General features: G+C 66.8%; 45 protein-coding genes and 1 pseudogene (1 of these 46 running past the window's edge). 22 read left to right on the forward strand and 24 right to left on the reverse strand.

The features are described 5' to 3' along the window. From EO139_RS03585 to EO139_RS03595, 3 genes are all read left to right on the forward strand, one after another. The coding region (locus EO139_RS03585) for a hypothetical protein (protein WP_126969323.1) at positions 1 to 838 on the forward strand (838 nt) is incomplete at its 5' end. After that, the gene (locus EO139_RS03590) at positions 835 to 3,129 is read left to right on the forward strand and encodes a DUF4175 domain-containing protein (protein WP_164739715.1); all 2,295 of its coding nucleotides are present in this window, start codon (positions 835 to 837) and stop codon (positions 3,127 to 3,129) included. The genes EO139_RS03585 and EO139_RS03590, both read left to right, overlap by 4 nt. Next, positions 3,126 to 4,886 (forward strand): carboxypeptidase regulatory-like domain-containing protein, encoded by a 1,761-nt coding sequence (locus tag EO139_RS03595; protein WP_126969325.1) that lies wholly within the window; start codon positions 3,126 to 3,128, stop codon positions 4,884 to 4,886. The genes EO139_RS03590 and EO139_RS03595 overlap by 4 nt, the downstream gene beginning before the upstream one ends. Before the next feature lie 97 nt (positions 4,887 to 4,983). Here EO139_RS03595 and EO139_RS03600 read toward each other — a convergent pair whose 3' ends face one another. Together EO139_RS03600 and EO139_RS03605 are read right to left on the reverse strand one after the other, a co-directional pair. Further along, a complete protein-coding gene (locus EO139_RS03600) occupies positions 4,984 to 5,628 on the reverse strand; it encodes a DUF938 domain-containing protein (RefSeq protein ID WP_126969326.1) in 645 nt (214 codons plus the stop codon). Positions 5,629 to 5,832: 204 nt separating this feature from the next. Further along, positions 5,833 to 6,627 carry an EcsC family protein gene (locus EO139_RS03605; protein ID WP_104586091.1) on the reverse strand — a complete coding sequence of 265 codons (795 nt, stop codon included), beginning with the start codon at positions 6,625 to 6,627 and terminating at the stop codon, positions 5,833 to 5,835. 170 nt (positions 6,628 to 6,797) lie between these two features. Between EO139_RS03605 and EO139_RS03610 the strand changes: the two genes are divergently transcribed. After that, positions 6,798 to 7,262: an SRPBCC domain-containing protein gene (locus tag EO139_RS03610; protein WP_115676447.1), complete on the forward strand. Its 465-nt coding sequence runs from the start codon at positions 6,798 to 6,800 to the stop codon at positions 7,260 to 7,262. Between the two features lie 127 nt (positions 7,263 to 7,389). Here EO139_RS03610 and proP read toward each other — a convergent pair whose 3' ends face one another. From proP to EO139_RS03635, 5 genes are all read right to left on the reverse strand, one after another. Further along, a complete protein-coding gene (gene proP / locus EO139_RS03615) occupies positions 7,390 to 8,880 on the reverse strand; it encodes a glycine betaine/L-proline transporter ProP (RefSeq protein WP_104586093.1) in 1,491 nt (496 codons plus the stop codon). A gap of 355 nt (positions 8,881 to 9,235) precedes the next feature. Next, on the reverse strand, positions 9,236 to 9,571 hold the full coding sequence (locus EO139_RS03620) for a thioredoxin family protein (protein WP_126943638.1): 336 nt from the start codon (positions 9,569 to 9,571) through the stop codon (positions 9,236 to 9,238). A 21-nt stretch (positions 9,572 to 9,592) separates the two neighbouring features. After that, positions 9,593 to 9,991: a host attachment family protein gene (locus tag EO139_RS03625; RefSeq protein WP_104586097.1), complete on the reverse strand. Its 399-nt coding sequence runs from the start codon at positions 9,989 to 9,991 to the stop codon at positions 9,593 to 9,595. A gap of 102 nt (positions 9,992 to 10,093) precedes the next feature. Continuing rightward, positions 10,094 to 11,170, reverse strand: a complete 1,077-nt coding sequence (locus EO139_RS03630; RefSeq protein ID WP_206515115.1) for an alpha/beta hydrolase — start codon at positions 11,168 to 11,170, stop codon at positions 10,094 to 10,096. Positions 11,171 to 11,541: 371 nt separating this feature from the next. Then, on the reverse strand, positions 11,542 to 11,997 hold the full coding sequence (locus EO139_RS03635) for an NUDIX domain-containing protein (RefSeq protein WP_126969327.1): 456 nt from the start codon (positions 11,995 to 11,997) through the stop codon (positions 11,542 to 11,544). A 396-nt stretch (positions 11,998 to 12,393) separates the two neighbouring features. On the opposite strand from EO139_RS03635, the gene EO139_RS03640 reads away from it, so the two are divergent. The 4 genes from EO139_RS03640 (at position 12,394) to EO139_RS03655 (ending at position 16,048) form a co-directional block, all read left to right on the forward strand. Next, positions 12,394 to 13,050, forward strand: coding sequence for an SDR family oxidoreductase (locus EO139_RS03640; RefSeq protein ID WP_126969328.1), 657 nt, complete (start codon positions 12,394 to 12,396; stop codon positions 13,048 to 13,050). A gap of 109 nt (positions 13,051 to 13,159) precedes the next feature. Continuing rightward, on the forward strand, positions 13,160 to 14,230 hold the full coding sequence (locus tag EO139_RS03645; RefSeq protein WP_126969329.1) for a M4 family metallopeptidase: 1,071 nt from the start codon (positions 13,160 to 13,162) through the stop codon (positions 14,228 to 14,230). After that, the gene (locus tag EO139_RS03650; RefSeq protein ID WP_126943647.1) at positions 14,227 to 14,538 is read left to right on the forward strand and encodes a protealysin inhibitor emfourin; all 312 of its coding nucleotides are present in this window, start codon (positions 14,227 to 14,229) and stop codon (positions 14,536 to 14,538) included. The genes EO139_RS03645 and EO139_RS03650 overlap by 4 nt, the downstream gene beginning before the upstream one ends. Positions 14,539 to 14,905: 367 nt before the next feature. Next, entirely contained in the window at positions 14,906 to 16,048 is a 1,143-nt protein-coding gene (locus tag EO139_RS03655) for an HDOD domain-containing protein (RefSeq protein ID WP_164739717.1), read from the forward strand. Between the two features lie 70 nt (positions 16,049 to 16,118). On the opposite strand, the gene EO139_RS03660 is transcribed toward EO139_RS03655, so the two are convergent. Further along, positions 16,119 to 18,299 (reverse strand): ATP-binding protein, encoded by a 2,181-nt coding sequence (locus EO139_RS03660; protein WP_241235903.1) that lies wholly within the window; start codon positions 18,297 to 18,299, stop codon positions 16,119 to 16,121. A gap of 288 nt (positions 18,300 to 18,587) precedes the next feature. On the opposite strand from EO139_RS03660, the gene EO139_RS03665 reads away from it, so the two are divergent. Then, a complete protein-coding gene (locus EO139_RS03665; protein ID WP_102580081.1) occupies positions 18,588 to 18,767 on the forward strand; it encodes a CsbD family protein in 180 nt (59 codons plus the stop codon). Between the two features lie 309 nt (positions 18,768 to 19,076). Here EO139_RS03665 and EO139_RS03670 read toward each other — a convergent pair whose 3' ends face one another. Then, a complete protein-coding gene (locus EO139_RS03670) occupies positions 19,077 to 19,454 on the reverse strand; it encodes a helix-turn-helix domain-containing protein (RefSeq protein ID WP_126969333.1) in 378 nt (125 codons plus the stop codon). 92 nt (positions 19,455 to 19,546) lie between these two features. Here EO139_RS03670 and EO139_RS03675 point away from each other — a divergent pair, with 92 nt between their 5' ends. Continuing rightward, positions 19,547 to 19,954: a DoxX family protein gene (locus EO139_RS03675; protein ID WP_119127203.1), complete on the forward strand. Its 408-nt coding sequence runs from the start codon at positions 19,547 to 19,549 to the stop codon at positions 19,952 to 19,954. A 151-nt stretch (positions 19,955 to 20,105) separates the two neighbouring features. On the opposite strand, the gene EO139_RS03680 is transcribed toward EO139_RS03675, so the two are convergent. The 4 genes from EO139_RS03680 to EO139_RS03695 all read right to left on the reverse strand — a co-directional run bounded on the left by EO139_RS03680 (position 20,106) and on the right by EO139_RS03695 (position 24,743). After that, the gene (locus tag EO139_RS03680; RefSeq protein WP_126969335.1) at positions 20,106 to 21,383 is read right to left on the reverse strand and encodes a pectate lyase; all 1,278 of its coding nucleotides are present in this window, start codon (positions 21,381 to 21,383) and stop codon (positions 20,106 to 20,108) included. Between the two features lie 578 nt (positions 21,384 to 21,961). Then, on the reverse strand, positions 21,962 to 23,224 hold the full coding sequence (locus tag EO139_RS03685) for a pectate lyase (protein ID WP_126969337.1): 1,263 nt from the start codon (positions 23,222 to 23,224) through the stop codon (positions 21,962 to 21,964). 367 nt (positions 23,225 to 23,591) lie between these two features. Next, positions 23,592 to 24,272 carry an RNA polymerase sigma factor gene (locus EO139_RS03690; RefSeq protein ID WP_241235904.1) on the reverse strand — a complete coding sequence of 227 codons (681 nt, stop codon included), beginning with the start codon at positions 24,270 to 24,272 and terminating at the stop codon, positions 23,592 to 23,594. A 117-nt stretch (positions 24,273 to 24,389) separates the two neighbouring features. Continuing rightward, positions 24,390 to 24,743 (reverse strand): SymE family type I addiction module toxin, encoded by a 354-nt coding sequence (locus EO139_RS03695; protein WP_126969341.1) that lies wholly within the window; start codon positions 24,741 to 24,743, stop codon positions 24,390 to 24,392. A 607-nt stretch (positions 24,744 to 25,350) separates the two neighbouring features. Between EO139_RS03695 and EO139_RS03700 the strand changes: the two genes are divergently transcribed. Then, complete coding sequence (locus tag EO139_RS03700) at positions 25,351 to 25,572, forward strand: hypothetical protein (protein WP_164739718.1); 222 nt, start codon at positions 25,351 to 25,353, stop codon at positions 25,570 to 25,572. Positions 25,573 to 26,020: 448 nt separating this feature from the next. On the opposite strand, the gene EO139_RS03705 is transcribed toward EO139_RS03700, so the two are convergent. The 3 genes and pseudogenes from EO139_RS03705 to EO139_RS03715 all read right to left on the reverse strand — a co-directional run bounded on the left by EO139_RS03705 (position 26,021) and on the right by EO139_RS03715 (position 31,013). Continuing rightward, positions 26,021 to 30,412: a hypothetical protein gene (locus tag EO139_RS03705; protein ID WP_126969345.1), complete on the reverse strand. Its 4,392-nt coding sequence runs from the start codon at positions 30,410 to 30,412 to the stop codon at positions 26,021 to 26,023. Further along, positions 30,409 to 30,620, reverse strand: a pseudogene (locus tag EO139_RS03710) (transposase); the annotation flags it as partial. The pseudogene EO139_RS03710 and the gene EO139_RS03705, both read right to left, overlap by 4 nt. Before the next feature lie 48 nt (positions 30,621 to 30,668). Continuing rightward, complete coding sequence (locus EO139_RS03715) at positions 30,669 to 31,013, reverse strand: helix-turn-helix domain-containing protein (protein ID WP_126969348.1); 345 nt, start codon at positions 31,011 to 31,013, stop codon at positions 30,669 to 30,671. A gap of 88 nt (positions 31,014 to 31,101) precedes the next feature. Here EO139_RS03715 and EO139_RS03720 point away from each other — a divergent pair, with 88 nt between their 5' ends. Together EO139_RS03720 and EO139_RS03725 are read left to right on the forward strand one after the other, a co-directional pair. Continuing rightward, positions 31,102 to 31,428, forward strand: coding sequence for a nuclear transport factor 2 family protein (locus EO139_RS03720; RefSeq protein ID WP_126969350.1), 327 nt, complete (start codon positions 31,102 to 31,104; stop codon positions 31,426 to 31,428). Positions 31,429 to 31,635: 207 nt separating this feature from the next. Further along, positions 31,636 to 32,232 (forward strand): NAD(P)H-dependent oxidoreductase, encoded by a 597-nt coding sequence (locus EO139_RS03725; RefSeq protein WP_126969352.1) that lies wholly within the window; start codon positions 31,636 to 31,638, stop codon positions 32,230 to 32,232. 20 nt (positions 32,233 to 32,252) lie between these two features. Here the strand turns inward: EO139_RS03725 and EO139_RS03730 are convergent, their stop codons facing one another. From EO139_RS03730 to EO139_RS03740, 3 genes are all read right to left on the reverse strand, one after another. Then, a complete protein-coding gene (locus tag EO139_RS03730; RefSeq protein ID WP_126969354.1) occupies positions 32,253 to 32,822 on the reverse strand; it encodes a hypothetical protein in 570 nt (189 codons plus the stop codon). A 515-nt stretch (positions 32,823 to 33,337) separates the two neighbouring features. Further along, entirely contained in the window at positions 33,338 to 34,027 is a 690-nt protein-coding gene (locus EO139_RS03735) for a glutathione S-transferase family protein (protein ID WP_126969356.1), read from the reverse strand. A 182-nt stretch (positions 34,028 to 34,209) separates the two neighbouring features. Continuing rightward, positions 34,210 to 34,962 carry an SDR family oxidoreductase gene (locus tag EO139_RS03740; RefSeq protein WP_039518017.1) on the reverse strand — a complete coding sequence of 251 codons (753 nt, stop codon included), beginning with the start codon at positions 34,960 to 34,962 and terminating at the stop codon, positions 34,210 to 34,212. 135 nt (positions 34,963 to 35,097) lie between these two features. Between EO139_RS03740 and EO139_RS03745 the strand changes: the two genes are divergently transcribed. From EO139_RS03745 to EO139_RS03755, 3 genes are all read left to right on the forward strand, one after another. Next, entirely contained in the window at positions 35,098 to 35,985 is an 888-nt protein-coding gene (locus EO139_RS03745) for a LysR family transcriptional regulator (RefSeq protein WP_126942000.1), read from the forward strand. A gap of 172 nt (positions 35,986 to 36,157) precedes the next feature. Beyond that, a complete protein-coding gene (locus EO139_RS03750) occupies positions 36,158 to 38,239 on the forward strand; it encodes a M13 family metallopeptidase (protein WP_126969358.1) in 2,082 nt (693 codons plus the stop codon). A gap of 266 nt (positions 38,240 to 38,505) precedes the next feature. Continuing rightward, entirely contained in the window at positions 38,506 to 40,587 is a 2,082-nt protein-coding gene (locus EO139_RS03755; RefSeq protein ID WP_126969360.1) for a M13 family metallopeptidase, read from the forward strand. 147 nt (positions 40,588 to 40,734) lie between these two features. Here the strand turns inward: EO139_RS03755 and EO139_RS03760 are convergent, their stop codons facing one another. Continuing rightward, positions 40,735 to 41,442, reverse strand: coding sequence for a hypothetical protein (locus EO139_RS03760; RefSeq protein ID WP_126969362.1), 708 nt, complete (start codon positions 41,440 to 41,442; stop codon positions 40,735 to 40,737). Positions 41,443 to 41,585: 143 nt separating this feature from the next. Continuing rightward, on the reverse strand, positions 41,586 to 42,230 hold the full coding sequence (locus EO139_RS03765) for a glutathione S-transferase family protein (RefSeq protein ID WP_126969364.1): 645 nt from the start codon (positions 42,228 to 42,230) through the stop codon (positions 41,586 to 41,588). Positions 42,231 to 42,570: 340 nt separating this feature from the next. Here EO139_RS03765 and EO139_RS03770 point away from each other — a divergent pair, with 340 nt between their 5' ends. Together EO139_RS03770 and EO139_RS03775 are read left to right on the forward strand one after the other, a co-directional pair. Continuing rightward, entirely contained in the window at positions 42,571 to 43,668 is a 1,098-nt protein-coding gene (locus EO139_RS03770; RefSeq protein ID WP_241235905.1) for an ATP-grasp fold amidoligase family protein, read from the forward strand. 192 nt (positions 43,669 to 43,860) lie between these two features. Then, positions 43,861 to 44,379, forward strand: coding sequence for a hypothetical protein (locus EO139_RS03775; protein ID WP_184353709.1), 519 nt, complete (start codon positions 43,861 to 43,863; stop codon positions 44,377 to 44,379). Between the two features lie 10 nt (positions 44,380 to 44,389). Here EO139_RS03775 and EO139_RS03780 read toward each other — a convergent pair whose 3' ends face one another. The 3 genes from EO139_RS03780 to EO139_RS03790 form a co-directional block, all read right to left on the reverse strand. Next, positions 44,390 to 44,689, reverse strand: a complete 300-nt coding sequence (locus EO139_RS03780; protein ID WP_104585946.1) for a type II toxin-antitoxin system RelE/ParE family toxin — start codon at positions 44,687 to 44,689, stop codon at positions 44,390 to 44,392. Next, positions 44,677 to 44,934 carry a type II toxin-antitoxin system Phd/YefM family antitoxin gene (locus tag EO139_RS03785; protein WP_104585948.1) on the reverse strand — a complete coding sequence of 86 codons (258 nt, stop codon included), beginning with the start codon at positions 44,932 to 44,934 and terminating at the stop codon, positions 44,677 to 44,679. The genes EO139_RS03780 and EO139_RS03785 overlap by 13 nt, the downstream gene beginning before the upstream one ends. Before the next feature lie 67 nt (positions 44,935 to 45,001). Next, positions 45,002 to 45,664 (reverse strand): hemolysin III family protein, encoded by a 663-nt coding sequence (locus EO139_RS03790; protein ID WP_126969369.1) that lies wholly within the window; start codon positions 45,662 to 45,664, stop codon positions 45,002 to 45,004. Between the two features lie 173 nt (positions 45,665 to 45,837). On the opposite strand from EO139_RS03790, the gene EO139_RS03795 reads away from it, so the two are divergent. The 4 genes from EO139_RS03795 to EO139_RS03810 form a co-directional block, all read left to right on the forward strand. Continuing rightward, positions 45,838 to 48,333 (forward strand): DEAD/DEAH box helicase, encoded by a 2,496-nt coding sequence (locus EO139_RS03795; protein WP_164739719.1) that lies wholly within the window; start codon positions 45,838 to 45,840, stop codon positions 48,331 to 48,333. Beyond that, positions 48,330 to 50,045: a ribonuclease H-like domain-containing protein gene (locus tag EO139_RS03800; protein WP_206515116.1), complete on the forward strand. Its 1,716-nt coding sequence runs from the start codon at positions 48,330 to 48,332 to the stop codon at positions 50,043 to 50,045. Before EO139_RS03795 ends, EO139_RS03800 begins: the two co-directional genes overlap by 4 nt. A 475-nt stretch (positions 50,046 to 50,520) precedes the next feature. Next, the gene (locus tag EO139_RS03805; RefSeq protein ID WP_115675523.1) at positions 50,521 to 51,351 is read left to right on the forward strand and encodes a trypsin-like serine protease; all 831 of its coding nucleotides are present in this window, start codon (positions 50,521 to 50,523) and stop codon (positions 51,349 to 51,351) included. A 262-nt stretch (positions 51,352 to 51,613) separates the two neighbouring features. Beyond that, positions 51,614 to 57,671, forward strand: the 5' portion of a protein-coding gene (locus EO139_RS03810) for a glucoamylase family protein (protein ID WP_206515117.1). 2,471 nt of this gene lie beyond the right edge of the window; the window shows 6,058 of its 8,529 coding nt (coding positions 1–6,058); the start codon lies at positions 51,614 to 51,616; the stop codon falls past the right edge of the window.

Here is a 57,671-nt window from a genome sequence, read left to right on the forward strand (position 1 = left end):
GTCCGGCGGCAGGCTGGCATCGAGTTCGCGCAGCAGGCTGCCGACCGCCGGCACCGCGCCGCCGGTCGGCAGCCTGCTGCGCGAACTCGATGCCAGCCTGCCGCCGGACACCGCGCTCAGCGTGATTGTGCCCAGCCAGTGGGGGCCGCTGGATGCGCAACGCCTGCAGCTGTCGCGCAACGTGCAGTGGCAGGTGTTGCCCGGCCAGTCGCCGGCGGCCGCCGTGGCGGCCGTTCCACCGTTGCGGCTGCAGGCCATCGCCGACGCTCCCGCCGACCCGGCCCTGCGTTATCTGCGCGCCGTCCATGCCGCCTGGGCACTGCCCGGCGCACTGCCGGTGGGCACGCCCGCGGACGCCGCGCCGGCACGCTGGCCGGCCGGCACGGTGGTGGCCTGGCTGTCGCAGCGGCCACCGCCGGCGCCGGTCATCGCCTGGGTCGCCGCCGGCGGGCAGCTGCTGCTCGATGCGCAGACGCCGGCCCCGCCCGCACTGGCTGGCCCGTTGCAAGCGCTGCTGCAGGACGCACGCGGCGCCGCGCTGATTGATGCCGCAACGGTCGGCCGCGGCCGCCTGCTGCGCTGGGCCGCGCCACTGCAGCCGCAGCAGCTGCCGGCGCTGCTGGAGGCCGATTTCCCCACCCGCCTGCACGACGCCCTGCAGTCGGTACCCGCACCACAGCGCGCGCTGGCGCAGACCCAGCAGCCGCAACGCGGCCCCGCCATCCGCCTGGCCAATGCCCCCCGGCCGCTGGCGCCGTGGCTGATCGGCCTGGTGCTGCTGCTGTTTGCGGTCGAACGCTGGCTGGCCACCGCGCCACGCCGGGGCACCGCGGCATGAGTACGCCTGCCCTGCACCGCGCATGGCAGGCCGCGCGACGGCGGCAGGCCGCAGGCGTATTGCTGTGCGGGCTGCCGCTGGCCGTGCTGCCGGCGCTGCTGGTCTGGCGCGCCGGTGCGCAGCCGGCGCTCCTGCCGATGCTGCTGGGCCTGCTGGGCCTGCTGGTGCTGCTCGGCGTGGCAGTGCTGGCGGCACGCCGGCTCGACCAGGCCTGGCTGATCCGCCGGCTGGATCGCGATACGGATCTGGAAGACAGCAGCGACCTGCTGTTCGCCCCGCCCGGGCAGCTCGGTCCGTTGCAGGCCCTGCAACGCCAGCGCCTGGAACAGCGCCTGCGCAGCACGCCGCGCGACCTGCGCCCGGCCTGGCCCTGGCGGCGCGGCTGGCCGTGGAGCCTGCTCGGCCTGCTCGCCTGCGCCGCCGTGCTGCTGTGGCCGCACTCCGCCCACCGGCCCACGGCAGGCAAGGACCGGATCGCCGCCGCCGGTGCCAACACCGGCGCCCCCACGCTGGGTCAGGCCCGGCTGCACAGCACCCCGCCCGCCTACACCGGCCTGCCGCCCACCCGCCTGCCCGGCCTGGATGCGCGCGTGCCGGCCGGCACCCGGCTGCACTGGCAGCTGCAGGTCAGCCCGGCCCCGCGCAGCGTGGCGCTGCGGCTGACCGACGGCCACCTCATCCCGCTGACCCGGCAGAGCGGCAGCGACCGGTGGCAGGGCCAATGGACCGCCACGCGCGCCAGCCTGTACCGCATTCTCATCGACGGCACGCCCGCCGACCGCCAATTGCACCGGCTGGACGTGCTGCCCGACCGCCCACCGCAGGTGCGCGTGCTCGCGCCCGAGCAGAGCCTGGTGCTGTGGACGCCGTCCAATGGCGGCTGGACACTGCGCTTCGAGGCCAGCGACGACTACGCGGTGGCCGCCAGCGCCGAGCTGCGCCTGACCCTGGCCCAGGGCAGCGGCGAGAACATCACCTTCACCACCCAGCGCCGCACGCTTGGCGGCAGCGGCCCGGCCAGGCAGCGCGGCTTTTCCACCACGCTGCAGCCGCAGGCGCTGGGCATGGCGGCCGGCGACGACCTGATCGCCCAGCTCATCGTCCACGACACCCGCCAGCCCGGCCCGCAGGAAGGCCGCAGCGCCAGCGTGATCCTGCGCTGGCCGCCGCCCGAGCAGACCATGGCCGCCGGCCTGGAGGCCAGCGTCAAGCAGACCTTGCCGGCCTACTTCCGCAGCCAGCGCCAGATCATCATCGACGCCGAGGCGCTGCTGAAGGAAAAACCGCGCCTGGACGCGGCCACCTACCTCAAGCGCGCCGACGCCATCGGCGTGGACCAGCGCCTGCTGCGGCTGCGCTACGGCCAGTTCCTGGGCGAAGAAAGCGAAGGTGCGCCCAAGGGCCCGCCGACCGCCGACGCCCCGCCAACCAGCGACGCCCCGGCCGACGATCTGCCCACCGCCGACATGCCCACCGCGGATGCACCGGCCGCCCCTGCGGCGGCGGCGCCCGCGGCGGCGCCCGCGCCCGCGCCCGCGCCCGCCCGGGACGAACACGGGCACGATGCGCACGACCATGCCACCGACGCAGGCGCCGCCGCGCTGGACGACCACGCCCATGCGCACGGCGACGGCGGGCCCGAACGCCACGGCTTCGGCCAGGCGCAGGATGTGCTGGCCGAGTTCGGGCACACCCACGACCATGCCGAAGCCGCCACCTTGCTCGACCCGCAGACCCGCGCGTTGGTGCGCGCCGCGCTGGACCAGATGTGGCAGTCCGAGGGCGAGCTGCGGCAGGGCCACCCCGAACGCGCCCTGCCGTTTGCCAACAAGGCGCTGGGCTTCATCAAGCAGGTGCAGCAGGCCGAACGCATCTACCTGGCGCGGGTCGGCACGCAGTTGCCGCCGATCGACCCCGGCCGCCGCCTGAGCGGCGACCGCGCCGGCCTGGGCGACCGTGCCGCCGGCCTGGATACCCGCCCCGATCCGGATCCATCCGCGCTGCAGCTATGGGACGCGCTGGGCGAACAGGCGCCGGTCCCGGATGCCGCCCTGGCCCGCTACGCGCAGTGGCTGCAGACCCAGCAGGACCGCCTGCCCGATCCGCTGAGCCTGGCCGCCGCGGTGGAAACCCTGCGCGCCGAACCGGACTGCGCCAGCTGCCGCGCCCAGCTGCGCGCCCAGGTCTGGCGCACGCTCATCGCCCCGCCGGCCCCGGTCCGCCGGCGCCCCACGCCGGACGCGCGCGGCCAGCGCTATCTGGATGCCCTGCGCCAGGAGCCGCCACCATGATGCTGTCGCTGCCCTGGCTGGTCGGCAGTGCCTTGCTGCTGCTGGTGCTGCTGAGCTGGTGGCGGCTGCTGCGCGCGCACGCGCGGCAGCCCCATGCGCGCTTGCGGCTGTGGCTGTTGCTCGCCGCCCAGCCGCTGCTGGCCGGCTTGCTCTACCCGGTGCTGCTGCCACCGCCGCGCGCCGGCAGTGCGAGCGAGCTGCATGTCGCCACCGCCGGCACCCAGGCAGATCGGGTTCGCCCCAATGCCGCGCCGTGGGTCGCGCTGCCCGAGGCGCCCGCCTTGCCGGGCGTGACCCGCATGCCGGACCTGGCCACCGCGTTGCGGCGTGCGCCCGGCACCACCGCGCTGGTCGTGCATGGCAGCGGCCTGCTCGCACGCGACCGCGACACCCTGCGCATCCCGGTGCGGCTGGCGCTGACCCCGGCGCCGGCAGGCCTGGTCGCCGTCTCCACGCCGCCCCCGGTCGCACCCGGCGAACGCATCGCGATCAGCGCGCGCGTGCAGGGCCTGCCGGGCGCGCGGGTGGAGCTGCTGGATCCCGCCGGGCAGGTAGTCGACACCGCTGCCGCCGATGCGCGCGGCCAGGTGCAGCTGCGTGGCCTGGCGCGCGCATCCGGGCAGGTGGTGTTCGCGCTGCGCCTGCGCGATGCCGCAGGCGCAGAACGCGGCCGCGTGACGGTGCCGGTGCTGATCGCCGCAGTGCCGTCCGCACGCGTGCTGGTGCTGGCCGGCGCGCCGCAGCCGGAACTGAAATACCTGCGCCGCTGGGCCAGCGATGCCGGCATGCAGGTGCGCAGCCAGATCGCCGTCGGCCCGGGCGTGCAACTGGGCGAGGGCGCTGCACTGGATGCCGCCAGCCTGGATGCGCTGGACCTGCTGGTCATCGACCAGCGCCGCCTGCAGGCCCTGGGCAACGCGCAGCGCCAGGGCGTGCGCGCTGCGATCGGCCGCGGCCTGGGCGTGCTGGTGCGCACCGACGGCCCCCTGGATGCGGCCGCCCGCGCCGCGCTCGGCGCGCTGGGCCTGGCCGTGACAGGCGGCAGCAGCAGCGCCGCGGTCGCCGCGCCACTGGCGCTGGCAGCACCCGGCGCCAGCAATCCGGCCGCAGCGCCGGCCGACGCCACGCCCCTGCCGCCGCTGCAACGCCGCGAGCTGCAAGCGCAGGACGCCGACGCGGTGATCGCCGCACGCGCAGACGACGGCAGCGCGTTGGGCTGGTGGCGCCAGCAAGGCCGCGGCCGCATCGGCATCGGCCTGGTCGAAGACAGCTTCGCCCTGGTGCTGGCCGGCCGCAGCGACCTGCATGCCGCGCTATGGGCGCAGCTGTTCGGTGCGGTCGCCCGCGCCGGCGGCACGGCGCCCGCTGCGGTGCAGACAGGCTGGTCGCACCAACGCATGGCGCTGTGCGGTGTCGCCGCAGACGCGCATGTCACCGACTCCACCGGTCGCTCCCAGGCGCTGTTGATCGATGCCGCCAGCGGCGCCCGGGCCTGCGCCGGCTACTGGCCGACCAGCGCAGGCTGGCATCGCCTGCAGACCGGCACACAACAGCGCTGGCTCTATGTGCGCGCGCCCGGCGATGCCTCCGCGCTGTACACCCAGCAAACCCGCGACGCCACCGTTGCGATGGCCGCCATCGACGCGCGGGCAGGCATCGGCACGCCTACATCGCTACCCGGTACCCGCTGGCCCTGGCTGCTGGCCTGGCTCACGCTGGCCGCAGCCCTATGGTGGCTGGAACGGCGCCGTCGCTGACTGCCGCAGTGCAGTGCGCTTCCCGGTCCTGGCCCTTGCAATCCACTGCACTAGAAAACAGCGCCGCTGCCGCATCGGCAACGTGTCGGCGACACACTCACCGCGACTGCCGCGACCACACCCGGCAACAATTGTTCGCCGGCAACGCCACGTCGTCGATCAGCTGCAATCCCACCGACGCCGCCAGTGCGTCCACTGCTTCGGCATCGCGGATTCCCGACGCAGGGTCGCGCTCACGCAACATCGCATCGAATGCGCGGTTGCTCTCGCTGGTGAATTGCCCATGGCGGTTGAACGGCCCATACACCACCAGCAGCGCATCCGGCGCCATCACCGCCGGCAACCCGGCAAACAAGGCCTGCACCTGCGGCCAGCCCATGATGTGCAAGGTGTTGGCGCTATAGACCGCGTCATAGCCGGCAGGCACGCCGGCCCGCGCGGGCGGCAATGGCGGTGTGGGCGCCAGGCCGGGCGTCGGTGTCAGCACCGCCTGCAATGCAATCGGTGGCGGCGTGTTCGGCAGTGCCGCCTCGTCCAGCCACTGCGTCATTCCCGGCAGATGATCGGCATGATCGCTGGCCTGCCAGCGCAGCCACGGCATCGCCGCCGCAAAATGCACCGCGTGCTGCCCGGTTCCCGCACCGATTTCCAAGACATTGCGACGGTCGGCAACGTGTCGTTGCAGCACCTCCAGGATCGGGTCGCGGTTACGCGCAGAGGCGGGAGAAAAGGGCTTGGTCATGAAAAACGTCCGGGAAGAGCGAACGCGATTGTCGCGCGCACAGACGGCGGCGTGCAGCCACACGACTGGATCGATGCAACGCCAGACCAGCATGCGGGTGCCAGTGCATCAGCGCAGGCCTGCAAATCCTGCGGTTCTTGCAGGTTGCCGGGATGGCGCGTACGCCCATCCGCCGCGCGGTGTGCAGCATCGCCGTGCGTTACGTCAACGCGCCGCAGGCAGCGCCTCATACGCACGCCGCACCGCATCCTGGCCATACCGTCGCTCCAGGCGGCGCACGATGAAGTGCCCGCGCGCCATTGCCTGGAAGTGGCGCATGAACACCGTATTGAGCGTGGCGCCGCTGACCGCTCCGACCAGCGGCACGGCCTGCACGGCGAGTTTTTCGCCGACATTGACCGAGAACTTGGCCGCAACACGCGACACCAGCGATACCAGCACCGGCGCGCCCTTGCTGGCAAACCCGTGCGCGGCAACGTAATGCGCCGCGGCGCTGAGTTGTTGCGCCATCGCCGCGCGCACCGCGAAGTAGCCCGATTCGGCGCCGTCGTCGCCGACACTGCGCCCGCCATGCGCCAGCACTTCCAGGCAGGCCAGCGCGGTCTCCGGATCGTGCAGCGATTCGCCCTCGGAACGGGCGATATCGGCGATGGAGCGCAGCATCACCGTGGTGGTCACCGGCAGCTCCACCAGCAGGCCGGGCAGGCCGAAGAATCCGCCCGCACCACCGGCGACGGCCACCGCCATGGTGTGGCGTGCGGTGGACGCGGGCTGTTGCGCATCGGTGCTGCCACGCAGGCTCAGTAATGCCGATTTCATCGCCACCTGCAGCGCGCGGCGGGTGACGCCATCGATGCTGCGGGTGACCAGTTTCGGCAGCCGCCGGGTCATCAGGTTCTCGATCGGTGCGCCCAACGCATTGGCCAGCTGGGCTGCCACACCGGGGTTTTCCAGCAGCGCGTGCGCGGTGGCCAGATCGCGTTGCGCGGCAACGTCCATCACCGTTATCGGAAGCGTCGTCATGCCTGCTCTTCGTTGTTGGGCTCGCGCCGATGGTACCCAGCGCCATGTGAGCGCCGGACGAGCGAACCCGGCAGTCAGGAAAAAGCATTCTGCAATCGGCCGGCAAAATGCGCGATCATCGGGATCAGGCAGCCAATGCTGGTCAGATGAATCGTGAGATCCGCCACAGCATCGTCATCGCGGCCGCACCGGAAGTGGTCTGCGTCGCGTTGTCCGAGCCCATGCAGCTGGCCTGCTGGTGGACGCGTGAGGTAAGCCTGGTCGGGAACCGGGTGCGGCTGGAGTGGAGCCGGCAGGGCTGGCGGGTGGAGCTGAGCATCGACGACGGCGCCGACTACCGCCTGGTGCTGTGGCGCTGCCACGCCTCCAACATGCTCGACACCGATGCCTGGGAGGGCACGGTGATGCGCTTCGATCTGCATTCCACCAGCCAGGGCACGCAGGTGGAGTTCGCACACTCCGGCTATCGCGACTCGCCCTGCAGGGACGCCTGCGTCCGCGGCTGGCGCTTCTTCCTGGGCAGCAGCCTCAAACGCTATGTGGAAACCGGCCAAGGCATGCCCTCGGCCGATATGCGCGCCCCCGAGCCGCACGGCCACGCGCCGCGCTAGCGGCGGCAACTGCAGGCACCCGGTGGCAGGGCGACTGCACGGTCGCCACCGCTGCGCCGGATCACGGCCTTGCGTGCCAACCGCACAGGCGGGCCGGTGACGGCCCGGCCGCGCGTGCCGAGCCCGCTTACGCCGTGCGTGCCGGGCCGATGGACGGCGCCGTGCTGCCGGGCAGCTGCGCATCCACCGTCACCGGGCTGTCGGCGCGCAGCAAGGCGCGTGCCTCGGCATCGCTGGCCACCGCCGGCGGCGAGCCGCGCAGCGGCAGGCCGGCGGTTTCGCGCACGAACAGCATGGTCACCAGGCCGATCGCCGCCGCGCCCATCAAGTAGTAGGCCGGCACCAGCGGGTCGCCGCTGCGCTCCACCAACCAGGCCGTCACCAGTGGCGTGGTGCCACCGAACAACGACACCGACACGTTGAAGGCGATCGACAACGCGCTGTAGCGCACCGGCGTGTAGAACAGCGCCGGCAGCGTGGACGGCATCGAACTGGTGAAGCACACCAGCGCCAGGCCGAGCAGCATCAGGCCGGCGAAGATCAGCCCGTCGTGGCCGCTGCCGATCAGCAGCAGGCAGGGGATGGCCAGCGCGAACAGCGCGATGCAGGCACCGATGATCATCGGCCGGCGCCCCAGCCTGTCGCTGAACAGGCCGCCGACGATGTTGAGCGGCATCATCACCAGCATCACCAGGATGATCAGCAACAGGCCCTTGCTCTCGGCATAGCCCATGGTGACGCTGAGGTAGCTGGGCATGTAGGTCAGCAGCATGTAGTCGGTGACGTTGAAGACCAGCACCAGGCCCACGCACTTGAGCAGCTGCGGCCAATGCAGGCGCAGCATGGTCAGCAGGCCCTGCGCGGCGGTTTCCCGTTCGCGCTGTTCGGATTGCTCGGCATAGGCGCGAAACGCCGGGGTTTCTTCCAGCTTCATGCGCATGTACAGGCCCAGCAGCCCCAGCGGGCCGGCAATCAGGAACGGCACCCGCCAGCCCCAGTCGAGCATCTGCGCCGGGGTCACGGTCATGTGCAGCGCCGTCACCGTGGCCGCACCGGCGATGTAGCCGCCCAGGGTGCCGAATTCCAGCCAGCTGCCCATCAATCCGCGATTGCGGTCGGTGGCGTATTCGGCAATGAAGGTGGCCGCGCCACCGTATTCGCCACCGGTGGAAAACCCCTGCAGCAGCCGGGCCAGCAACAGCAGCGCCGGTGCCCACAGGCCGATCTTGGCGTAGGACGGAATCAGGCCGATGCTGAAGGTGCCCAGCGCCATCAGGATCATGGTGGCCGCCAGCACCTTCTGCCGCCCGTAGCGGTCACCGAGCGGGCCGAACACCAGCCCGCCGATCGGCCGCACCAGAAACGCAACGGTGAAGGTGGCAAAGGTGGCGATTAACTGCGCGGTGGGATTGCTGGCCGGGAAGAACACCTGCCCCAACGTCACCGCCAGATAGCCGTACACGCCGAAGTCGAACCACTCCATCGCATTGCCCAGCGCCGCAGCGCCCACGGCCTTGCGCAGCATGCCGCGATCCACCACCGTGACCTCGTCCAGTTGCAGTTGGCGGCGGCGCTTGAACCAACCGAAGTGCGAGGCAATTGCGCGCGTATCGTGCATATGTCGTGTCTCCAGGTGCGGCCATCGCTGCCCACTCGCCCTGGCAACGCACAGGACACGGCGCATCAGTCAGGCATGGCAATGGCACAGGCACTGGATGACGCCGGAGGCATTCCCGGACGGCCGCGTGAACTCAGCGACGCTGCGGGACAGACGACCAAGGGATGGGCAATGCCCAAGGGCTTGATCAGCCCGCTATGGTACTACAGCGCGCAGGTCGCTGCAGGCGGGATGCCGCCAGATAGCGAAAACCCGCTTGTTTCAAGGCATCTGGCGCAATGCGCGCCTGCATCGCGTCATGCATGCGCGAGCCATCTGCATGCCATGGCGAGCCATCGATCAGGCGCATTGCGCGCTAGATGGGCGCCTCGCCCAGCTGCGACAGCAGCGGCTGCAGGTCCTCGCGCGTTTGCGGGCGCACGGCGCGTGCAACTTCCACGCCGTCGCGCAACAAGATAATGGTTGGCCATAATTTGACGCGAAACGAGCGGCCCAGGGGCCGCCCTTTTCCATCTTCGACCTTGCGGTAGTCCAGCGCCGCAACGCCACCCAGCAACTTCTGCAGCAGCGGCTGCGCGGCGATGCAGTGGCCGCACCAGTCGGTGCCGAACTCCAGCACCTGCAGGCCGGCCTGTGCATCCACCTCGCTACGTTCGGGCGCCTGGGTGGCGTAGTCGCGAACAAACCCCATCGTCTCGCCGCTCCGGTGTGCTTACGACAATGCGCGCTGGATGTCTTCCAGCGGCAGGTTGGTCAGGTCCTTGGCCAGGTCGCCCACCAGGCGCTGCTGGGTTTCCTTGTGCAGCAGCGGGCGCACGCGGCCCAGCGTGGTCGGGTCGGCCACCAAGACCAGATGCGTGTACTCGTGCTTCAGCGCGCCATCGTTCAGGGCATGCGAGAGCTGCTTGGCAAAGGTCATCTCGTCCATGTCCGCCTCGCTGAGATCCTGCGGCGCCTTGCCGGCCGGGCCATCGTCGTCGACGTTCTGCACATCGGTGCGCGCGTGCTGGCGCAGCACCACGTTGGCTTCGTTGCCGGTATTGGTGAACCAGCGTGCTTCGCCGCCATCGGCCACCACCACCAACGCACCTTGAGGAATTTGCAGACTCATTCGATTCTCCTGATCAACAGCGGCGTTGCATGTGCAACGCCAGTCGGTCTCAACCTAGGTCAGAGGATGTAAGCACCGCGCCTAGTCGGTGTCAGCGTGGCGTTAGCGTGGCGCCGCCAGCGTCGGTGGCGGCAGACCCAGGTGATTGCTGAAGAACCGCGCGGCCACTCGCAGCGCCTGCTGGCTTTCCGGCAGCGCGTTGGTGAGGTGGAAGGCGTGGCCCAGCCCGTCCCACACGTGCAGATCCGATTCACGGCCCAGGTCCACCAGGCGCGCATGCGTGTAGGCGGCATTGCTCAGCTCGGCCGCACGCGTGGCGGTCAGAAACAGCGTTGGCGGGAACTGCTGCAGCACCGCATCGGAAAACACCGGCGACACCAGCGGGTCGTGGAAGTCCACGTTGTCGCCGTAGTACAGGTCTTCCCAGATCGGCAACGCACCGGCCTTGTCCGGCAACAAGGCATCGTTCACTGCCGCCACCACGATGCGCGAATCGCCGCGGTAGCGTGCATCGCCTGCGGCGCAGAACAGCCCGGCCGCTGCCGGCATCGGCAACTTTTCCTTGGCGAACCATGCCAGCGATTCGCCGGTGAGCACGCCGCCGGCCGAACACCCGAACAAGCCGATGCGCTCGGGCGCGTAGGTCTTGAGCGCGGCGCGATACACCGCCGCCACGTCCTCGCTGGCGGCCGGGAACTGGTGCTCGGGGCCCATCCGGTAATCCACCGCGACCACCGTCATGCCGGTCATTGCCGCCAGCGGAATGGCCTCCATCAACCCGAACGAGGCGGCGCTGCCCATCACGAAGCTACCGCCATGCAGCTCGATCAATACGCGCCTGGCCTGCTCGGGTGTGCGCGTGCGCGGCTCCACCCGCAGCACCGGCACGCCGTTCCAGGTTTCGGGCGTGATCTCCACCGCGTAGCGCGTGCGCAGCTGCGCAATCACGCCCTTGGCCCACCGTTCGGTGTCGGCACGGATGCCCGGCAGTTGCTTGAGCAAGGTGGCGTTGTCGGCCTTGTCCAACGGATCGGCGCGGGCCACCCCCTTGGCCATATGCGCACGTGCAGCCGGGCTCAGAAACTCCGACACCGGCAGGTCGAATGCAGGCACGTGCCGGATGCCATCCGGGGCGGATGCGGTGGCCGGTGTGGCCGGCTCGGCGGCGGTTGCGTGCATGCTGCACGCGGTGCAGGCCAACGTGAGCGCTAGCGTTTTGTTCAACCAATGACGTGTCATGCGGTGCCCTCCCAGGCAAGTCGAACCGGCGAGGATAGCGCCAGCAGACGGCGCAGATGATGTGCTGGAAGTCGTGCAGACACGCGCGTTGCATGTAACGACGCGATGTAACGCAAATGCGGCAACTACGCACACCGTAGCGTGCAATCAGGCCACCGCATCAAACGTACGCAAGCGGTCGGCATCGCAGGCAGCGCACGCGTCGCCCTGCATCCGCGCGAACATCGCGTTGCTGCAAGCATCAGCACCAACACTGCGCAGGCCGGTGCATCGCCGCCGGCACCGGGTCCTGCGGCATCGATGCGTTGCACTCAGGCGGCAGGTGCCGACGCCGCAGTTGGCAGATGCTGCAACGCCTGCAACGTGGAGGTGGTCAGCGGCGACGGCAGCGCGTCCAGCGCAAACCAGCCGATGTCGGCAATCGCCTCGGGCTCGCGCCGCACGGCGTGCTCGCTGCCCTGGATCGCGGCCAGATACACCGGCGCGACCCAATGCTGCGGCGGCGCCAGGTCCGGCTCGAAGTAGCTGACGATGCACAGCACGGCCTGCAGCTGCACGTGCAGGCCGGTTTCTTCCAGCACTTCGCGCACCACGGCATGTTCCACCGTTTCCATCCAGTCCACCTTGCCGCCGGGCAGGCCCCAATGGCCTTGCTCGGGCGCACGCCCGCGCTGCACCAGCAACATGCGGCCATCGGCGCGTCGGATGAACGCGCCGCATCCGACGCGTGGACGAAGATCGCTATCGATTGAACTGGACATAGGCATCCCGAAGGTGTGGCGCCGTAGTGTCCCAGATGTGCGGCAGGCAGGCGCCATCCCGATGATCGGCAACGGGTTGACCGAGAGGATCGTGGGCGACGATCTACCTTGCATCTGCGCCTTGCACGCTGGTAGCGACAGCCGAGAGATGCCAGCGCCGCTGCGCGATGCCCCCGGATCAATGCAGTGCATCGCCTGCGGGTGTTGCGTGATGCGCAGGGCGGTCGCAATGCCGCTGCACTGCGTGCGTCACCGCCCCCTCGCATCCAGACCTCCACGCACCGCATGCCGGGAAGCAGCGTTTGGCCATGCGCCTGCGCGGCCGATAACGCTGCCTTAGCGCCCTGTTGGCGAGGATGCGGGCAGTCCGCGCCGCGAGGGCGCGCCGTCTTGGAGGTTGGGATGTCTCGTATCGTGTTGATCGGCGGCCATGGCAAGGTCGCACGCCTGCTCACGCCGCTGCTGGTGCGCGGCGGGCATTCGATCACTGCACTGTTTCGCAATCCTGCGCACGCAGACGATGTGATTGCCGACGGTGCTACCCCGCAGCTGTTCGATATCGAACAGGCCGACACCGACGCCATCGCCGCGCAGCTGGCCGGCCACGATGCGGTGGTGTGGTCGGCAGGCGCCGGTGGCGGCAATGCCGCGCGCACCTACGCGGTGGACCGCGATGCGGCGATCCGCTCGATGCACGCCGCCGAACAGGCCCGCGTGCGCCGCTACGTGATGGTGTCCTATCTCGGTGCCGGGCTGGAACACGGCATCGGCCCGGACGATGCCTTCTTCGCCTACGCGCAGGCCAAGGCCGCGGCCGATGCACACCTGCGCACTACCCCGCTGGACTGGACCGTGCTGGGGCCGGGGCGCCTCACCCAGGACCCGCCCTCGGGCCGCATCACCCGTGATCCGGGCGGCGATGCCGACGGCGGCGTGTCGCGTGCCAACGTCGCGCAGGTCATCGCAGCGGCATTGGCGCTGCCGGCCACCATCGGCAAGACGGTGGGCTTCATCGACGGGCAGACGCCGATCCAGCAGGCCTTGTCGCAGCTGGAATGAACGCCAGGCCTATCGCGATGCCTGCGCGGGGCGCACAGTGGGCCTGCCTAACGAATTCCTAAAGCCGGCCTCGGCATAGTCGCGGGCGCAGTCCTTGTGGAGGTCGCTCATGTCTGCAGTTGTCACCCCACGCCGTGCCGGCATCCTGCCGCCGTATCTGCTGGACCATGTGGCCCAGGCCGCACCCGAGCGTGCGCGGCAGTGCGCGCGGCTATCCCGGCAGATCACCGCCCAGCTGCGGCAGCAGCGCGCGCTCGGCCTGCTCGCACGCACCCGGCCGCCGGCCGCCGATGCGGCGGACACGCCCACTGAGCAAGCAGTGCAGCGGCAGATCTACGACGCGCAACAGGGCACCGCACTGCCCGGCACCCTGGTCCGTGCCGAAGGCGCGGCCGCCACCGACGATGTGGCAGTGACCGAGGCCTACGACTATCTCGGCGCCACGCACGCCTTCTTCCAGACCGTGTACGCGCGCAATTCCATCGACGGCGACGGCATGCCGTTGATCGGCACCGTGCATTACGAGCGTGGCTACGACAACGCCTTCTGGAACGGCGAACAGATGGTGTTCGGCGATGGCGACGGCGAAATCTTCAACCGCTTCACCATCGCCATCGACGTGGTGGGCCACGAGCTGACCCACGGCGTCACCGAGCGCACGGCCAACCTGATCTACCAGGACCAGTCCGGTGCCTTGAACGAGTCGCTGTCGGATGTGTTCGGCGTGTTGATCAAGCAGTACACATTGCAGCAGCAGGCCAGCGAGGCGGACTGGATCATCGGCGCCGGCTTGCTGATGCCCGGCATCAACGGGGTGGGCCTGCGCTCGATGCGCGCGCCCGGCACGGCCTACGACGACCCGGCGCTGGGCAAGGATCCGCAACCGGCCAGCATGGACGGCTTTGTCGACACCCAGGAGGACGATGGCGGCGTGCACTACAACTCCGGCATTCCCAACCACGCGTTCTATCGCGCTGCCGTGGCCATCGGTGGTTACGCATGGGAGAAGACCGGCCGCATCTGGTACCGCGCGCTCACCGGCGGCGAGCTGGCCGCCGGCGCGGACTTCGCCACCTTTGCCGCGCTCACCGTCCGCATCGCCGGTGCGGACTATGGCGCCAGCAGTGCCGAGGCAACCGCGGTGCAACAGGCCTGGCGCGACGTGGGCGTGCTCACATGAGTGCACAACGTCCGCCGGTGGAGGCAGGCGTGACCTTGCGGCTGGCCCGCGAAGGCGGGGTGGCCGCCTTCCCCGCCATGCGGCGCGAACGGCAGCTGGTGATGGACGACCTGGACGATGCCCAGCGCCTGCAGCTGCGCAGCGTGCTGGACCAGTGCCTGGCGCATGCGCTGCCGCGCCCGCAGGCCGGTGGTGGCGATCGCCGCTACTTCAGCATTGCCTGGGACGGCGCCAGCGAGCCGCTGCGCATCCCCGAAGAACATGCACCGGCCGCGATCGTGCGGCTGTGGAAACAGGGCACGCTCTAGCGCGGTGATGCCGTAATGCACCGCCTGTGACATCGCGCGCGTGTGCCCGTCCCCGTGCACAAACGCAGACACCGCGCCATGCGCGGTGTCTTCGTATCGAAAGTGGTCCAACTGCGGATGCCTGCACCCTTTAAGCTGCCTAGATGCTCTAGGGCTGCACAGCTGGTGACGCATAGTGCTGCCTGCTGCGTTAGCGCCACGTGCAGCGCAGTGGTCAGCTGGAAGACACGCCGCTCATCCCCGCAGTGCAGCATGGCAGTGCCGGTGTGCGGGTCTGCTTGCACCGCGCGCCACCGCACGCCTGCATTGCCGTGAACAGCGGCTTCGCGGATAGTCGCTGCACCGATCAGACGACCCCTGGACCTCCGTGATTGTGTTGCTGCTTGCTGCCGGACTGCTTGCCGGCCTGGGCTTGGCCGGCGTCATCGCATGGCTGCTGCTGCGCCAGCGCGCGCGCACCGCCAGCGCTGCGGCCGCGCCTGTCGCCACCGACACCGGCCTGCAGGACGCGGACGCGGCCGTGCATACGCACGGGCAGGCACAGGCGCAGAGCACGGCTACACCCCACCCCCTGCTGTGCGGGCCGCCGCCGATGCAGCCGCTGCTGCGCCGCATGTATGCCGCAGTGATGTCCAACCCGTCGCTGGCCGAGGGCCGCCTGCCCACCGACCCGGCCCAGGCCGCGGTGCTGGATGCGGTCGGCGCTGCGCTCGCCCATGTCGACCTGCGCCCGCAGCTGTTGCCACGCCGCCCGCAGTTGTTGCCGCAGCTGATGCGCGCGGTCAACGACCCGGATGCCTCCGGCCGCGGCATCGCCGCGATCATCGCGCAGGACCCGGCGCTGGCCGCCAACCTGTTGCGCATCGCCAACAGCGCGCTGTACCGCCCGCAGGGTGGTCCGCTGGAAAGCCTGGAGCGGGCCGTGGTGCATATCGGCACCGAGGGCGTGCGCCAGATCGTAGCCGCCGCCGTCATGCAGCCGGTGCTGAGCCTGGAGGGCGGCCTCTACGCGCGCCTGCCGGCCGCGGTATGGGATTACGCCCTGCGGACCGCCGCCGCCGCGGCTGCCTACATGCGCGAGCGCGCCGGCGATACCTTGGCGGCGCAGCTGGCCGGCCTGCTGCAGGGCCTGGGTGCGGTGGTGATCCTGCGCGTGCTGCGCGATGCCTACGCCGAGCGCCCCAGCGTGCCCTATAGCCTGGAGGTGGCCGCCGTGCTGGTCGAGCGCCATACCGCCGCCGTCGCTAAGACCATTGCCACCACCTGGGAGCTGCCTGCCGCGCTGGGCACCGCGCTGGACGAGCAACGCCCCGGGCACGACCCTACCCTGCTCACCAGCTCGCTCGGCATGGCGCTGCGGTACGGCCGGCTGGCCGCCGCGCTGGCCATGCTCGCCCGCCACGGCGCCGAGCAGCAGGAGCATGCGCTGAGCGTGCTGTCCACGCTGGAGCCGGACCACGCGGCCAATGCCGCGCTATGGCAGCGGCTGGTCGCCTCCAGCGTGGAATGAGGCCGGCGCGGTCGCCGCAGGCCGGGCACACGCACGCGCGCAGGCAAACGCCTGCACAGCACCGCACCACTCAGCACTCGCTGGCGATCATCTCCTTCACCCGCGTGGCGAGCACGCTCACGCTGAAGGGCTTGGCCAGTACCGCCATGCCCGGTTCCAGGTGGCCGTCGTTCAATTGCGCGTGTTCGGCAAAACCGGTGACGAACAACACCTTGAGGTTGGGCCGGCCCACGCGCGCGGCGTCGGCCATCTGCCGGCCGTTCATGCCGCCGGGCAGGCCCACGTCGCTGATCAGCAGGTCGATCCGCACCGGCGACTGCAGGATGCCCAGCCCCGCGGCGCTGTCGCCGGCCTCCAGCACGGTGTAGCCCAGCTCTTCCAGCACCTCGGTGAACAGCAGGCGGATGGACGGTTCGTCATCCACGATCAACACCGTTTCACCGGCCAGCGACGGCGCCAGTTCCAGCGTGGCCGTGTCGCTGCCGCCGCTATCGTCGGCACCGGCATGCCGCGGAAGGTAGATGCACACCGTCGAGCCCTTGCCCACTTCCGAGTGGATGCGCACCTGCCCGCCGGATTGCTTGGCAAACCCGTAGATCATCGACAGGCCCAGCCCGGTGCCTTCGCCGATCGGCTTGGTGGTGAAGAACGGATCGAACGCGCGCGCCACCACCTCCGGCGGCATGCCGGTGCCGGTATCGCTCACGCACAACGACAGGTAGTGGCCTTCCGGCATGCCCAGTTGCTGGCCCATCTCGCGGTCGATCCGGCGGTTGCTGGTCTGCACGCGCACGCGCCCGCCGTTGGGCATCGCATCGCGCGCGTTGATGCACAGGTTGAGCAGCGCATTCTCCAGCTGCGGCGCGTCCACCAGCGCCAGCCACAGTTCGGCGGCGACGACGTTTTCCACGCAGATCCCCGGGCCCACCGTGCGCTGGATCAGCTCCAGCATGTCCACCACCAGCCGGTTGACGTTGGTGGGCTTGGGCAACAGCGTCTGCCGCCGTGCAAACGCCAGCAAGCGGTGCGTCAGCGCCGCCGCGCGCGTGGTGGCGCCCTGCGCGGTGGCCACGTAACGCTCCAGTTCGCAGAAGCGGCCTTGCTCGATGCGCAGGCTCATCAGCTCCAGCGCACCGGAAATACCCGCCAACAGGTTGTTGAAGTCGTGCGCCAGCCCGCCGGTGAGCTGCCCCACCGCTTCCATCTTCTGCGATTGGCGCAGCGCTTCTTCCACCGTCATCAGCTCGCGCGTGCGCTCGGTGACCCGCTGCTCCAGCGTGTCGCTCAACTCGCGCAAGGCCGCCAGCGCGCGGTCGCGCTCTTCCGACAGCGCATGGCGCGCCTCGATGTCGAGCAACACGCCGGGAAACCGCAGCGGCGTGCCATCGGCGGCCTTTTCGACCCGGCCATTGGCTTCCAGCCAGTAGTAGTTTCCGTCGCGCCGTTTGACCCGGTACTGGTGCGCGTACGCACCGCCGCGGGCGAGCGCCTCGCCGATGGCCGCGCGCAGCCCCTCGCGGTCGTCCGGGTGCACCGTCCGGATCACCTGTTCCAGTGTCAGGCCGTTACGGCTGCTGGACGGATCGAAGCCGAAGTTCTGCGCAAAGGCCTCATCCACCGAAAACGCGTCGGTGGGCAGGTCCCAGATCCAGGTGCCGATGATCGCCCCGGCCGCCAGTGCCAGCTGCACGCGCTCGGCATTGCGGCGCGCCACGGTTTCGGCCTCCAGCGCACGATCGCGCTCGCTGGTGCGGTTGACCACCTCGTGCACCAGGTGCGTGTTTTCGTCGCTCAGCATCGCGTGCTGGAGGTCGCGGTTGCGCGCATCCGCCACCTGCGCGGTGGTTTCGATGGCGATATTCATCAGCCCCACCACGCTGCCGTCCTCGCCGCGGATCGGCGAGGCGGTGGCATTCCAGTAGGTCATCTCGCTGACGCCGTTGCGCAGCATCGGCAAGGTGATCACTTCCTGCCCGAAGCCTTCGCCGGTCTGCATCACCCGCGCAAAGGCCTGCGCGATGGGCGCGTAGGTTTCCTTCCATACCTCGGTCACCGGCTGGCCCAGCGCCTGCGGATGACGCTCGCCCATCGATTGCACGTACACGTCGTTGTAGAACAGGCGCAGCTCCGGCCCCCACAGCACCGCACCGAGCAGGGTGGAATTGAGCACCACCGACAACGACGAGCGCAGCGACTGCGGCCAGGTCTCGGGCGCGCCCATCGGCGTGGCCGCCCAATCGTGGGCGCGCATCAAGGCCCCCATCTCGCCGCCCCCCGCAAGAAACTCCAGGCCAATGGGCTCGATGGCGGGGCGCACTGTGCTCACGTGACGGCATTGCCTGGCAAAAAAGTGCGCGCATTGTGGCACGCAGCGGTCTCAACAAGACGTGCAGAACAACGCCCTGCTCGCGCACAGGCCGCGCACGCGCCAGCGCAGCAGCAAACGTCCTGACGCGCGGATGACGGCATGCCCACGTCGCACTCACACCTCCGGGGTCCAGACTGGCCTTCAACATCCCCAACCGTAAGAGGCACACCCATGGACAAGAACCGTATCGAAGGCACCGCGAAAGAGATCAAGGGCTCGATCAAGGAAACCGTCGGCCGTGTCACGGGCGACAAGAGCACCGAGCTGGAAGGCGCCACCGAAAAGAACGTCGGCAAGGTGCAGAACAAGGCTGGCCAGGTCGCCGACAAAGTGCGCGACGCCTCCAAGTAAGTCGATCGAAGGCGTCCACGCCGACTGCATTGCCCGCGGGTGTCACGCCCGCCGCGGCGAAGCAGTGGACTGGTCAGCAGCCGTAACGCACGACAGTGCGAACGGCAACGCCCACTTCGGCAAGATCGCACCAACGCCCCGACATGATCGGGGCGTTGGCGTTTGTGGGGTCTGGACAGGTGTTGCTCTACAAGCCTGATCGCCAGGATTGTGCGCAGATCGCTGTAACGATTCTTGGGACAGATGCGCGCTCATGCCGGCCAATAGGTCTGCGTCATGAACCCGCCCGGAAGGACCAGCCGCTTGTCTCTAACCGCTTGGCTTGCGCCCGCGTGTAGCAGGCCGCTTCGCAATGCTGTCGCCGTACTGTTGCCACCACGCGGTCAGCGCTTCCATAGTTGGCCCCAGTCCATGCGCCTTTGGCGTGATGGCGTATTCCACGCGTGGCGGTACCTCTGCAAAGACGGTGCGTGTGACCAAGCCATCTGCTTCCAGCTCGCGCAATTGCGCCGTCAGCATGTGTTGAGTGATGCCGGGGATTGCCGCGCGCAGCTCGCCAAAGCGATACATCCGCTGATTCAGCAGCCACATGATTTCCAGCTTCCATTTCCCCGACAGCAGCGCAAATGCACGGCGCATTTCCTCATGCATATTGGGCTCGCCTGTATCAATGGTCTGCTTTTTCATACTAAGCCCCAGTGATTCATCCTACTTTTCAATAGGTATCTTAGGCGACATTCTGATTGCCGGTTGCATTTACTTATTGACTGGCAAAAACCATGAGCATCTCTGTCTATTGGATCAGTACCGCCCTGCTGTGCCTGCTGTATCTCGCCTCTGCCCGCATGTATCTGGCCAAGGGTGAGTTCGTGCGCAAGGCGCAGGCCGAGCTGGGCTATTCGGCGCCGTTGCTGGTGCCCTGGATGATCGTCATCAAGATCCTGGGCCCGGTGGCGATTGTGTGGCACTTCAACACCGCGCTGAGCGATCTCGCTTACGCCGGCATGTTCTATCACCTGCTGTTATCCGGCATGGCGCATCTGGGTGTGCGCAAGCCCAAGGGTGCGGTACCGGCCGCGCTGGGCCTGCTCTTTCTGCTCGCCTCGTTCGGCACGCAAAACGCCGCCCGCCAGCCGCCTTCGCCCTATGCGCCGACGGCAGCGGCCATCCACGCAACGCTGCAGTGATTGGATACCCGGTTGAGCGCTGTCTGCCGGGCCGCTACAACGCGCCCGGCCCAGCCAGTACCCTCACCCTCGCGCTAACTCGAAGTGTGCAAAGCAGGCGCACAGCCACGGGCAAGGCGACGAGCACGTGCGTCTCGCCCCCCGCTTGAGGCTACCTGCTAACGCTGTCCGGATCGGCCCTTGGCCCTGCGTTGGCGGCCACCGACTTGGCGACGTCGTTGGACATCATCGGCCTGACGCTGCCTATCGCATTCTTCCAGGTCGCATTGCCGGCAATATTGGCCATCACCGTGGTGTCCAGCAGAAACGATTCCTGTCCGGTTTCCGTGTAACTGGTGACACAGGAACGCCCCAGCGTCTGTGAGCAAAGCGACCCAGTGGAGGACACGTTCTCATCCAGTGGCGCGAACACCAGATCGCCGGGTGTGTCCGTGATCGGGACAAAGAACTCGCCTCCAGGAGTGAAGTAGTTACCCTCCATCAACAGGCTGACGGTCGTTGTCGCAGAAGCGCCAATGTAAAAGTTTGAGGTGTAAAGATTGTTCACCAGATGAATGACGCCACCAGTGCCTCCCGCTGGCGTGCCCATTTCCGGAGAACGCCCTGCGGTGGCATAGAAGTGATTCGCTACCAAAGTGATTTCTTGAGCATCTCCGTTCAGCAGCAGGATCCAGGAGCTTCGACCATTGCAGAAGTGCCCATACTCAGTCTCGCCGTCAAACGTGTTGTTGGAGATGGTCATCGCTTTAGCGGCGCCCCAGCCCGTCACGATCATCTGTCGGCCAATCCGTGCGAACGCGTTATGGTCGATCCAGATCCTGCTTGCGTTATCGACGGTGATCGCATCGCCAGCAAAGACGATGCCCTCATTGATATCGGTGATCGACAGGTTCCGCACAATGATGTTTGACACGCCCCCGGTCATCGTCAAGCCTTTGCCCTTGATCCCCGCCGACGCCCCAATACCGATCACCGTCTTGTTCGAACCCACCAGCAACGCCGATGCTGCTGCGCTGTCATAGGTCATCGGGAACGTTGGGCCAGTGCCACAGTATCCGAGCACATCCAGAATCTTTTCCTGTTTGCCGGTCGGCCCCACGCATTGTCTGTCAGAGTAAACGCAGCCCTTTCCGGAAATGGTTCCCTCCGTTCCCCTGAAGTCGATGACTGTATTCAACCGGATGATGCGAGGCGTATCGTCTATGCAGTTAGCGCCCTGGTAACGCTGGCACAGAGCGTCCTTAAGCTCTGCTGGCGTCGATACATCGACCACCTCGCCCCCCGTGCCTCCGGTGGTTCCCGCGCCGAAGCCGACCGGCTCGCTTGCCAGTGCCGCGGTTGTCGTTCCAGCCAATAGCACGACGGTGGAAAACACGGGTCCCATGACCGAACGTCTTGAGAAGATTTGCCGCTTGATGACATCGATCATGAAGAACCTTTGCGCTGGGGGCGCTGTGTTGTGGGGGGGCGATTGCGTCTGACTGCCAATCGGCGGCGAGCCGAGTGACTCACGTTTGCCGTCGCTGCCTGTCGGAACACTAGGGAAATTCTCGCGTTGGGTCCCCGTTGCGCGTCACAGTCGTCGTCGCTCAAAGAGAACCCGAGGAAACGGGAGCGAAGAGCAAGGAATGGAGTCTTGACAGGATGAGGTGGCACGCCCTGCGTCTACTTCACCAGAGTCGTCATGCCACCGACGAAAGAGGCGCGGTGTCGGCTTGAAAAATGTCAAAGCACGTCGTCATTTGCGCAGGCCACCGCTTCAACAGGCCAGGCCTCACCCGGTTATCGGCACCGAGCTTCGGTGTAGAGACCATTGAAACAGATGTTGGCGCAGCCGCCGCCAATGTTTTTTTGATCCGGCCTGCCGCTCGCGCTGGGTCATGCACCTATCGGACGCTGTAGTACAGCGCCAAGCGACATGCTTGGGTAAGACACCAAATGTCGGCGCAGCAGGTGCCTGCGACATCGCGCACCTTACGCCGCCAGATATCCCTTACCCGCTTGAAACTACCGGCTAACGCTGTCCGGATCGGCTCTTGGCCCTGCGTTGGCGGCCACCGACTTGGCGACGTCGTTGGACATCATCGGCCTGACGCTGCCTATCGCATTCTTCCAGGTCGCATTGCCGGCAATATTGGCCATCACCGTGGTGTCCAGCAAAAACGATTCCTGTCCGGTTTCCGTGTAACTGGTGACACAGGAACGCCCCAGCGTCTGCGAGCAAAGCGACCCGGTGGAGGACACGTTCTCATCCAGTGGCGCGAACACCAGATCGCCGGGTGTACTGGCGACAGGGAAGAAGTATTGGCCCTCTGGATTGAAGTAGTTCCCTTCGGCCAACAGGTTGACGTCCCTCGACGCAGTGGCGCCAAAATAGAAGTTGGACGTATACAGATTGTTCACCAGATGAATCATGCCGCCCGTACCGATTTCCGGCGAACGCCCTGCGGTGGCGTGGAAGTGATTTGCCAGCAGGGTGATTTCTTCAGCTTCGCCGATCAGCAGCATGATCCAGGAGCTTCGACCATTGCAGTAGTGCCCATACGCGGTCTCGCCATCAAACATGTTGTTGGAAATGGTGACTGCCTTGGCCGGCCCCCAGCCCGTCACGATCATCTGCCGGCCGATGCGTGCGAACGCGTTGTGGTCGATCCAGATCCTGCTTGCGTTATCGATGCTGATTGCATCGCCGCCAAAGACGATGCCCTCATTGAGATCGGTGATCGACAGGTTCCGCACGATGATGTTCGACACACCGCCGGTCATCGACAAGCCCGTGCCCTTTATCCCCGCCGATGCCCCGACACCGATCAGCGTCTTGTTCGAACCCACGGACAGCAGTGACTTCGCTGCGTTGTCGTAGGTCAGTGGGAACGTTGTACGACCGCTGCAGTATGACCCGTTGTCCAGAACCCGCTCCTGCTTCCCGCTCGGCTCTGCACACTGTCTGTCAGCGTAAACGCAGCCCGTTGTGGACGTGGTTCCCAGCGTTGCCGTGAAGTCGATGACGGTGTTCAGGCGGATGATGCGAGGCGTGTCGTCTATGCAGGTATAGCCCTGGTAACGCTGGCACAAGGCATTCTTGAGCTCTGCCGGTGTGGAGACATCGACCACCTCGCCCCCCGCGCCTCCGGTGGTACCCGCACCGAAGCCGACCGGCTCGCTTGCCAGTGCCGCGGTTGTCGTTCCAGCCAAGAGCATGACGGTGGAAAACACGGACCCCATGACCGAACGTCTTGAGAAGATTTTCCGCTTGATGACATCGATCATGAAGAACCTCGCGTTGGGGGCGCTGTGTTGTGGGGTGATGCGCGTTTGTCTGCAATCGGCGGCGAGCCGAGTGACTCGCGTTTGCCGTCGTTGCCTGATGTAACACTAGGGGAATTCTCGCGCTGGGTCCCCGTTGCGCGTCACAGTCGTTGGCGCTCAAAGAGAACCCAAGGAGACGGGAGCGAAGAGCAGCGAACGGAGTCTTAACAGGATGACGTGGCGCACCCTGACCGAATGAGCACCACCCTATTAGTGACCGGTGGAGCCGCGTGCCGCTAACGTAGCCGAATAGCTAAGCGCGATGAACCGGGCCAGCGCCCGGCTGCTCGTGATGCACCGCGAACCTACGCAGTGCGATGCACTGACCTCACTCACCCACCGCCGCGCGGCAGGCGGCCAGGGCGCGGCTGATGTGTTTTTCCACCATTTTGACCGAGATGCCCATGACGGCGGCGACTTCCGGGTAGGTGAGGCCGTCGAAGCGGTTGAGCATGAAGGCCTGGCGGCATTTGGGCGGCAGCGCGGGCAGCGTGTGGGTGTGCAGGTGCTGCAGGGTGCGGCGGGCGTCCACCAGCTGGTCCACCGCCGTGCCAGCGGCGGCGAGCGGTTCGCTGTCCTCCAGCGGCACATGGCGGGCGGCGTGCCTGCGGTGGCGCGTGCGCCAGTGCTCCAGCACCACGTTGTGGGCAATGCGGTACAGCAGCAGCTTGTAGCTGTGGATGTCTGGCGTGTTGCGGTAGGCCAGCAGGCGCAGCAGCGTTTCCTGGGCGAGGTCGGCGGCGGTGTGCGGGTCGCGCAGGCGCCGCCGCATGTAGGTGAGCAGCTCTGCCTGCAGCTGCACCACGGCCTGGTCGAAGCGTTCCCTGGCCGGCGCGTGCTCCTCGCGCACCTGCCAGCGCGTGGCGACGCGGCCAAGCGCGTAGAGACCCGCCGCGGGCGCGCGGGCCGGCAACTCGCGCACAGCGTAGGCGCTGCGGTGGCGCCACGGGCGGCTGCCGTAGCGCTCAACCGGCACCGCGCTTGCGGCGTGCGCGCGTGCCGCGACCACCTGGCCGATGACACCGTGGCGGTCTGCACGCGACGCGCCGGTCATGCCCTCACTCATCATGCGACATCTCCAGCAACGGGCCGGGCGCATGCGGTGCGCGCATGCGCTGCGGCGTGATCAATGTGGGTCTACAAGGCTGATGACCAGCTCGCCATCGCGCTGGCGGATGTGCAGCTTGCTGCCGATGGCAAAGCCCAATTGTTCCAGCCAGCGGCCGCGCAGGCGCAGGGTGGGAACACGCTGGTGACTGTCGGGATAGTACCCATAGCCAACGGTGCACTGCTGCGGCGCACGCGGGCGGCCGGGCTGCCGTGGTGTGCGGGGTTCGGCGCGGGGTTCGGGGATGGGCGTGCGCTCGAGGTAGCGCCGCGGCGGGATCGAAGGATCCAGCGAGCGCCAGACAACTTCGGTAGGCGGCGGCACCGTGGCGCGCTTGCGCGCAGGCGTGGGGCGGGATGGGGATCGACGCATGGCAAAGCCCTCCTTGACAAACAGGCCCCGTCGCGCGACGCGACGGGATGTCGGGAGGCTAGAAACCGCACGTAGCCGGCGGGCGTATTCCTCCCGAAGGAGTGTTGTATTAGCCGCCCTCCCGACGCAGGCATTGCGTCGGTTGCACCTGCGAGAATGCAGGCACAAAAAACCCACCGGTTTGACGGAGGTGGGTACCGCTACGTGAGGAGTTTCTAGGCTCCTTGCAGCCGAGATTGCTACGTGTGTGGTGATGTGTCAACTGGCAGCAGCGGGCCATTGCCACCGCACGTTCACTCGAAAAACGTTTATGCAGAGTCGCGCTGCCGCACACCGGCTATCGCTTCAACTTGACCCGATGCATCGCCATACGCACACTTCCAGTCGGAGCCTAGAAACTCCTTACAGAGCGGTCGCCACCTTCGAAAGCCGGTGGATTTTTTATGCCTGGTCGAAAGATCAGGTGTGGCTCGGCGTTCCTACGCCGGGAGGGCGGCCAATACAACACCCGCAAGGGGAATACGCCCGCCGTCTCTGTACGGTTTCTAGCCTCCCGGCATCCCGCTGCGTTGTGCAGCGGGAGCTGCCTCACGGCAAGGAGAGCGGCATGCACAACGAACCCGGCTACTGGATGTCCGAAGGCACGCAATACCACCTGCTCCGCGTACGCGACCAATTGCGCCTGCTCGCTACCTTGGCCACACCGCGTTCGCGCGACGAAGGCTCGCTCAGTGCACCAGCGATTCCACTGCAGCAATGGGCGTACTGCCTGCAGCACTTGGCCGAGCAGGTGAATGATGTACTGGGTGACTTGAGCAACCCCGGGTAGTGCGTTTCCTTCGATGCATGCAAGGCGCCATGTGAGCCGCCAAGCGTGCAGCGATCAGCAAACGACCTAATTTACCCGCGTGCACTACGCCCAGGCTATGAACAGTGCGTACAAGCAGAATGTCATGGACCGCATCACCTCCATAGCGCTGCATCGTACTGGTAGCATCAGCGCTGTGCACAAACGCGCGCGTGCAGCGGGCGCATGCATAAGGCGTACGCTTTAGCCGCCGGTAAAGCAACGAACAAGTAAATCGCCCGAGCGCGGCAGCCGTACAACTCGATGGCGCACGACGCCACGCCCTTCCCCTGCTAGCGATTGGGTATTAGCAGGTATCGGATGCTGCGGGTGGATGGCAGAGTCGTCGAATTGAATAAGTAAGCCTGCCCCGTTATTCCAGTGCGTCAAGAATAACCCCTAATTAGCGAAGAGAAATGGGAGCCCGGTATCAGCTGGGCTTTCTTCTCGCGGCCTTGCGAGCTTTTTTAGGCTTGACACCGAGCTTCACGCCGCCGAGGTAGAGGCCACGAACTGTCAAGAACGCGTCTGCCCCAAGACCAGCTAACAACGCTTCAGCCTCCTTGTTAAGGCGGCGAATCACTTCGCCGAAAGTCATTGCCTCGCCAGTTTCTGGATCCTCCCAAGTCTTCTGGCCACGCCATGAGATCCAGAGGACTCCCACGCGCCGATACTCCGGCGCCATGTACTGCCCAACCAACTGCATCCTCAGTGCGTCGCTCAGATTCTTGTAGGTGTAGCCATTCTCGCCAATCTTCAGTTCAACCGACGCCTGTTGACCTCCCGGTGCAGTAGAGATCAGGCGAATGTCCGTCTCTTTCTCTTCGGCCGTCACTGACTCTTGGGTAGTGGTGTAGGAGTTCAACGAACGTTGTCGAAACTGCGATGCGAGTTCGCGCCGTAGCAGCTTTTCCTCTGTGATCTTCTCCCAGAGTTCGCGGGGTGATTCATCCTGCCGAAGCAGGTCGTCTACATCATCAAGCCTCGACGCAAGTAGCTGCGCCATCTGCCACCGGCTTCGCGGGGCGACTTCGAAATTTTCCTCAAACGCGATCACGTCTCTCTCAGTCATCGCCTCAGCGTCCAGCTCCTGAGCGAGCTTCTCTCTTCCAATCGCAATCAGTCGGTCACGATAGCGCGCCACATCGGGGTCATCTGCCAAGCTGAGCTTCAATTTCCAAGCTTCCGGGCCTGGTGCATCGAGAAAAGCGTTCGAAAGCGAGCTTCTCGCATACTCAGCGTTATCACGAACGCCACTCTCACGCACGCCTCGCCGGGTGTCGTCGTCCTCGCTACGTACATGGCGATTGGCCAGACGAACAAATCGCAGGAGTAGTTCCGGCTGCTCGCTTAGGGTAGCGATATCGATCGTGGCGTGATGGCCGAAGAGCGCGCCGATCCACCGAACCATGTCTGATCTCTTGGCGGGCGTCACCGACTCACCTAGACGCTCCAACGCGTCCGCTAGCCCCGTGAGATTGATGCGCGCAAGAATGGGAAGCCAGAGATCAAGCGTAGGCTCGGTCGCGCCTTTTTCGATCGCCGCAAGCGCAGCGACTTCGAGAATCATTACATCGGCAGCCGTGCCCAACTCGAACAGGTATGAGGTTGCATGCTCCATCGTCTTCTGGTCAGGCCCAGAAATTGGACCTTCGGCCAGAACAGTGCGAACCCAGGTCTGAACGCGCGGTAGAAGCAGCGTTGCCACTGCCGGGGCACTGCGCTGAACATACCTCAGGAGCATTCCGTGCAAGTCGTCTCCGTCGCGCAACGTGTCTTCCAGCTCGGCTCCAATAATTTCTTCAACTGCCCGCGGGTGTCGCACCGCTAACTGCTCAACCCAACGCGGCAGGCGATTGAGATCCAGTAGCGCATACCGGCACGCAAGCTTCGCCTCGTCAGCGGAGAGCCTGTCGGCCCAATGCGGGTCTTCCGCTTCGGCGTATACGCCAGCGAGCCCCATGCGCCAGACGACAAGATAGGTGCCCTTCTCATCCTTCGCTCTCTCAGAGCGAACCGTTGGCGACCTCGTCCGCCAGTCAGCCGAGAACGCTGCTTGAAAACGATCGGCGATCTGCTTTCCAAACATCCGCTCGAGAAAGCCTCTGTTCCAGCCCGCATGCTCATGCTCACCTCGGTCGGTATCCATTGCGCGCCATACATCCCAGATCGTTCCTTCCACCCGTGCGGCAGCGAATACGTCATTCGGGTGCTCCGTGATCTCGCGAAAGCGCAGGCGCCAGTTAGACAGTCCACGGGCATGCTTGCGACGATTGGTTTCTTGGCGTTCGGCATCCTGTCTCATCCAGGCAGGCTGCTCTTGCGGCTCCGAGATGAGCTGGGCGAAGAAGTCCGCCTCAGCTTCGAGGTCCGCATTTCCCTGGGCAGCGGCTTGCAGCTTGCGCGCCCACGCCTCCCGATTTGTCTTCTTATGCGTAAATGACTTCGCAGTCTCCAACGCGAGTGCACGTTCCGCTTGGCTGCGCGCGGGGTCGGAGATCGCAGACACCACCCACTGTTCATCCTTGATCGGATCGACGCGGAAGCCGCCGTCGCTATGGACGCGGATCAAGCGCGCCCGAGCATGGCGGTCGCCATTGAGATGGTACTTCTGAGCAATGTCGTCTTGTGCCCAGTAGACCTCCGCGCGAACCTCGGGTGATGCATCACTGAGGGCCGCGTGAAGCGCCTTGGCATCCCCGTCAGCGTCATAATCCCCGCGGGCTAGGAGGAGCGACATAGCAATGTCGCGGGTGAGCGCGGAGTTGGTGCGGCCTTCCCGAAGGCGCCGAACGCTACTGGCGAAGAGAACCGGGACCAGGTTCTGCCGATTGGTGCAAAGCTTGTAATGCTCGTTATGCCAGTGGATGCCGCCCTCAACAAGCGCCGATAGTTCTCGATCGAGAAGTTCGACTTGATGCTGAGGAAGGTCTGGTTGCTCAGCGACATTGGCCAAATGTGTGTATTGGCCATAGACGGACTCCTCTTCAGCAGGCTCCGTCTTCAAAATGCCAACCAGCTGTTCAACGGTCATCGTGCCTGGGAAGAGCTCCAGGATTGCGCGCTGACGAAGCGACCATGGCCAGTTATTTTTGGACTTGGACATCTCGTCCAAAAGCAACGGGAGGCGCGGGTCCGATAGGCGTGCCAAGGCCGCCAGTGCACTGAAGCGCGTAGGGAGCTGTTCCTCCGGATCGATCGCTACTGCATAGGCGATGTCGGCGTTATCCACCATGATCCCGGCGCCGATCAAGCCAAGGAGCGCGTCCTTGACCTCGGGATTCTCGATGCCGGTCGACCAGAGATGGGCGACATCCGCGGTCAGTTCCCTTGAGGCGAAGCGCTCGACCTGTACTTGCGATACAGCTTGGCCGCGCCAAGTTCCCTTGCCTTGCTGAGCCACATAGGCGGCCAGCGCAGCCTGTCGCAGCGGAAGGTCGAGCGACTCCGGATCGCCAAAGTGTAGGAGGAGCGCAGGCTCATGCTTCAACACCTCCTGGCGCACATACTCATTTCCTGCGGCAAGCCATGCTACGACCGAGCGCATCGCCGGGCGCACGAGACTTTGGCCATCCGGGAGCGTGGCAAACAGCAGCCGTCCAAGTGCACGATGCGACATGCCGCGGGTGACAAAGCCTTGAATGTGCTCCGCGGCGAGAAACTCAATCACGGATCGGTGATAAAAGCGCACGCGGCCGTAGTTGGCAAAGCCGAACAGCGCTCGCTGCAACAGGGTGTCGATCTCTTCCCCGGTGAAGTCGCCGAGTACCTTTGACGGATCGACAGATCCATCACCAGACGCGCGGTCGGCATCATCCCCAAACCAAAGTGCGAACCGGCGGCGCATCAAGAGAGCGAACGCGAGGCGTGCAGAGGCCTCGCGCGCGCGCGCGCCGCTCAGATCTTTGCGTTCTTCGCGCTTGGGATTCTTCCTGAGCCTGATGTCGATTGCTGAACTGATCTGGTCGCGGTGGCGCTGGATGGCGCCATGCTCCTTCCAATCTCCGCATAAGTTCAAGAAGTCGAGAGGCCTTCGCGCGAAGTCGTATGCGTTGCGGGCTTCAATCGCCTTAAAGAGTGCATCTACATCATGGACTGTGGCCTCGTGCGCCAGCGTGCGCATCTGCTCTCTCCGAAGAGGCGACAGAGCGACCTCGCGCCATTGCGCCCGCTTAGGCTCTTCACGTTTTCGCGTCTCGACGTGCATTGCAACATTCGCAAATTCGGTCTCAGCGTCCTCTAAGGTTTCGGGTGAAGACACTGGGAGATACCTTGCGATGATCTGCCGGTCGATCGCGATCGGGCGCGTAGTGATGACAATCGTTGCGCGGTCGAGCTGGCCATGCAAAGAGCGCGCAATGGAGCGCACGGCGCGCTCGAATAGCCTCGGCGAGAGCTTCGCCTCGTCGATCGAGTCAAGAAAGAAAATGGCGCGCTCGGTATGCGCAGATTTCCAGGCATCGAAACGTGCTAGCTGGTCCGGATCGAAGCCTTCCTCAATTAACGTATCGCCTAGGGCCGCTAGTTCGGCGAAGAAAGCAGGACGACCTTCGTCCCAGAGCTGTTCTTGCATGCGCTGGCATTCATAGGTCTTTCCCATGCCTGCTTCAGATACGATAAGCACGCGATCAGACTCAAGAAGCACTGGCCAGTTAATCTTGCCGAGGCCCGTGAAATCAGCGAGGAACTCTGCTCTCTCAGGATCGTCAGTGTAATCCTTGGGGAGGTCGAAGAAAGTCCGGAGAACCGCGGAATGCCCCTGGAGCATGGCGAAATTTGACCTTAAGTGGTGAAAAGAAAAGGGGGTCAGGTTAGAGGTCAACCTGATCCCAGGTTCCGGTGCCACGCGGCGAAGTGACTCGGCCTAGAACGTATTAAGAATTTTTTAGTAGGGACGTGGAATTTCCAACCAATGAGGGTGGGTAGAACGACGAAATGGAGACCTGCCAGGGTTCCGGCAGGCGTTCGTAATGACTGGCCAGGGATCGGAACCGATTGACCCAACCGAAACTACGCTCCACGACCCAGCGCTCCAATGGTCTAGTCCCCTCGTGCCAAAGCACTGTACCAAGCGATCACTACGGCGACAGCTCGGGCGCCGGTAGCCGCGCCTCGCCCCACGCGAGCAAAGCATCCAACGCAGGGCACAGCGCCTGCCCCCAAGCCGTCAGCCGGTAATCCACCTGCGGCGGTACCTGTGGGTAGACGGTGCGGAGTACCAGGCCGTCGCGTTCAAGCTGGCGTAGTTGCTGGGCCAGCATCTTTTGCGAGATGCCGGGGACCAAGCGTTCCAGGTCGGAGTAGCGCTGCACCTGCCCGTCGAACAGATGAAACAGCAGCACTAATTTCCAGCGGCCCTGGATGAGATTGAGCAGGGCTTCGACATCGCAGGCGGCGGTGTCCGGGGTGTGCGGCTTTCCCATGGGTGCGTGACTTACCTTTGCGTGCGTTCTTGCGGGCGGTGATGCCGCTCCCGATGATGACATACACGTTTGCAGTGGAGACCACGCCATGACCCCTGCCCTGCCGGATGCGGTTGCCTGCTTCTTTACTGCCAGCAATCAGGGCGATGCGGCGGTGCTGCTGCCATACCTGGCTATTGATGCGGTGGTGCGCGATGCCGGTCATCAGCATCAGGGCGCGGCCGCGATTGCGGCATGGTTGGCGCATGCGCAGGCCACCACGCCGTACCGTGCGGTGCCGGGTGAGGCTCGCACCCACGGCGATGCGCTGCATGTCACCGCCGAAGTCTCAGGGGCATTCCCGCAGAGCCCGCTAGAGCTGGTGCATGTGTTCCGCTTGGTCGACGGCAAGATCGCAGCGCTGGAGATCGACTGAGCGGGTGGCGCGTGGGTCGCGTGCCTTGCGCTGCATGCTGCAGCCGCAGTTACCAGCAGGCGTGGCGCCAGCTGCGGCAGTAATCCTGCTGATATGCCGCTCAGGCCGCCGATGCGCGCATCGAACTCACAGAAACCGCACCACGCCAAGGCTGCGCGTTGCCGGAACGCCTTGGCCTTTATTCCCTCGCTTTGGAGGTACCGCCCCATGCATGCCTTGGTTGTTGTTGCACACCCCGAGCCACGCTCGCACACGCACGCAGTGGCCGCACAGTTACGCGATGCCATCGTGGCGTCGGATTCATCGCATACGGTTGAGGTCGCCGACCTGACGCAGGAGGGCTTCGACCCGCGCTTCACCCAGGCGGACGTTGCGTTGTTCCAGCAGCAGACTGCGCCGCCGCCGGATGTGGCGGCCGAGCATGCGCGGCTGGACCGTGCGGATGCATTAGTGCTGGTGTTTCCGATCTATTGGTGGTCGTTTCCGGCGCTGCTCAAGGGCTGGATCGACCGGGTGTTTACGCTGGGCTGGGCGTTCGACGAAAGCGCTGACGGAAAGATCATAAAGAAGCTGCAGCATCTGGACGTGCATCTGCTGGCCATCGGCGGCGCAGACGAGCGCACCTATGCACGCCATGGCTATTTCGGTGCGATGAAGACCCAGATCGCCCACGGCATCTTCGATTTCTGCGGGGCGCCGGTACATACCACCGAACTGCTGTTGCTGCCTGATGCACAGTTTCCGGAGTCGCACTACGCCACAGCGCGCGCGGTGGGTGGACGGGTGTTTGGCGCCAAGGTGTAAACCGGTCGCGCTGCGGTGGACTACGGCCGTGCGGGGACGCTGCGTACGCCGGTGAGACCCGGATGCCCTGCTTCTACATCCACGCTATTGGCCGTGGCTTGCTGCCATGCTGCACGTAGTGCGTCTTGCGAGCCATCGGCAAAGGCTGCCCTGGGCCGGGCCAGATGTAGCACCGGGCTACGCAGGCTCACGGTGTAGGTTTGCCCAGGCGTGAGCCTGTAGTTGCGTTGCAGATCCACTATGACGACTCGCCGCTGACCCGGCGCAATGGTGACGTAAGTGTCCTCCGGCGCGCCCTCCAGATTGACGTAGACGCCATCGTATGGAGCCTCGCTGCCGCTGGTATCGCGCACGCTCAGCACGTTGTTCATCATCGACCCGTGCCTGTTTAACCGTGGAAAGGATTGATCGAGCAGCTCTACCGCCTGGTCGCCATCATTCTGGGCGACGATCTGCAAACGCGTCGCCTGCTCGGGTAGCTGCGGGCTGTGTGGAGGCTGTTCCAGCTGTACGTGCAGCCTGCCGGCCGCGATTGCGGGGCTGCTGCAAAGCAGTGCGGTAGCGATCAGGATGACGGCCCAGGGCTTCATCGAATGTCCTTGTGCTTGGCAGGTGGTGGTTGGCTTGCTGTCTTCATGGTGTTTGCGCGGACGCCAACACACCGCTCGAATATGGTGTATCACCTTGCCAACCTCTCGGTGAGAGCGTGGAGGCAGCTCATGCATCAGCGTCATTGATCACCCACTGCGGGCGATGAGGAGATCTTAGGGTGCTGCCTAATCACGTGCTGCTTGAAATCGAAACACCATGCCGCCCTGTTGCGCATCTTCGCCAAAGGTCACTGTGACCGTCGCTCCTCCATTCATCGCCTCATGACGAAAGGTCAGCTCGGCGTTGAAGAATAAGGCGCGCAGAGCGCTCGGCGGAAAGAAGACCTGCGCAGTATTGGCTCAGCCGCATGGCGCCGCAACGTCGAGGGGCATGGCGGATGCACACCTGCTAACGCGCGTGCCCCTGTGCCTGCCGCACGCGCCCGCTCCACCGCACCACACGCTATACAGCGAGGGCAGACGGTGCGGCCACCCTGCAAGTTGGCCTTGGCTGCTTACGCCGGCACACGCACCGCCTCTGCCAGCAGGGCGCGCTGCCTGTACAGATGCTGCTGGAAGCGGCTGGCGTAGTCCTGCGCCACCGCGCCGATGACGCTGGGCCGCGCGGCCAGGGCGGCGCGCCATGCGCCGACGCGCGGCAGCCCTTCAAAGATGGGTGCACAGACATCGGCGGGCAGCAGGCCGAAGTAGCGCAGCAGCGGGGCGAACACCACATCGACCATGCCGAACGTGGGGCCGGCGAAATACGGGCCCTGGCCCAGCGCCTGCTCGAGCTTTTGCAGCTTGCCGCGGAAGGCGGCGCTGGCGGTGTCGGCGCTGGCCTGGTCGCTGGCATTGAGGAACTGCCAGGCGTCGGCAAAGGTGGGCGCGGCAAACTCGATCCAGGCGCGTTGCTGTGCACGTTGCAGCGGGTCGCGCGGGTACAGGCTGGTGCTGCCGCTGGTCTCGTCGAGGTAGTCGCAGATCACCACGCTCTCGAACAGGGTGGCCACGCTGCCGTCCGGCTGGCCGATGCGCAGCAGCGGCACCTTGCCGGTGGGCGACAGGGCCAGGAACCAGTCCGGCTTGGCGTGCAGGTCGATGTCCACGCGCTCGAAGGCGACGGCGTGTTCCAGCAGCACGATGGCGGCGCGTTGCACGAACGGGCACAGCGGGTGGCTGATCAGGGTGAGGGTGTTGGGCATGGGCAATGGCTCGCGTTGCGAAAGGGGGGTGCCAGGGCAGCCGTGGGCCGGCCTTGCCTGCATGGCAGAAAACGCCTGCGCATCGCCATGCAACCGGTGCATGGCGATACGCAGGCGCAGGTGGGTGCCGGCAGGGCGGCGAGGCGCGCCGCCTGCCGGCGCCTGGCGGGGGGCCGCCAGGCTCAGCCGTTGAGCAGGCGCCCGCCGTCGACCACGATTTCCGAACCCACCGTCCAGCTGGATTCGTCCGAGGCCAGGTACAGCACGGCCTTGGCCACCTCTTCCGGGGTGCCGAAGCGGCCCATCGGGATGCTGGCGGCGATTTCCTCGTTGAGCTTTGCACGGTAGGCGTCGGGCACGCCGAGCTTGTCGTACAGCGGGGTTTCCACCGGGCCGGGGCTGACGGCATTGACGCGGATGCCGCGGCCCAGCAGCTCGCTGGACAGGGTCTTGGTCATGCTGAGGAAGGCGGCCTTGGTGGCGGCATACACCGACGAGCGGGCCATGCCGGCATGCACGTTGACGGAAGTGTTGAGCACCACCGAGGCGGGGTTGGCCAGCACCGGCAGCAGCGCCTGCAGCAGGAAGTACGGGCCCTTGACGTTGATGGCGAAGGAGGCGTCGAAGGCCTGCTCGGTCCACTCTTCGATCGGCACCCAGACCGAGACGCCGGCATTGAGGAAGACGACATCCAGCTGGCCGTAATGGGCCTGCACCGCCTGCGCCAGCTCCTGCTGGGCGGCAACGCTGGCCGAGTCGGCGCGCAGCACCGGCACGTCGGGCCCCAGGATGGCCTGGGCCTTGGCGATGGAGTCGGGGTTGACGCCGGTGACGATGACGCGGGCGCCTTCGGCGAGGAACTGCTTGGCGGTTTCCAGGCCAATGCCGGTGGTGCCGCCGGTGATGAGGGTACGTTTGCCTGCAAGACGTGACATGGTGTGCTCCTGATGGTGCGGTGCCCGGCCGCCGTATGGCGGCCTTCGATGCGGCATCTTCGCCCCATGCGCCTGCTGCTATAAGATCCTGCGGGAACATAACCTTCATGCGCTGTGCGCATGAATCGAGGACGCATGGACCGGTTTCTGCTGATGACCTGCTTTGCCCGCGCGGTGGAGACGGGCAGCTTTTCCGCCGCCGGGCGCGACCTGGGGCTGGGCCAGCCCAACGTCAGCCGGCATGTGGCGGCGCTGGAGCAGCACCTGCAGACCCGGCTGCTCAACCGCTCCACCCGCAAGCTGGTGCTCACCCCGGAGGGCGAGCGCTATTACGCGGAGGTGCGCCGCATCCTGGATGCGGTGGGCGAGTCTGAAATGGCGCTGCGCGACGACGTGCAACCGTCCGGGCTGCTGCGGGTGGCCTGCCCCACGGCGTTGTCGCATACCTTCGTGCTGCCGCTGGTGCCGGCGTTCTTGCAGCGGTTTCCGGCACTGGAGCTGGACCTGCAGATCAACGACCGCTACGTGAACCTGCTCGACGAAGGCGCGGAGCTGGCCATCCGCATCGGCCACCTGGACAGCAGCGCGCTGCGCGCACGCCGCATCGGCGCGTTCACGCGGGTGACGGTGGCCAGCCGCGCCTACCTGGACAGGCGCGGGGTGCCAGCCGTGCCCGAGGACCTGCGCCACCACGACTGCGTGCTGTACACGCTGCTCAGCACCGGGGCGAGCTGGCGTTTCCGCGATACCGACGTGCCGGTGTCCGGCCGGTTCCGGGTCAACTCGCCCGAGGCCGCGCGGGCGGCGGTCAGCGCCGGGCTCGGCATCGGCCTGGGCCCGGCGTGGCTGTACGAAGAAGGCCTGGCCTCGGGCGAATTGCAGACCGTGCTGGATGCCTTTGCGCCGCCGCCGGCGCCGATGCAGATTGTCTACGCCGCCAACCGGTTGGTGCCCAAGCGCGCGCTGGTGTTCATGGATTTCATTGCCGAGGCGTTTGCAAAGATTCCGCAGCTCAACCGTTAGCGCCACCTGCGCTGCGGTGGTGCCGGTGCCGGGGCGCCGCCGGCGCTTCGCTTTCCTGCACGCATGTGCCGCTGCGGGCGCGGGAATGCTCAACTTTGTTCGCCCGCGCGCAGCCTGCGCGCAAGGCTCGCCTAAGCTCGCGGCACCTTCCCCATGCACGGCTGCCACGCCCATGTTGAGCAGACACGTTCTCGCGCTTGCCACCTTCATGGCATTGAGCGGTTGTAAGCAGGCCAGCGAGCAAGCGACCGCGCCCACCGCACCCACACCTGCGGCGGCAGCCACCGCGGCGGCACCGGCGCTGGATATCAACGAACTGGATCCAGGTGCCGACGCCTGCCAGGATCTCAATGCCTTCGCCAACGGCAAGGCGCTGGCCAGGGGCATCCCCGACGACGAGGTGGGCATCGGCACCTCGTATGACGTCTACAACGCCAGCTATCGGGATCAGCACGCCATTGCAGAGGCCTTGCTGAAAGCGCAGCCGGCCAGCGGCTCGGTGGAGCAGCTGGTCAGGACGTTCTACGCCTCGGGCATGGACGAGGCGGGCATCGAGCGCCTGGGCGCGGCGCCCATCCAGCCGCGGCTGGCGGCGATCGATGCCTTGAAAGATGCGGGCGACATTGCCGGCTTCATCACCCAGCGCCACGCCGAGGGCGCCAACGTGCTGTTCCAGTTCGTTGCCCAGCCCGACGCGCAGAGCGTGTCGAAGATGGTGGGCTATGCCCTGGTCGAAGGCATGACGCTGCCCGCAAAAAATTATTATGTGGACGCGCAGTACGCTCCCATCCGCAAGGCCTACCTTGCGTACATCCAGCGCACGTTCGTCCTGGCCGGCGTGCCGGCCGAGCAAGCGGCCGTGCAGGCCGGGCAGGTGCTGCAGCTGGAAAGCCGCCTGGCCGCCGCACTGCTCACACCGGCCGAGCAGCGCGAGCCGAAGAACATGTACCACTGGCTCACCACCGCGCAGGCCAATGCGCTGACGCCGCACTTCGCCTGGGACCGCTTCATGGCCGCGCAAGGTGTCACCGGGGAAAGCGGCCTGGCGCTGTCGCAGCTGGCGTTCTTCAAGGCATTCGATGCGCAGTTGCAGCGCGCGCCGGTGGCGCAATGGAAGGCCTACCTGCGCTTCCGCACCATCGACGATGCGGCGCCGGCACTGAGCAAGCCATTCGCGCAGAACCACTTCGCGTTCCACTCCACAACGCTGGAGGGCCGGCAGGTGCAGCAGCCGCGCTGGAAACAGGTGATCACCACATTGAACCAGACGATCGCCGAGGCAATGGGCCAGCTGTATGTCGCCCAGAAATTTCCCCCGGCCTCCAAGCAGCAGGTGCTGGCGCTGGTGGAGAATGTGCGCGCCGCCATGAAGCTGCGCATCACGCACGCCGACTGGATGAGCCCTGCGACCAAGGCCAAGGCATTGGACAAGCTGGCCAACATGATGCCGAAGATCGGGTATCCGGACACCTGGCGGGCGTGGTCGGGCCTGCAGCTGGACACCGGCACCTACCTGCAGAACATCGAACGGGCGGCGGCGTTCAATCACCGCGCCGAGATGGCCAAGGTCGGCAAGCCGGTGGACCGCAAGAGCTGGGGCGATGTGGCGCCGCAGACCGTGAATGCCTTCTACGCACCACGCGAAAACAGCATCTACTTTCCCGCGGTGATCCTGCAGCCGCCGCTGTTTGCGGCAACGGCCGACGATGGCCTCAACTATGGCGGAATCGGCGGGTTCATCGGCCACGAGATCAGCCACGGCTTCGATGACGAGGGCAGCCAGTTCGATGCCATCGGTGCCAACCGGAACTGGTGGCTGCCGGCGGACCGGGTGGCCTTCGAGGCGCGCACCGGCAAGATCAAGCAGCTGGTGGGCCGCTACGTGCCGCTCAAGAGCAGGCCGGACCTGCACGTCAACGGGCAGCTGGTGCTGGGCGAAAGCATCGCCGACTTCACCGGGGTCACCATCGCCTACGACGCGCTGATGCTGGATCTGCAACAACACCCCGAGCGCAATGTCGCCGTGGACGGCTACACGCCCGAGCAACGCTTCTTCATCAACTGGGCCCGGCTGTATCGCAATGCGCGCCGGGAAGAAGTGCAGGTGAAGGCGCTCAACGCCGACCCGCACCCGCCCAGCGTGGTACGCGTCAACGCCGGGCCGTCCAACATGCCGCAGTACGCCAAGGCGTTCTCGTGCAAGGCCGGCGATGCGATGGTGCGCTCCGATCAGGAGCGTGCACAGGTCTGGTGAGGCGGGCGTTTTGCCGCGTGGTGGGTTGGTGGCCGTGGATGCATGGATGGCATTGCAGCGGCATGTGCGAACAGTCTGCAGCGCATGGTGGCATCGCGCCCTCGACGCGGGCCGTGATGCGGTCGTCGTGACGGCACCACTTCGTTTTTGCGCATACTGGCCGCTGATCGCGTTGGGGGAATGCTCAACTTTGTTCGTCTGCGCGCAGACTGCGCCAAGCGCTCGACTAAGCTCGCTGCACTCCCCCATGTACGGCTGCCACGACCATGTTGAGCAGGAACCTTCTCGCGCTTGCGGCCTTCATGGCATTGAGCGGTTGCAAGCAGGCCAGCGAGCAGGCAATCAACGCCAAACCTGCAGCGCCGGTTCCGATGGCCACTGCCGCTGCACCGGCGTTGGATATCAACGAACTGGATCCCGCTGCCGACCCCTGCCAGGATCTGAATGCCTTTGCCAACGGCAAGGCGCTTGCCAGAGGCATCCCTGACGACGAGGTTGGCATTGGTACCTCGTTTGATTTCTACAACCGCGCCTATCGGGATCAGCACGCCATTGCAGAGGCGTTGCTGCAGTCGCAGCCGACAGCCGGTTCGATCGAGCAGCTGGTCAGGACGTTCTACGCCTCGGGCATGGACGAGGCGGGCATCGAGCGCCTGGGCGCGGCGCCGATCCGGCAACGGCTCGCCGAGATCGATGCGCTGAAGGATGCGCGCGCCATTGCCGGCTTCATTACCCAACGTCATGCCCAAGGCGCCACGGTGCTGTTTCAGTTTGTTGCGCATCCGGATGAAAAGGACGTTTCGACGATGGTGGCCTATGCCAACGTCGAAGGCATGACGCTCCCCTCCAAGGATTACTATGCCGATGCGCAATATGCCGGCATTCGCAAAGCCTACCTGGCGTATATCGCGCGGTCGTTCGTGCTGGCGGGAACACCGGCCGCACAGGCATCGGTGCAGGCAGCGCAGGTGCTGCAACTGGAAAGCCGCCTGGCCGCCGCGCTGCTGACGCCGGCCCAGATGCGCGAGCCCAGCAACACCTACCACTGGCTCACCACGGCACAGGCCAATGCGCTGACGCCGCATTTTGCCTGGGACCGCTTCATGGCCGCGCAAGGCGTCGAAGGGGAAAGCGGCCTGGCGCTGTCGCAGCTGGCGTTCTTCAAGGCATTCGATGCGCAGTTGCAGCGCGCGCCGGTGGCGCAGTGGAAAGCCTACCTGCGCTTCCGCGCCATCGACGATGCGGCACCGGCCCTGAGCAAGCCGTTCGTGGAGAACCATTTCGCGTTTTACGCCAAGACGCTGGAGGGCCGGCAGGTGCAGCCGCCACGCTGGAAGCAGGTGATCGATGCGTTGAACACGACGATCGCCGAGGCGATGGGCCAGCTCTATGTGGCCCGCCACTTCTCTCCTGCCTCCAAGCAGCAGGCGCTGGCGCTGGTGGAAAACGTGCGTGCCGCCATGAAGCTGCGCATCACGCATGCCGACTGGCTGAGCGCTCCGACCAAGGCCAAGGCATTGGACAAGCTCGCCAACATCGTTCCCAAGATCGGGTATCCGGACCGGTGGCAGGATTGGTCGGGCTTGCGGCTGGAAGAGGGCGCCTATCTCGGCAATATCGAACGTGCGGCCGCCTTCAACCACCGCGCCGACATGGCCAGGATCGGCAAGCCGGCCGATCGGATGAGCTGGGACGATGTGGCGCCGCAGACCGTAAATGCCTTCTACGCGCCGCGCCAGAACAGCATCTTCTTTCCTGCGGTGATCCTGCAGCCGCTGTTGTTCAGTGCCACTGCCGACGATGGCCTCAACTATGGCGGGATCGGCACCATGATCGGTCACGAGATCAGCCATGCCTTCGATGACGAGGGCAGGCAATTCGATGCCATCGGCGCCACACGCAATTGGTGGTTGCCCGCGGATGTTGCCGCGTTCGACACCCGCACCGACAGGATCAAGCAGCAGATGAGCAGCTACGTGCCGCTCAAGAACCGCCCGAACCTGCACGTCAACGGGCAGCTGGTGCTGGGCGAGAGCATCGCCGACTTCACCGGGGTCGGCACCGCCTACGATGCGTTGATGCTGGATCTGCAACAGCACCCCGAGCGCAACGTCGCCATCGATGGGTATACGCCCGAGCAGCGCTTCTTCATCAACTGGGCGCGGAAGCACCGCAGTGCGCGCCGGGAAGAAGCACAGGTGAAGGCGCTCAACGCCGACCCGCATCCGCCCAGCGTGGTACGCGTCAACGCCGGGCCGTCCAACATGCCGCAGTACGCCAAGGCGTTCTCGTGCAAGGCGGGCGATGTGATGGTGCGCTCCGATCAGGAGCGTGCACAGGTCTGGTGAGGCGGGCGTTGGGCGGTGCGGCGGCCGCGCAGGCCGCTGTGCTGCGTTGACGGCCTGCCGGGCCGTGCCCGGTGAGGCGCCGGGCTGCTGCAGCCGCGCCGGTGGTGCCTCCTGCACGGCCGTGCATTCGGCCCGCGCAGTGCACGCTTAGTCGAGCGGTCTGGGCGCCGGGCGCTGGTAGTGGGAAAACGTCTTGTAGAGCGCTGCGGCGCGCTCGTCGGCAACGGCGTTTTCGACGCCGCTGAGTCCTTTCGCCGCGATGGCGCGCGCGGCTTTGCCATCACCCAGCAGGGACGCCAGGCGCAGGTAGGCCAGGCTGTCGACCAGGTTCTTGTGCTGCGTGTCGCTGGCATACACCTCCGACAGGCCGTAGTAGGCATACAGGTTGCCGGCCAGTGCGGCCCGCCGCAGGATGCCGATGCCGGCGGAGAAGCGGCCGGCAACTGCGGTCTTGATGCCGTAGACCACCGTGGCGGCCTGGTTGCCTGCCTGCGACGCTGCCTTGAGCTGGTCCAGGTGCAAGGTATCCAGGCGTGCGCGCTCGCTCTCGGTGGGGTAGCCGTGGGTGAGCAGCCACTGTGCTTCTGCCTCGGAGTCGGCCACCAATGGCCCACTGGTCTTGCAAGCGCCCGGACCCTGCGGGCACAGGTAGCGCCGTGCCTGCTGGCTCACGCCCTGGGTGAGGGCGGTTGTTCGATCCGGCGACGGCGCTGCTGCGCCGGGGCCTGCCGTGGGTGTGGCCGCTGCAGGCGTGGCCGCTGACGCTTGGTCGGTAGGCGCTGGCCGGCCTGTGTCTGTGCAGGCGGCGAGCGCACTGCACAGGGCGGCCAGGGCCAGGACGTGGGTTGTGCGCATGGGTCACTCCATTCCGTTGAAGACGGCGGCATGGTGCGCGATGTCGGCGCGCCATGCGACTGCGGCCTGTGCCTGTGGGCATGGGAAGCCGACACTGCCCCGAGGGGAGCGGGCAGCGAGCTCCGTGCCGTTGGCCCCCTCGCTCAGGCACCTGCCCCGTTGATCGCCCACTGCGCCGCAAAGGCGCGTTGGTAGGCCGGCCGGCGCTCGGCGCGGGCGACATAGGCCAGCAGTTCGGGGAAGGCGTCCAGCAGGCCGAAGTGCCCGATGCGCAGCAGCACCGACGCCATCAGCAGGTCGCCGACGCTGAAGTCGCCATCGAGCCAGGCGTTGCTGCCCAGGTGCGCGGTGAGGTGCTGCAGGCGCCGGCGGATGCGCTTTTGCAGCAGCGGCATGCGCTCTGCGGTCCAGGGTTTGTCGGCTTCCAGCAGCGTGGCGGTGGCCAGCTCCAGGCTGGGCGGCTCCACCGTGTTGAGCGCGGCAAACATCCAGGCGATGGCACGGGCGCGGGCGTTGGGGTCGGCCGGCAGCAGGCCGGGATAACGCTCGGCGATGTGCAGGACGATGGCGCCGGTTTCGAACAGCACCAGCGCGCCCTGTTCGAAGGTGGGGATCTGGCCGAACGGGTGCAGGGCCAGATGCGCGGGTTGCTTCAGCGCGGCGAAGGGCAGCCGCCGCACCTGGTAGGGCTGGCCCACCTCTTCCAGCGCCCAGCGCACGCGCAGATCGCGCACCAGGCCCCTGCCGCCGTCGGGCGAGCGTTCGAAGGCGGTGATGGTGATGGTCATGCAGACGGCTCCGTTGAGGTGAGCGGGCTACGGTGCCGGTTGCCGCCGGTGCGTGCAAAGGGCGGACCGGGTCATGCCGCGGCCGGCTCGGTGGCCGGAGGGTGCCACGCCCCGGCCCGGCGGCGCAGCGGACCGGGCCATGCCCGGCGCTGGCAGCCCCTTGCGGCGCCGGCTTGCTGGCTGGAGGCGACCAGCCAGGGCGCGAAAGCGACCTGATTCAGGCCGGCAGGCGGTTTGAAACAAATTGCTCCCCTGGTCTCGCCTTTTCCGTATATCGTGCGCTACGTCACAATAAAATGTGACTGGTGTCGCACTTTATTAGCGGATCAAGGATTTCCACATGACCGACAACATGCTGGCGCTCACCACGCCGTTGGTGGGCGGGCGCGGTGCGCCAGCGCAAGGATGGTTGGCCATGCCGCCGCCGTTGATGGCCTCGTTCGACGAGCGCTGCGCGGCCCCGGCACCGCAGCTGCCCGCACCGGCCTCGGACATGCCGGGCCTCAGGCGCCTGCTGCGCAAAGGCGCGCGCGGCCTGCTGCGTACCCTGCCCTGGCGGCACCAGGACCGGCTGTATTACCTGCACACCTTCGGGCGGCTGCCGGACCTGTATGCGCCCAAGTGCTTCAACGAGAAGATCCTCTACCGCAAGTGCGTGCACGGCGATTACCCGCTGTACCAGCGGCTGGCGGACAAGTTTGCGGTGCGCCCGTATGTGGCGGCCAGGATCGGCGAGGCGCACCTGATCCCGCTGCTGCTGGACAGCACCGACCCGCAGGAGCTGTTGCGCCTGCCGCAGTGGCGGCAGACCGTGATCAAGGCCAACCACGGCGCGGCGATGGTGGAGGTGGTGCGCGAGGAGCCGGACGCGGTGCAGAAACGGCGCATCATCGAGCGCTGCGGCCAGTGGCTGCGCACCGACTTCTCCGACATGGTGCGCGAGATCCATTACCGCGATATTCCGCCGCGGATCCTGGTGGAGGAGTACATCGGCGATGCGCAGCAGGTGCCGGTGGACTACAAGTTCCACATGTTCCGCCAGGCCGACGGCAGTTTTCAGTACGTGCTGCAGGTGATCTACGGGCGCTTCGACACGCCCAAGCTGGCGATGACCTTCTTCGTGAACAACCTGCACACGGCCTTCCACCGCATCCGCGACGACGGGCGCACGCCGCCCAGCCCGCCGGCGCTGCTGGAACAGGCGCTGGAACTGAGCAAGCGGCTGGCGGGCGATGTCGATTACGTGCGGGTGGACTGGTACATCCAGCGCGGGCAGATCTACTTCGGCGAGCTGACCTTCACCCCGGGTGCGGGGCTGGTCACCGGCCTGGACCGCGGGCTGGACCGGATGATGGGCGACATGTGGGTGCAGCGGCGGGCGCCGCTGGACCCGTCCTTTGCGACGGACGGCATCCGCATGCGGGTGCCGACGCGGTGAGGTGAGTACGGCCGCGGCACGCCACGCGGCTGCGGGCAAGGGAAACGTGCACCGCGCCGTCGCACTGCCGCCGGCCACAGTGCGCCTGGCGCGCCAGCCGGCAGCGGCGGATACTCCACGGCCGCCGATGCGCCCGCATCCGGCGCACCGCCGACCGCGGTGCCGCACTTGCCCCCTTGCATGGACGCCCCCTTGCCGAACCTTCGCCTACACCGCTGCCTCCCACTCGGCCTGCTCTGCGCGTTGTGCGCGTGTACCGGCGCCGGCACCCCCGGCGCGCCGCGCCCGGAAGCCGAGCACTTCACCCTTGCCAACCTGCAGCAGCTTGGCTGCACGGTCACCGCCACGCCCAAGCGCACCAGGCACAAGATCCCGCTGATGGGCGAGGTCGATGGCTATGGCGTGACCAGCACCACCGCCTGCGCGACGCACCTGATCAGCCTGCTGCAGCCGATGACCTACGAGGACGCGGTGTGGGAAGGCGCACGTACCGCCGCCGGCAACTTTGCCAAGGAGCACGGCTTCGATCGCGAAAGTTACGAAGGCCGGCTCGGCGAGTACAGCGAGATCGAGGTGTTCAGCCACGGCGGCACGCCGGTGGGCTTCGAGTACAACGTGCAGGCCCGGGGCACGCTGCATTCGGTGATCGTGCTCTCCGACAGCATCGCGCCGGACGCGGCCTTCGAGGCGGTGTTGAAGACCAAGTTGTAGGGGGGCGCTGTCAGCGCGAAAGACGATTTCTCCGGAGTAACCGCTCCGAGCGCATCACGTGAACCACGACGACGCGCTGCCCATCCACACGGTAGAACACGCGGCACGGTGGTTCGACGATTTGACGGTAGCGGGAGCGCTTGAGCTCCTGCGGGCGGCTCCCGCTCTCCGGGTGCTCGGCCAATTGCTCGACATGCGCAACCACCCGTCTCACCAGTGCCGCTGCGGCGGCTGCGTCCTCAAGTGCAATGTAGTCGGCAATCGCGTCCAGGTCGGCCACCGCCGGCTCCGACCAGACTATTTCAGCCATCGCGCCAGGCGTTGTTTGGCCTGCTCGTGGCTCAGGCTGCGGCCTTCCGCTACCGCCATTTCACCACGGGCGATACCTTCGAGGATCGCCATCCGCTGCTGCAGGCGCTCATAGCTGGTGACATCGACCAGATATGCGCTGGGCAGACCATGCTGGGTAATCAGGATCGGCTCCTTGTCGCGCTCGACATCAGCGAGGAGTTCGGTGGCCTGACGCTTGAGCGTGGTGACAAGTTCTGTGCGCATGGAGTGACACTAAAGTATCACTCAGGGTGAGGCAAGTCGGCTGCGCCGGGCGAGGCGGCCGACCTGGCTACACCCCACCCAACGGCCGCAGGCACAACCAGATGGCGCACCAGTGCAAGAGCGCGCCGCCCAGCACGTGGGCGTGCCAGATGGCGCGGTTGTAGACCAGCGACTTGCGTACGTAGAAGGTGACGCCCACGGTGTAGAACGCGCCGCCGGCGGCGATCAGCCAGAGCACGGTGCTGTCCAGGCCGGCGACGAACGGCTTGATCACCACGATGCCGGCCCAGCCCAGCAGCAGGTAGATCGCCACCCAGAAGCCCTTGGCGATGCCGGGCAGGAACAGCTTGGCAAACACGCCGAACAAGGCCACGCCCCACACGCCCAGGATCATCGCCCAGCGCCAGGTGCCGTCCAGGGCGACCAGCAGGAACGGCGTGTAGGAGCCGGCGATCATCACGAAGATGCCGGCGTGGTCGAACTTGCGCAGCATCGGCTGGCGCTGCGGCGGGGCGAAGTTGTAGGCCGCCGAGCAGCCGAACATCACCAGCAGCCCCAGCGCGTACACGCAGGTGGCCAGCAGCATGGTCTGGTTGGCGTGGGCGCGCCAGACCATCCAGGCACCGCCGACGATGGCCAGGAACAGGCCGGCCGCATGCACGATCACATCGGCACGGCGGGCGGAGCGGGTCTTGTAGTGCGGGGCGGTGATGCTGGGGGAAACGGGCACGGCGGTTCTTCGAGATGGGGGAGCCCACGCCGTGCAGGCAACGGTGACGCGGCGGGGGCAACAGAATACCCGGCTTGCTGAATCCGCTCAGTGACACAGGCTCGCCGGTTTGGCCTCGGTCTCATACCCTGAGACACCTCCCCTGTCTCATGCCCCTCTTTGGGAGCCGCCGTATGCCTCCGTTTGCCCTCGCTCCCCGCACCGAAACCGCCGAACGCGCGCTGGCCACCACCGATGGCCGGCCCAGCCGCGATGGCGCACTGCTCACCGAACGCCTGGAACGGCGTTACCACGACCGCATCACCGGCAGCTTCACCCTGCCCGGCCGCGAGGGCCGCTATGCGCCGATCCCGGACGACGTGCCGGCCGCGCTGGCCGACGCCTTGCGCGCGCGCGGCATCGACCGGCTCTACAGCCACCAGGCCGACGCCTGGGCGGCCACCCAGCGCGGCGAGCATGTGGCGATCGTGACGCCCACCGCCTCGGGCAAGTCGCTGTGCTACACGTTGCCGGTGGTGAGCGCGGCGATGACTTCCGGCGCCAAGGCGCTGTACCTGTTCCCGACCAAGGCGCTGGCACAGGACCAGGTGGCCGAGTTGCTGGAATTGAACCGCGCCGGCGCGCTGGGGGTGAAGGCCTTCACCTTCGACGGCGATACGCCGGGCGATGCGCGCCAGGCGATCCGCCTGCATGGCGACATCGTGGTGAGCAACCCGGACATGCTGCACCAGGCGATCCTGCCGCATCACACCAAGTGGGCGCAGTTCTTCGAGAACCTGCGCTATGTGGTGATCGACGAGATCCACACCTACCGCGGGGTGTTCGGCAGCCACGTCACCAACGTGCTGCGCCGGCTCAAGCGCATCTGCGCGTTCTACGGCGCCAACCCGCAGTTCATCCTGTGCTCGGCCACCATCGGCAACCCGCATGCGCACGCGCAGGCCTTGATCGAAGAGCAGGTGCACGCGATCACCGAGTCCGGCGCGCCCACCGGAGACAAGCACGTGCTGCTGTGGAACCCGCCGGTGGTCAATGCCGACCTGGGCCTGCGCGCGTCGGCACGCTCGCAGAGCAACCGCATTGCGCGCATCGCGATCAAGAGCGGGTTGAAGACGCTGGTGTTCGCGCAGACGCGGCTGATGGTGGAAGTGCTGACTAAGTACCTCAAAGACATCTTCGACCACGACCCGCGCAAGCCGCCACGCATCCGTGCCTACCGCGGCGGCTACCTGCCCACCGAACGGCGCGAGGTGGAGCGCGCGATGCGCGCGGGCAATATCGACGGCATCATTTCCACCTCGGCGCTGGAACTGGGCGTGGATATCGGCGCGCTAGACGTGGTGATCCTCAACGGCTACCCCGGCAGCGTGGCGGCGACCTGGCAGCGCTTCGGCCGTGCCGGGCGGCGCCAGCAGCCGGCGCTGGGCGTGCTGGTGGCCAGCTCGCAGCCGCTGGACCAGTACGTGGTGCGGCACCCGGATTTCTTCGCCGATGCCTCGCCCGAGCACGCACGCATCGCGCCGGACCAGCCGCTGATCCTGTTCGACCACATCCGCTGCGCGGCGTTCGAGCTGCCGTTCATTGCCAGCGAACCGTTCGGGCCGATCGACCCGCTGGTGTTCCTGGAAGCATTGGCCGAAAGCGAGGTGATCCACCAGGAAGGCGACCGCTGGGAATGGATCGCCGACAGCTACCCGGCCAATGCGGTGAGCCTGCGCTCGGTGGCCGACGGCAACTTCGTGGTGGTGGACAAGAGCGACGGCAAACAGCAGATCATTGCCGAGGTGGATTACTCGGCCGCTGCGCTGACCTTGTACGAAGGCGCCATCCACATGGTGCAGAGCACGCCGTACCAGGTGGAGCGGCTGGACTGGGAAGGCCGCAAGGCCTATGTCACGCGCACTCACGTGGACTACTACACCGACAGCATCGACTACACCAAGCTCAAGGTGCTGGACCGCTTCGACGGCGGCGCGGCCGGGCGCGGCGATTCGCATCACGGCGAGGTGCATGTGGTGCGGCGCGTGTCCGGCTACAAGAAGATCCGCTACTACACGCACGAGAACATCGGCTACGGCCCGGTCAACCTGCCCGACCAGGAACTGCACACCACCGCGGTGTGGTGGCAGCTGCCGCAGGCCACCCTGGGCAAGGCGTTTGCGTCCAAGCAGGACGCGCTGGATGGATTCCTGGGCGCCGCCTATGCGCTGCACGTGGTGGCCACGGTGGCGGTGATGGCCGATGCGCGCGACCTGCAAAAAGCCGTGGGCAATGGCGACGGTGCGTGGTTTGCGGTGGCCGACCAGACCGGGCGCGGGCAATTGCGCGGCGTGGACGAAGGCGAAGAAGGCGCGGTGGAATTGCAGCAGGCGTTTGTGCCCACCGTGTATCTGTACGACAACTTTCCTGGCGGGGTGGGCCTGAGCGAGCCGCTGTGGCTGCGCCAGGCCGAGCTGCTGCAGCGCGCCGACGAGCTGGTGCGGCGGTGCGATTGCAGCGCCGGCTGCCCGGCCTGCGTGGGCCCGGTGCTGGCCGCGCACGAGGAAGGCAAGGGCGAGTCGCCCAAGTCGCTGGCCTTGACGGTGCTGGCGCTGTTGTTCGATGCCGATGCGCCGTTGCGGCATGCCACCCAGGTGGACGAGGACCTGGCGCTGGACGTGCTTGCATGAGTGTAAGTGCGGACCGGCTGCGGCTGTTGCGGCGCCAGGCCGGGCATGCCGATGTGCGTGCGCCGGTGGCGGTTGCAGACGGCGATGCAGCGCATGGCGCGCAGGCAGCGCCTGTGGTTGATGCGGATGCCGGAATTCTTGGTGGAGTGCTCCAACTGCATTCCAATGCAGGCGCGCCTGTTGCGCCGCATGCAGCGATGGCACGCGCAGTCGTGGATCCTGCTCCTACTAGCGACATTGCCGCACGTGAGGTGCGTCGTGGTGCATCTTCGCCCTGCGATGCGCCGGCGATCGCGCAGACCGGCGTGGACGATGAAACCTCAGCGTTCGCGACCGAATGCATGATGCTTTCGCCTGCACAACAGATGCATTCCGCAGTGGTCGGACGAACATCTGGTAAAGCAGTTGTTGTGGGCGATGCGCGCACGCGTGCCGCAAGTGAAATGTCTTCAACGGCACCGACGCGTGAGCCGGCAGCGCCGGTGCCTGGCAGCGACCCTGGTGTGAGCGCAGAACGTTTGCGCCTGCTACGCCGTCAGGTCGGCGGGCTGACGCCTGCACCGCGCAGGGACGATGCGGTGATGCCCACGCGTGCCCAACGTCAGCCTGCACCGGGTGCGGCTGCGTCTGCGTCACGCGCCCTGCCGCGCGGTGTGATTACGCCAAGCGCGCAGCCCGGCAGCGCAGAGGCTGTCCGTGCGCCCCGTCCCCAGCCCGCCGCAGCGGCGATGACGCGCCGCGCCCTGCAGGCGCCGGTTGCGGCGCCGCCTGCGCGCGATACCTCGGCGTTTGCCTGGGTGGAGCACGAGGTGCGCCACAAGCCGGCAGGCGCGGCGGCCGATGCGGCCGCGCGCATGCCGGCGGTGCGCGCGACACCGGCTGCGCCCACATCACTGCCGGCACCGCAGCGACGTACCGATATCGCCGGGCTGCGCCGGATGATCGGCCTGCGCGAGCGCGCGGTCTCGACGCACGCGCCGCTGCGTGCGGCCTCCACCGACCGGCAGCTGCCCGGCAACGAGATCGCGCCCGGCCTGCACCTGATCGAAGCCTTCCTGCCGCAGGCGATTCCGCACCAGGCGCTGTCGCTGGCCTTCGCCAAGCGCGAGGACGCGGTGGACCCGATGGACCTGCTGTTCTTCGACACCGAGACCACCGGCCTGGCCGGCGGCACCGGCACGCGCGCCTTCATGATCGGCGTGGCCGATTGGCACATCGACGCTGCGCAGGGCAGCGGGCTGCGCGTGCGCCAGCTGATGATGTCCACGATGGCGGCCGAAAGCGCGATGCTGGACCTGTTCCGCAGCTGGCTGTCGCCGCAGACGGTGCTGTCCAGCTACAACGGGCGCTGCTACGACGCGCCGTTGTTGAAGACGCGCTACCGGCTGGCGCGCCGCGGCGACCCGATCTCCGCGCTGGACCATGTGGACCTGCTGTTCCCCACACGCCGGCGGTATCGCGGCACCTGGGAGAACTGCAAGCTGGCCACCATCGAACGGCAACTGCTGCGCGTGGTGCGCGAGGACGACCTGCCCGGCTCCGAAGCCCCGGCGGCATGGCTGAGCTACCTGCGCGGCGGCAGCGCGCGCAACCTGCGCCGCGTGGCCGAGCACAACCACCAGGACGTGGTGACCTTGTCGCTGCTGCTGCAGCGCCTGGTGGCGGTGGAGGCACAGGACCGCGAGGTGATTCCGTTGATGGACGCGCCTTGAGGTCGATGCGCGATCGGTCGCGCAATCAGCGCAGCATCGGCCCGTGATTGCGATGCTGGATGCACCCTGGAGCGCTCCCGACCGCCTTGCAGTGCGCACGTGAGAGCGACGCCCAGCCGAAAGCGCGGTGTGCCCGGAGCCGGTACCGCTGCGGCAATGCCATCGGAAAAGACGGCCGCGTTGGCGACGGGAAACGTGCTGCGCCGCGCCGCGGCTTGCCGTGATCAGCCCTCGATCTGCGTGGCCAGCCCCTGTGCGATCGCCTCGCGCATGAGGCGCCGGGCTTCCTTGGACTGTGCGGTGGAGTTAACGACTGCTATCGGCTTCAGGCATCGTTTCCTGCACTTCGTCGTCCCCCAGCCCACTTCGTCGGATCGCGTGCCCTATCTCTACCCTGCTCAGCTATCGTGTGGCGGGATTTGCAAACGCGTTGCAGATAGGCCTCAGATCAAGACCTACAAGGAAGTGCGGATACATGAAACGCTGGCTGTTTGTCGCTTTGCTCACCCTTTCGTTCGCGGCGAAGGGGGTTGTCATCCGCGCCGATGTTGACGACTCAGAATATCGCATCGAACAATCAGCGTTTCCTGCGCTGGCGGACATGCCAGGCGAAGGGCATGGCGTGCTCATCGCGCCGAAGTGGGTCGTCACCGCCGCACACGCGGCTCCCATGGAAGGCATGGATGCGGAGGTAGCCATCAACGGGAACGCCTACAAAGTTGCTCGGGTATTCGTCCATCCTGGCTACAAGCACATGCCCGACGCATTGGGCCAAGACGCGTTGAAGTCGGGCGATCCGTCCAGGATTCACGCCTTTCTGGCAGGTTCGGATGACATCGCGTTGATCGCGTTGGATGCGCCTGTTGAGCAGGTTGCACCGGTCGCTCTCTATCGAGGCAGCGATGAGGTCACGGAAGTCGCCATGTTTGTAGGAAAGGGGGCAACCGGCAATGGCATTGAAGGGCAGATTCCCAACTCTCCACATCGTGGCGCGCTGAGGCGGGCGTACAACGCCATTACTGGCGCCAACGACCGCTACCTCTGGTATCGATTCGATCCCCCCGCACAAGGCCTGCCACTCGAAGGTGTGTTGGGAAGCGGTGACAGCGGCGGCCCCCTCGTTGTGCAAGGTCAGGGCACTTGGCGACTCATCGGGCTGGGGTCGTGGATCACGGCAGTTCCGGAACACGCGCTAGAGGCTGGCTTTTATGGGCAAATGGTCTACAACGTGCGCATCTCGCGATATGTCAGCTGGATCGATGGCGTGATGTGCGCGGCAGATGGAGCCTCCTGTGCGGGGAACTAGCCAACGCGGCTGCCCTTAGCGCGTGCCAGGAAGAAACCATCGCGATGAAGCGGCCTGCCTTCACATGCGCCACCGGGCCAGCGCGCATGATCACAACCTCTAGCGGCGCACCTGCTGCACAGGTCATGTCTCGATGCCGCTACAGCGGAAGGCTTCTGCGTTCTCCCTCTGGTGGCAGTCGATCACGCAGCCAGCCGCAACACTGCAACAGTCCCCGGTCGATCCAGCGCCGCAAGGCGCGGCCCTGTTCGGCGACGAACAGATGCAAGCGCTGGGACAGGCGCTGGCGCAGGCCCATGTGCTGCATACCGGGCCCACGCGCGAACTGCTGCTGGCGCAGCTCAAATCCAACCAGCGCTCGCTTGGCAGCACTGCTGCACGATTGAGCGAGATGGCGGCCGATGGCGTGCAATTGCACCCGGCCGGCGAATGGTTGCTGGACAATTATTATCTGGTCGAAGAACAGATGCGCCTGGCGCGCCAGCATCTTCCGCCCGGTTACAGCCGGCAATTGCCGCGCCTGCGCACGCCCACCTCGGTGGGCCTGCCGCGCGTGTATGAGCTGGGCTTGCAGGTGGTGGCGCATGGCGACGGGCGCGTGGATGTCATCACGCTGAGCCGTTTCATCGCCGCCTACCAGCAGGTGGTGCCACTCAAGCTCGGCGAGTTGTGGGCGATTCCGATCATGTTGCGGCTGGCGCTGATCGACAACCTGCGCCGCATTGCCGACGACATCATGCACGATGGACGCGACAGCAGCCTGGCGGCGCATTGGGCGGCATTGCTCAACACCACTGCCGCCACCCAGCCCAAGGATGTGGTGGTGGTGGTGGCCGACCTGGCACGCTCGCAGCCGCCGGCCACCGGTGCATTCGTGGCCGAGCTGACGCGTGGCATCCAGGGCCGCGGGCCGGTGTTGTCGATGGCCAGCGCCTGGGTGGAGCAATGGCTGGCAAGCGAGGGCCACAGTGTGGAAGCGCTGGTGCACGCCGAAAGCCAGCGCCAGGCAGCCGAGCAGGTGTCGATCAGCAACAGCATCGGTAGCCTGCGGTTCCTGGACGAGATGGATTGGCGCGACTTCGTCGAGGCCATGAGCGTGGTCGAGCAGAGCCTGCGCAAGGATCCGGCCGACGTCTACGCACGCATGGATTTCCATACCCGCGATAGCTACCGGCATGTGGTGGAACAGCTGGCGCAGCGCCTGGAGCGCGACGAGCCGGCCGTGGCCGAGGCGGTGCTGCAGCTGGCCGCGCACGCCGATGCCGCCACGCCGGTGGCCAGCCACGTGGGCTATTACCTGGTGGATGCGGGATTGCCGCGGCTGCGTGCCGCGCTGCGCGACCCAGCCGCGTCAGGCACGCCGGCGCCACTGCGCCCACGTGCGCGTCGCGTTGCGCTGCCGGTCTACCTGCTGCCGATCGCAGCGGTCGCGTTGCTGTGGACCGGCGTGCTGCTGCAGGGCATGAGTGCAGCGCCGCCAATGCTGCGGTGGATCACCGCCGGCATCGCGCTGCTGGCCGCCAGCGAGCTGGGCATTGCGCTGGTCAACTGGGTGGCAACCCTGTGGGTGCGCCCGCGTCCGTTGCCACGCATGGACCTGCGCGCCGGCATTACGCCCGATTGCCGCACGCTGGTGGTGATGCCGAGCATGCTGGCCAACCACGAGGCCATCGACGAGCTGGTCGGCGCGCTGGAGGTGCACTACCTGGCCAACCGCGACGCGCAGCTGTACTTCGCGCTGCTCACCGATTTCCTCGATGCCGGGCAGGCAGTGCTGCCCACAGACATGGCGCTGGTGGCGCATGCGGCGCAGCACATCGACCGGCTCAACGCGGCCTATGCCGATGCGCACGGCGACCGTTTCTTCCTGCTGCACCGCGCACGCCAGTGGAACGCCGGCGAGGGCTGCTGGATGGGCGCAGAGCGCAAGCGCGGCAAGCTGGAGGCGCTCAACCGCCTGCTGTGCGCCGACGACGCGCGGCTGCAGGCAGCCAGCGAATTCCTGCAGGTGCAGGGCGATGTGGCCGCGCTGGTGCAGGTGCGCTATGTGATCACGCTCGACAGCGACACCCACCTGCCGAGGGATGCGGCACGCGCGCTGGTCGGGGCGATGTCGCATCCGTTGAATGTGCCGCGCATGGATGCGTCCGGGCAGATCGTCGAGGCCGGTTACGGCATTCTGCAGCCCGGCCTGGGCACCGGCATGAGCGAGGGCGGCGAATCGCGGTTTGCGCGCATGTTCGGCATCGAGCCGGGCATCGACCCGTACACCCGCGTGGTGTCGGACGTGTATCAGGATCTGTTCGGCGAAGGCTCCTTCATCGGCAAGGGCATCTATGCGGTGGCCACCTTCGAGCAGGTGCTGGCCGGCCGCTTCCCCGACAACCGTGTGCTCAGCCATGACCTGCTGGAAGGCTGCTACGTGCGCGCCGGCTTGCTCAGCGACGTGCGGTTGTACGAACGGCATCCGCAACGCTATGCCACCGATGCCAAGCGGCGCGCACGCTGGGTGCGTGGCGACTGGCAGTTGTTGCCATGGCTGTTGCCGTGGGTGCCCGACCGTGGCGGCCGACGCGCGCGCAATCCGCTGTCGTGGTTGTCGCGCGGCAAGTTGCTGGACAACCTGCGCCGCAGCCTGGTGGCACCGGCCGCCTTGGGCTTGTTGGTGATCGGCTGGCTGGTCTCGCCCACCCCGTTGCGCTGGACGCTGTGGCTGCTGGTGCTGTGGTTGCTGCCGGGGCTGTGTTCGGCGCTGTATGCGCTGGCGCATCCTCCCGAGGGCCTGGGACTGCGCCATCACGCGCGCCAGGTCGGGATGGGGCTGCGTCAGCACCTGCTGCGCACCGGCGTGGTGCTGGCCTGCCTGCCATTCGAAGCGGGGCTGCAGCTGTCGGCAATCGCCCGCACGCTGGTGCGGATGACGATCACCCGGCGCCACCTGTTGCAGTGGGCGCCCTCCAGCGAAGTGGAACGCAGCGCGCGCAGCGGCAATGCCGAGCAACAGCTGATGGCCGGCGCGGCCTGCAGTGCGGCCTTGGTGGTCGCCGCGGTGGCTTGGTGGTCGCCGCTGGCCCTGTGGGCGGCATTGCCGCTGGGGCTGGCGTGGATGGGCGCGCCCTGGTTGATGGCCTGGCTGGGCGAGCAGCCCGCCGCGCCGGTGGCACAGCTGTCGCAGGAGCAGCGCGCCTTCCTGGGTGGATTGTCGCGGCAAACCTGGGCGTTCTTCGAGAGCCATTGCACGGCGCAGCATCATTGGCTGCCGCCGGACAACGTGCAGGAATATCCGGTCACGGTGGTGGCCAACCGCACCTCGCCGACCAATATCGGCCTGGGTCTGCTGGCCAATCTGGCCGCCTACGATCTGGGCTACCTGACGGTGGCCGGCGTGATGACCCGCGTGGCCGATACCCTGGCCACGCTGGAAACGCTGCCGCGCTACCGCGGCCATTTCTACAACTGGTACGACACCGAAACGCTGGTGCCGTTGTTGCCACGCTACGTCTCCACCGTGGACAGCGGCAACCTGGTCGGGCATCTGCTGACGCTGCGGCAAGGGCTGCTGGCGCTGGTGGATGCACCGGCGGTGTCGATGGCCGTATTCGATGGACTGGCCGACATCCTGGGCCTGCTGGCATCGCCAGCACGCACACGCAGCGACGCCGCCACCGAGGCGCTGGACGCAATGGCGCAGAGCGTGCAGCGCATCCGCAGCCAGCCCGCGCCGAACCTGCACCAGGCTGAGCAGGCGCTGGCCCTGCTGCTGGCGCAGAGCCACACGCTCCTGGCGCTGATGCCGGGCAGCGACGACGACGAGCCGTGGCCGCAACGCTTGATCGACAGCTGTGCGGCCGCCCTGGCCGAGGTGATCCATTGTGCAGGCACGCCTGCCGATACCGATACGCACGCGACGCAGACGCCTGGCGCCACCGTCGCCACGCTGCGCCAACTCGCCGCCGGCCACCACACACCTGGCGTACAGACCTGGGCCGCCGCACGCGTGCAGGAGCTGCAACGGCTTGCGCATATCGCCGGGCAACTGGCGCAGATGGACTACGACTTCCTCTACACCCCCGCCCAGCAGTTGCTCTCGATCGGCTACAACGTCGACGACCACCGCCTGGACAGCGGGCATTACGATCTGCTCGCCTCCGAGGCACGCTTGGGGATCTTCGTGGCCATTGCCCAGGGCAAGCTGCCGCAGGACAGCTGGTTCGCACTCGGGCGCACGCTCACCGACACCGGCGCCGAACCGACGCTGCTGTCATGGAGCGGCTCGATGTTCGAGTACCTGATGCCCGACCTGGTGATGCCCAGCTACCCGCAGACGCTGCTGAGCCGCTCGATGCGTGGCGCGGTGCAGGCGCAGATCCGCTACGGCGCCGCGCGCGCGGTGCCGTGGGGCGTGTCCGAATCGGGCTACAACACGGTCGATACGCGGCGCAATTACCAGTACCGCGCCTTTGGCGTGCCCGGCCTGGGGCTCAAGCGCGGCCTGGGCCAGGACCTGGTGATCGCCCCATATGCCAGCGCCATGGCATTGATGGTCGAACCGGATGCGGCCTGCCGCAACCTGCAGCAGCTGCAGGCGCTGGGATTTGGCGGGCGCTTCGGCTTGTACGAGGCGATCGACTACACCCCGTCGCGGGTGCCGCGTGGCGAACACCACGCGCTGGTGCGCTCGTTCATGTCGCATCACCAGGGCATGGCGCTGCTGGCGCTGGACCACGTGTTGCGCGATGCGCCGATGCAGCGGCGCTTTGTCGCCGACCCGCAGTTCCAGGCCACGCTATTGCTGCTGCAGGAGCGCGCACCGCGCGCAGGCGTCTACGTCAAAGGCCTGGCCGACGCGGCGCAACGCCCGGTGGCCGCCGAGGCGGGCATGGCCTTGCGCATCCATCGCGACCCCAGCCTGGCCCAGCCGGCGCTGCAGTTGCTGTCCAACGGGCGCTACCACGGCATGCTGACCTCGGCCGGCGGTGGCTACAGCCGCGCGCGCGACATGGCGGTGACGCGCTGGCGCGAGGACGGCACCCGCGATCACTGGGGCACGTTCTGCTACCTGCGCGATGTGGACAGCGGCGTGGTGTGGTCGGCCGCGCACCAGCCCACCTGCGTGCCGGTGGAGCGCTACGAGGCAATCTTTTCCGAGGCCAAGGCCGAGTTCAAGGGCAGCCACCAGCGTTACGACAGCCATCTGGAAATCGCCATTTCCGCCGAGGACGACGTGGAACTGCGCCGGCTGCGCATCCGCAACCGCTCGCGGCAGACGCGCGTGATCGAAATCACCACCTATGCCGAAGTGGTGCTGGCACCGGCGCAGGCCGACGAGGCACATCCGGCCTTCAGCAACCTGTTCGTGCAGACCGAGATCCTGGCCGACAAACAGGCGCTGCTGTGCACACGACGCCCGCGCGGGCATGACGAAGCGCAGCCGTGGATGCTGCACCTGGTGGCCGTGCACGATGCCGATGTGGCGTCGATCTCCTACGAGACCGACCGCGCCGCGTTTGTCGGGCGCGGGCGCAGCACCCGCGATCCGCTGGCGCTGCACGGTCAGGCCAGCCTGTCCGGCGCAGCCGGCTCGGTGCTGGACCCGATCGTGGCGATCCGCTGCCGTATTTCGCTGGCACCGGACCAACAGGCGCAGGTGGACATGGTCTACGGCGTCGGTACCCAGCGCGCGGCCTGCACCGCGTTGATCGACAAGTACCGCGACCGCCGTCTGGCCGATCGCGTGTTCGACCTGGCGCTGACCCAGAGCCAGGTCACCCGCCGGCAGATCAATGCCTCGCTGGACGACGCGATGCGCTACGAGCGGCTGGCCGCGCGCGTGCTGTTCGTGGACCCGCAACTGCGCGCCGACAACGAGGTGCTGCTGCACAACCACCGCGGCCAGTCGGCGTTGTGGAGTCACGCCATCTCCGGCGACCTGCCGATCGTGCTGTTGCGCATCACCGACCCGGACAATCTGGAGCTGGTGCGCCAGCTGGTGCAGGCGCACGCGTACTGGCGCCTGAAAGGCCTGCGCGCGGATCTGGTGATCTGGAACGAAAGCCAGTCCGGCTATCGGCAGTCGCTGCAGGACGCCATCCTGGGCCTGATCGCCGCCGACCCCGAGGCCAATGTGCTCGACCGCCCTGGCGGCATCTTCGTGCGCGCCATCGAACACATCTCGCAGGAAGACCGCGTGCTGCTGCAGACCGTGGCGCGCGCGATCCTCAGCGATGCCAACGGCAGCCTGGACGCGCAGCTGCAACGCCACCCCAGCGCACGCGCGCTGCCGCCGGCGCTGGAACCCATCCAGCAACTGGACAGCGCCG

This window comes from Xanthomonas sp. BRIP62411, from assembly GCF_003993525.1.
GTDB classification, from domain to species: domain Bacteria; phylum Pseudomonadota; class Gammaproteobacteria; order Xanthomonadales; family Xanthomonadaceae; genus Xanthomonas; species Xanthomonas euroxanthea.

Bases quoted from the DNA above. Each gene is read 5' to 3' on its own strand.
- EO139_RS03590 (WP_164739715.1), top strand. From the start codon at position 835: ATGAGTACGCCTGCCCTGCACCGCGCATGGCAGGCCGCGCGACGGCGG.
- EO139_RS03595 (WP_126969325.1), top strand. From the start codon at position 3,126: ATGATGCTGTCGCTGCCCTGGCTGGTCGGCAGTGCCTTGCTGCTGCTG.
- EO139_RS03600 (WP_126969326.1), bottom strand. From the start codon at position 5,628: ATGACCAAGCCCTTTTCTCCCGCCTCTGCGCGTAACCGCGACCCGATC.
- EO139_RS03605 (WP_104586091.1), bottom strand. From the start codon at position 6,627: ATGGACGTTGCCGCGCAACGCGATCTGGCCACCGCGCACGCGCTGCTG.
- EO139_RS03610 (WP_115676447.1), top strand. From the start codon at position 6,798: ATGAATCGTGAGATCCGCCACAGCATCGTCATCGCGGCCGCACCGGAA.
- proP (WP_104586093.1), bottom strand. From the start codon at position 8,880: ATGCACGATACGCGCGCAATTGCCTCGCACTTCGGTTGGTTCAAGCGC.
- EO139_RS03620 (WP_126943638.1), bottom strand. From the start codon at position 9,571: ATGGGGTTTGTTCGCGACTACGCCACCCAGGCGCCCGAACGTAGCGAG.
- EO139_RS03625 (WP_104586097.1), bottom strand. From the start codon at position 9,991: ATGAGTCTGCAAATTCCTCAAGGTGCGTTGGTGGTGGTGGCCGATGGC.
- EO139_RS03630 (WP_206515115.1), bottom strand. From the start codon at position 11,170: ATGCACGCAACCGCCGCCGAGCCGGCCACACCGGCCACCGCATCCGCC.
- EO139_RS03635 (WP_126969327.1), bottom strand. From the start codon at position 11,997: ATGCCTATGTCCAGTTCAATCGATAGCGATCTTCGTCCACGCGTCGGA.
- EO139_RS03640 (WP_126969328.1), top strand. From the start codon at position 12,394: ATGTCTCGTATCGTGTTGATCGGCGGCCATGGCAAGGTCGCACGCCTG.
- EO139_RS03645 (WP_126969329.1), top strand. From the start codon at position 13,160: ATGTCTGCAGTTGTCACCCCACGCCGTGCCGGCATCCTGCCGCCGTAT.
- EO139_RS03650 (WP_126943647.1), top strand. From the start codon at position 14,227: ATGAGTGCACAACGTCCGCCGGTGGAGGCAGGCGTGACCTTGCGGCTG.
- EO139_RS03660 (WP_241235903.1), bottom strand. From the start codon at position 18,299: ATGCGCGCCCACGATTGGGCGGCCACGCCGATGGGCGCGCCCGAGACC.
- EO139_RS03665 (WP_102580081.1), top strand. From the start codon at position 18,588: ATGGACAAGAACCGTATCGAAGGCACCGCGAAAGAGATCAAGGGCTCG.
- EO139_RS03670 (WP_126969333.1), bottom strand. From the start codon at position 19,454: ATGAAAAAGCAGACCATTGATACAGGCGAGCCCAATATGCATGAGGAA.
- EO139_RS03675 (WP_119127203.1), top strand. From the start codon at position 19,547: ATGAGCATCTCTGTCTATTGGATCAGTACCGCCCTGCTGTGCCTGCTG.
- EO139_RS03680 (WP_126969335.1), bottom strand. From the start codon at position 21,383: ATGATCGATGTCATCAAGCGGCAAATCTTCTCAAGACGTTCGGTCATG.
- EO139_RS03685 (WP_126969337.1), bottom strand. From the start codon at position 23,224: ATGATCGATGTCATCAAGCGGAAAATCTTCTCAAGACGTTCGGTCATG.
- EO139_RS03695 (WP_126969341.1), bottom strand. From the start codon at position 24,743: ATGCGTCGATCCCCATCCCGCCCCACGCCTGCGCGCAAGCGCGCCACG.
- EO139_RS03700 (WP_164739718.1), top strand. From the start codon at position 25,351: ATGCACAACGAACCCGGCTACTGGATGTCCGAAGGCACGCAATACCAC.
- EO139_RS03715 (WP_126969348.1), bottom strand. From the start codon at position 31,013: ATGGGAAAGCCGCACACCCCGGACACCGCCGCCTGCGATGTCGAAGCC.
- EO139_RS03720 (WP_126969350.1), top strand. From the start codon at position 31,102: ATGACCCCTGCCCTGCCGGATGCGGTTGCCTGCTTCTTTACTGCCAGC.
- EO139_RS03725 (WP_126969352.1), top strand. From the start codon at position 31,636: ATGCATGCCTTGGTTGTTGTTGCACACCCCGAGCCACGCTCGCACACG.
- EO139_RS03730 (WP_126969354.1), bottom strand. From the start codon at position 32,822: ATGAAGCCCTGGGCCGTCATCCTGATCGCTACCGCACTGCTTTGCAGC.
- EO139_RS03735 (WP_126969356.1), bottom strand. From the start codon at position 34,027: ATGCCCAACACCCTCACCCTGATCAGCCACCCGCTGTGCCCGTTCGTG.
- EO139_RS03740 (WP_039518017.1), bottom strand. From the start codon at position 34,962: ATGTCACGTCTTGCAGGCAAACGTACCCTCATCACCGGCGGCACCACC.
- EO139_RS03745 (WP_126942000.1), top strand. From the start codon at position 35,098: ATGGACCGGTTTCTGCTGATGACCTGCTTTGCCCGCGCGGTGGAGACG.
- EO139_RS03750 (WP_126969358.1), top strand. From the start codon at position 36,158: ATGTTGAGCAGACACGTTCTCGCGCTTGCCACCTTCATGGCATTGAGC.
- EO139_RS03755 (WP_126969360.1), top strand. From the start codon at position 38,506: ATGTTGAGCAGGAACCTTCTCGCGCTTGCGGCCTTCATGGCATTGAGC.
- EO139_RS03760 (WP_126969362.1), bottom strand. From the start codon at position 41,442: ATGCGCACAACCCACGTCCTGGCCCTGGCCGCCCTGTGCAGTGCGCTC.
- EO139_RS03765 (WP_126969364.1), bottom strand. From the start codon at position 42,230: ATGACCATCACCATCACCGCCTTCGAACGCTCGCCCGACGGCGGCAGG.
- EO139_RS03770 (WP_241235905.1), top strand. From the start codon at position 42,571: ATGACCGACAACATGCTGGCGCTCACCACGCCGTTGGTGGGCGGGCGC.
- EO139_RS03780 (WP_104585946.1), bottom strand. From the start codon at position 44,689: ATGGCTGAAATAGTCTGGTCGGAGCCGGCGGTGGCCGACCTGGACGCG.
- EO139_RS03785 (WP_104585948.1), bottom strand. From the start codon at position 44,934: ATGCGCACAGAACTTGTCACCACGCTCAAGCGTCAGGCCACCGAACTC.
- EO139_RS03795 (WP_164739719.1), top strand. From the start codon at position 45,838: ATGCCTCCGTTTGCCCTCGCTCCCCGCACCGAAACCGCCGAACGCGCG.
- EO139_RS03800 (WP_206515116.1), top strand. From the start codon at position 48,330: ATGAGTGTAAGTGCGGACCGGCTGCGGCTGTTGCGGCGCCAGGCCGGG.
- EO139_RS03805 (WP_115675523.1), top strand. From the start codon at position 50,521: ATGAAACGCTGGCTGTTTGTCGCTTTGCTCACCCTTTCGTTCGCGGCG.